This window comes from Streptomyces sp. NPDC002754 (assembly GCF_053592315.1).
Map to the genome: position 1 here is coordinate 57,672 of NZ_JBSFVM010000023.1, position 57,188 is coordinate 114,859.

Here is a 57,188-nt window from a genome sequence, read left to right on the forward strand (position 1 = left end):
CAACCCACGCTGCGGCGCATCTGTCGGAGAAGTTCTCCCCGGAGTCCAGGCGCCCTTCGACGGGTATCTCGAAGACGTTGAGAGCCGGTTTCCACCGATGGTGGCGAGGACGTTGATGCCGCTCGAAACCGGAACGGGCCCCCGCACGGCTGCGCGGGGGCCCGCCGTCCTGCCCTGCGGCAGGACGGCACTTCCAGGTTCGGCCGGTACGCGGCCGGGTCTCGTCAGGCCTTACCCTTCGACACCACCCACTTCCCGCCGACCCAGTTGCCGACGGTCTCGTAGCCGGATCGGAACGAGCCGAACCAGTTCAGGGTGAGGTTCGCTTCCGCCCGCGACCGTACGGGGGTGTAGTCGTCGCCCGTGGTCTTCTTCGCCACATAGGGGAAGGGGTAGGCAGGGCGCTCAGCGGTCGTATTGCCGTCCTTGTCGAGGGACTTGGTGGTGAGGCTTGCGGGTGCCTGGCCCTTGGTGACCCACTTGGTGACGGCCGTCAGTGCGTCCAGGGAGTCCGGGCCCTGGCCGCCGCCGCAGTGTGCGACACCGGGGAGCAGGAAGAGCCGGGCGAAGGAGTTGGTGGCCGACTCGCCACCCATCGTCTTCTGCACGGCCTTGTAGTACGCCATCGTGCCGACGGCCGGGATGTGCTGGTCCCCGAGGCCGTGCCAGAGGATGAGCTTGCCGCCGGCCGCCTTGAACGCCTTGAGGTCGGGGTCGGTGGCGTCGTACATGCCCTCGTTCGGCTTCATGATCTTGTCGTAGTAGGCGGCCGTGAACTTCACGTCCTTGTACGTCAGCGTCGGCTGCGGACTGTCGAAGACCTGGTAACGGAGCGTCTCCCGGACGAAGTTGATGTCACCACTGGTGCCGGTGGCCGTGGCCGGGACGATGACGTTCGCCCAGTTCAGTTCCGAGCCGCGCAGCTGGTGACCGGGGTAGAGGAGCTTGCCGTGGGCGTCGGCTGGGCCGGCGTAGATGCGGCGCACCGTGGTGACCTGGTCGGCAGTGAGGCAGTAGTCGTCGGCCGTGGAGGTCTGTCCGGGGGCGCACCGGAGTTCGGCCGGGTCCCAGTCGCAGTCCAGCGGGTCGGCGATGAGGCCGTCGGTGGCGTCGCAGCCCTTGAGGACCGCCTTGTGCAGTGGGTCGAGGTCGGCCGTGGTGATGGTCGCGGGGCCGCCGTTCAGGTAGACGGACTGGGCGGTCCAGGCGTGCGAGAAGGTGTTGAGCGCGGTGAAGTTGTTGGCCGGTGCCCCGGCGATGATGCCGTCGAAGTCGGTCGGGTAGCGCTGGGCCTCGGTGAGGGCCTGGTGGCCGCCCTGCGAGCAGCCGTCGAAGTACGAGTGGGTGGCGGGCTGCCCGTAGTACTTCTTGACCAACACCTTTGCTGTCCAGGCGAGTTCGTGGTCCGACTTGTAGCCGAAGTCCGCGCGCAGGGTCGGGTCGGTGGAGAACAGGCCGCCGCCCTGGTAGTGCCCCTCGTCGCTGGAGGCGACGGCGAACGCGCCCTGGGTGAGCGGGGCACAGCCGGCCGAGGCGGGTGCGTTGCCCGCGTCGACGTTCCCGCAGAGTCCGCCGCATCCCAGCTGAAGGTAGTTCGCCTGCCAGCCGGTCTGGGGCAGCCGCAGCTCGAAGTGGATCTGCGGGGCGATCACACCCTTGACCACGCAGGCGTCCCAGTCGCCGAGCTTGTTGTCTGCGGCAGCCAGCTTGGTGGCTGAGGTGACCTCAAAAGGTGTGCCCGGTACGGCACTTGCCAGGTCGAGGCCGGTGACGTCGGCGCAGTCCATCGCCGGGGCGATGCCGGTCTCTGCCGCCGTCGTGACGGCCGAAGCGGAGGTTCGCGGGGCGTCGTCCGCAGCGTGCGCGAGGGCCGTGCTCGCGGCGGTGACGAGGGCGATCGCCGCGGCGAGCACGGCGAGGAGTGTGGCTGGCTTCCAGGGACACCAACGGGTCAGCTGATGCATACACGAGCTCCGTTCGAGTGCTGCTGCGGGTGGGGGGCCGGTGGAACGTAGCCCGGTGGAAACCAGGGGCGCAAGATGTGTCGACGTAATTGTTAACACTTTTGCCGATGGCCCCGTGCGCCTCTACGACCAGGCACAGCGCCGCAACGGCGAAGTCTTAAGCCGACGTAAGATCCGGCGCCGACCCCTGGATGCCCCCTGCGGGATCGGCGAGGCTGCCTGCGGCCTGCGGTGATGCGGGATCGCCGCGACCACACCACTCCCCCAAAGACAGGAGACAGCTGTGTCCATGACAGGCGCACGGGCCGCAACACGGGGCCCCTGGAAAGCGATAGTCGGCGGCTCGATCGGCAACATGATCGAGTGGTACGACTGGTTCGTCTACTCCACCTTCTCCGTGTACTTCGCGTCCGCCTTCTTCCCCGACGGGGACGCGACCGCTCAACTCCTCAACACGGCGGGCATCTTCGCGGTCGGCTTCTTCATGCGACCCGTCGGCGGCTGGCTGCTGGGCCGACTCGGCGACCGCAAGGGCCGCAAGGCCGCCCTCACGACGACGGTCACGCTGATGTCCCTCAGCGCCCTGCTCATCGCCACCGCGCCGACCTACACCCAGGTCGGCTACTGGGGCGCCGCCGTCCTACTGGTGGGGCGGCTGCTTCAGGGACTGTCGGTGGGCGGCGAGTACGCGGCCAGCGCGACCTATCTGGCCGAGGCGGCGCCCGATGACCGGCGGGGCTTCTTCTGCAGCTTCCAGATGGTGTCCATGAAGCTCGGCCAGCTGGTCGGTCTCAGCATGCAGATCCTGCTCCAGCAGAACATGTCCGAGGAAACCCTGTCCGCCTGGGGCTGGCGCATCCCGTTCGTGGTCGGCGCGCTCGGCTCGGCGGTCATCTTCTACCTGCGCCGCAGCCTGGTGGAGACCGACGCGTACGAAGAGACGAAGGAGGCGCAGTCGAAGGAGGAGCGCGGCGCTCTGCGGACCCTGTGGCAGCTACGGCGCACCGTTCTCCTGGTGGTCGGCTTCAGCATGGGCGGCACACTGTGCGACTACACGTACTCGACGTACATGACCAAGTACCTGCACAACACCGCCGGCTTGAGCAACATCGACGCCTCGCTGATCAGCTTTGTCGCGATCGTCGTCTTCATCGTCGTGCAACCGCTGGCGGGCGGCCTTTCGGACCGGATCGGCCGCCGACCGCTGCTGATCACCTTCGGGATCGGCGCCATGCTCTTCACCGTGCCGCTGATGACGGCGCTCGGGCACGTCTCGACCTTCGGCAGTGCGCTGCTGTTGATGGTGGCCGGACTCCTGATCATCACCGGATACACGTCGATGAGCGCCCTGGTGAAGGCCGAGCTGTTCCCGGCCCGTGTACGCGCCCTCGGCGTCGCGCTGCCGTACGCGGTGAGCAACGCCCTGTTCGGAGGAACCGCCGAGTACGTGGCGCTGTGGTTCAAGGACAACGGGATGGAGTCCGGCTTCTACTGGTACGTGACGGGATGTGCGGCGGTTTCCCTCATCGTCTTCCTCACCATGCGCGAGACGAAGGACGTCTCCCTCTCCCCCGGCAGCCGGTCCGGGCAACCCGCGGCGCAGGTCGCTGCCTAGTGTGAACCCCATGCGCGTACTGCTGATCGAGGACGACGAACGGCTCGCGTCCGCCCTCGCCACGGCCCTCTTCGAACGCGGTCACCTCGTCGACCGCGCCTCGCGCGCCGACGAGGGCCTGCGTCTGAAGGACCGTGCCGACTTCGTCCTCCTCGACCTCGGCCTGCCCGACATGGACGGTCTGGACATGCTCCGCCGGCTGCGTCGGGTCTCGGCCGTGCCGGTGATCGTGCTGACCGCGCGCGGCGACGAACGGACCGTGCTGCAAGGGCTGAGCTGCGGCGCCGACGACTACCTCACGAAACCCTTCCGCATCAAGGAACTGCTCGCCCGGATGACCGCCGTACGGCGCCGCGTCGGCGCCACCCCGCCGCCGTCCGACGGCGCCGCCGCCGCGCCCCAGGCACTGGACGTCGGCGACGTGCACATCGATCTCTCGGCCCGCCAGGTCACCGTGGCCGGAGACCCGATCGCCCTGACAGCCCGTGAATTCGGCGTGCTCGCCCTGCTCGCCGACACCCCCGGAGTGGTCCGCAGCCGCGAGGAGATCATGGACACGGTGTGGGGCGACGCCTTCCTCGCCGCCTCCCGCTCCCTCGACGTGCACATCTGGGGCATCCGCACCAAGACCGGCCGCCCCGACCTGGTCCGCACCCTGCGCGGCGTCGGCTATCGGCTGGGCGGCTGATGCGCCGTCGGCTCCTCGTCACCTACCTGGCGCTGATCGGCAGTGTCCTGCTCGCCCTGTCCCTCCCCCTGGGACTCGCCTACGCGCAGGAACGCACCGCCGAACTTCTTCTCGCCCGGCGCGCGGACGCGACCCGCCTCGCGGACCTCGCCGAACAGGCCATCCAGGAGAGCGACTCCCAGGTCCTTGAGGCAGAGGTCGCACGGTACGCCGATCTGTACGGCGCCTCCGCGGAGATACGGCGCGGCAGCACCACCGTGCTCGTCCGCGCCGGCGGCGGTATGCCCGGCAGCGGCGCGGAGTTGCGCCGGGCCCTGGCCGGCCGGACCACGCGCCACCTGCCGCTCGTCACACCTCCGGGCCCGGACCGGGTGGTGATCGCCGAACCGGTGGGCAGCGACGCACAGGTGCTCGGCGTGGTCCTGCTCGCCGTCCCGACGGACACCGCGCGCTCCGATGTGCTCCTGGTGTGGGTCGCGCTGGCCGGATGCGCCCTGGTGGCATTCGTGGTCGCGGTGGACGCCGCACGGCGCCTGGCCCGCTGGACTCTGCGCCCGGTGGCCGAACTCGACGCGGTCACCGAGGCCATCGCCCAGGGCACGATGACCGCGCGGATCACGTCCACGGGCACCGGCCCTTCGGAACTACGGCGCCTGGAACAGCGGTTCAACTCCATGGCCGACGCCGTATCGGCCTCACTTGAGCGGCAGCGGTCGTTCGTCTCCGACGCGTCGCACGAGATGCGCACCCCGCTCACGGTGCTCTCGCTCCGCCTTGAGAATCTGCGCCCGCACGTGACGGACAGCGGCGTTGGCCGCTACGGGGAGACGATGGAGGAACTCGACCGCATCGGAACACTGCTGGAAGATCTTCTCACCCTCGGCCGCATCGAGGCCGGTTCCTCTGCCCATGCCCGGCCGATGGACGTGGCCGCCGAACTCACCGCGCGGCTACGGGTGTGGCAGGAGGTGACCGACGCCGTCGGCCTGCACCTGCGCACCGTCGTGCCCGAGTCCCTCGTAGTGCGCTGTCCGCCCGATACCCTCGGCCGCATCACGGACATCGCGGTGGACAACGCGGTCAAGTTCCTCCGCCCCGACGGGCACATCACGGTCACGCTCACCCGTGGCTCCGCTCGGGACGCCACCACGGTGCTGCGGATCGCGGACGACGGCCCCGGCCTGGCCCAGCAGGAACTCGCCTTCGCCCGTGACCGCTTCTGGCGTTCTCCCCGGCACACCACGATCGACGGCAGCGGCCTCGGCCTCGCCATCGCCGACGAACTGGCGCGCGCGGTGGGTGGCACGCTGGACCTTCGGGCGGCACAACCACACGGGCTGCTGGTGGAGTTCCGGCTACCCGCCCCCCGCTGACCACTACGCACACCGCGCTCAGCCGTAGACACTGCGGTAGTACCGCACCGCACCGGGATGCAGCGGCACCGGCCCCGTCCCGATGGCATACCGCTCGTCCAGGTAGGTGCCCGGCACCTCCGGGCCCCGCAGTGTCTGCCGGGCCGCGAACATCGCACGGGTCACCTCGTACGCCGCCTCGGCCGACAACGCGGAGCGGGCCATCAGGTACGTGGGCACTCCGACCGTCGGCACCTCGGATGTCTGCGCGTACGTGCCCGCGGGGATCGACACCTGGACGTACACCGGTCCGTGCCGGGCGCGCACCGCCTTGGCGTACCCGTCCAGTGGGATGAGCGTGATGTGTTCCTTCGCGGCCAGCACGTCGACCCCCTGTGCCGGAACGGCGCTGGAGGCGAAGAACGCGTCGATCTCGCGCCGCTCCAAGGCACGGGCCGAGGCATCGATCCCGAGGTGGCGCAGCCGCACCCGGCCGTCGAGGCCGGCGGCGGCCAGCACCCGCGTGCCGACGGTGACCGTGCCCGATTCCTCGGCCCCGACCGACACACGTAGACCGGCGAGATCCTCCACTCGGTCGATTCCGGAGGCCGAACGAGTCACCAGATGCGTGTAGTTGAGGTAGATCCGCGCCAGCGCACTGACCGGTTCGGGACGGGGGAAGGTCCCGGCCCCCTCGTACGCGTCGGCCGCGCTGTCCCCCAGTACGAGACCGAGGTCCACGTCACCGGAGCCGAGAAGCCGGGCGTTGTAGATGCTCGCGGAGGTATTGACCGCGCGGAGCGCCACGGACGGCGCCCGCCGGTTGATCTCGCGGGCCAGCCGCCGGCCGAAGATCCCGTACGGCGCTCCCGCAAGCCCCGTGGCCAGGACCAGCCGATGCACCGGTCTCCCGACAGGCCCCGTGTCCGGGAGCGCGGCGGTCGCCGCGGCCCCGAGCGCGAGCAGGGCGCGGCGGGGCAACTGGCGACGGGCAGGCACACGGTGATCCTACGATCCTGTCCGCTGCCGGTCGGCCACCGGACACCTTCTCCTCGGGCTCCGACGTCCCGGTCCTCGTGAGGTGGCCACGAACGGGAGCAAGCCAACTGGGGTCAGCGCCCGAAGGCGATCACTGAGCCGAGCTTGCTGAAGGATGCCTGGGTGTGGGTGCCCGGGCGGACCGGGACGGCGTCGGTGATGCCACCGGTGAGAACCAGCCAGCCCGGCTCGATGGCGAGGCCGCGCTCGGCCAGTGCGTTGGCGGCGAGGGCCAGCGCCTCAGCGGGATGTCCCTGGACGGCCGCGCCGGTGGCGGTGTCCACCACCTCGCCGTCCACTCGCAGGACGCAGCCTTCCAGGGCCAGGTCGAGTTCGCTCGGCGGCAGACCCTCGGGGTTGACCAGCAGGCGTGCGGAGGAGGCGTTGTCCGCGACCACATCCGGGAGTTGGAAGCGGAAGTCCCGGTAGCGGGAGTCGATGACCTCGAATCCAGCGTGCACCGAGCGGACCGCGGCGAGCGCGGTGGCTCCTGTGACGCCGGGTCCGGAGAGCCGCTCCCCCATCACGAACACGATCTCCGGTTCGATCCGCGGGTGGATCAGTTCACCCACCGGCACCGGGGCGCCCTGAGGCAGCACCATCGCGTCGGTGATCCAGGCGGTGAGCGGGGAGGAGATGCCCATCCGCTGCTGCTTGGCGCGGGAGGTGAGTCCGAGCTTCACTCCGATGACGTGCTCGCCGGCCTCCTGCTTCAGCTCTATCAGTCGGTCCTGGGTCGCATAGGCCTCGGCGACCGAGAAGTCGGCCCACTCGTCGGTGAAGGGCTCCCGGTCCTGGCGTTCTCGCTCCGCACGGAACAGGTCTCGGGCAACGGTCTCGGTGGTCCACGTGGACATGGGGATTCTCCTGAGGGTGCGTCAACTACGGATTGGGGCCCTGCGTCGCTGCGGGGTCAGTGCGCCGGGCTGGTGACGGGCGGCTCGATGTCGCCTCCGCGGGCCTCGGCGGAGCGGCGGGCCCGGGGCAGGTAGAAGAAGACCACCACCGCGGCCAGCACATAGAAGATCGCGGTACCCGTCATGGCCAGCGCGGGCCCGGAGGATTCGGCGAGGAAGCCGACCACTGCGGGCGCCAGCGCGCTGATGGCACGCCCCGCGTTGTAGATGAAGCCCTGCGCGAAGGCTCGTACTTCGGTAGGGAAGAGCTGGGCGAAGGTGGGTCCGAAGCCGGAGTAGAAGCCGGTGCCGAAGAGCGCCATCACCGCCCCGAACACGAGCATCGCGATCTGGTTGGTGATGAGGAAGAAGATCGGCACGCAGATCGCGGCCAGTACGAAGTAGAGAATGAAGGCGTTGCGCCGGCCGATCCGGTCCGCGACATACCCGAAGGAGACGAAGCCGACACCGGCCCCGACCTGCATGATGACGATCCAGGTGGTGGAGGCGAGGATGTCCATGCCCCGGCCACCGTCGGCGGCTGGTGTGGACAGGTAGTTGGGGATCCAGGTGAACAGGCCCCAGTAGCCGAACATGGCCAGCGTGGTGAAGAGCATGCAGGCGACGACCGGCCGCCGGTGGTCGACGAAGAGGCGCCGCACCGACTGCCCGAAGCTGAGCCGCTCACCGGATTCCAGCCACTCCTTGGGCTCCTCGGTGCCCCGCCGGATCCAGAAGGCCAGCGCCGCGGGCAGGACCCCGACGAAGAAGGCCCAGCGCCAGCCCAGTGCCGGCACCACTGCCAGGGTGACCACCGCGGCCAGTGCGTAGCCGGTGGCGAAGGCGCTCTGCACCCAGGCGATCACCTTGTCCCGGTGCCGGGCCGGCCATGTCTCGGAGAGCAGGGCGGTGCCCGCTCCCCACTCGCCTCCGATGCCGAGGCCGACGATCAGCCGGGCGATCATCAGCGTCGCCACCCCGGTCGTCAGCCCGCACAGCAGGGTGCCGACCGAGTAGCAGAGGATGCTGCCCACCATCGCCTTGGTCCGGCCGAACCGGTCCGCGAGGTAGCCGAAGACCATCCCGCCGAAGGCCGAGGCGACCAGCGTGAACGAGGCGATCAGCCCGGTGACGCCCTGATTCGTGTGGAAGTCCTGAACGATGTACGTGATGACCATCGAGAAGATCATCAGGTCCATGATGTCGAGCATCCAGCCCATATAGGCGGCCCAGAACGAGCGCCACTGCGCCTTGCTCGCGTTTCTGTACCAGCGCCCGCTGTCCGCTATGGCGCCGACTCCATTGCCTGCGGCCACATCCACTCCTTCGAGTCACTGCCTTCGATGGCGAAGCGTCCCGCGTCCACACATCAAGGCTGTATTGGTGAGCGATACCAGTGTTTTTCTCTGCGACACGAAGGTAGCATGATGGCCTCGTCGATAACATCTATCGATACGATCGTCTTGCTGACCAAGACGCATAAGTAGTGGAGGCCCAGATGCCCAAGCGAACCCTCCTGCTGTTCGAGGACACGCTGCCCGCCCAGGCCCGGCCCGTGTACTTGCCCGCCGGAGACCGAGCGATATACGTCCGCACCGGTTCCGTGGACGTGGTGGACGACGCGGGCAGCCGCTTCCTCTGGCAGCGCGCCGCCGAGGTCGCCGGCCAGGAACTCACCCTCGCCGCCGGGGACCAGGACACCGTGCTGTGGCGTTGGGAACTGGCCGCCGAGCCGGACGCGGACGAACAGCGCCACCGCTTCCGCTCGGCGCCGGAGACAACCAGCGAACTCAAGCTGCGGGCCGACTTCGAGCTGGACGACCGGTATACGTGGCTGATGCGCTGCGACACCGTCACCTTCCCCCCGGGCGGGGTGGCACTGACTCATCTCCACCAGGGGCCGGGCATCCGGATCGTTCTGGACGGCGAAATCACCATCGAGACCGAGGGAACCAGCCGGGACTACCTGCCCGGCCAGGCCTGGGCGGAGAAGGGCGTGCTCCCGGTGCTCGCCCCCACCACCGAGCGGGAGTCCACCACTTTCGTCCGCTGCTTCCTGCTGCCCAAGCAGAACAAGGGCGTGAGCTCCATCCGGATCGTCCAGCCGGAGGACCGCGCCAAGCCCAACACCCAGAAGTACCGGGTGCTCGCCGAGCGCACCCTGTCAGGCACGGGCACAGGCACCGGTGCCATGGCCGGGTAGCTACGATCACAGTCAGCGCGGACTGAGAGACAGGCGCGAGCCGAGAGACCTGCGTGGTCGTGAGAGACAGGGAAATCATCGAGTTGAGCGGAGAACAGGCACCCGCCGAGGCGCCCTCGCCCACCACGCTGCCGCTGCTCCTTCTGGAGAAGGTGCTCCAGGGCAACGGCTCCTGGGGAGTCACCGAGCTGGCCACCGCCCTGGGACTGCCCAAGGCCCGGGTGCACCGGCATGTGACCAGCCTTCGGCAGTCCGGCTTCCTCTCCCAGGACCCCGAAACCCGCCGCTACGAGCCCGGCTGGCGGCTGGTACTCCTCGGCCGGCACATCGAGGACCGTGCCCAACTCGTCTCGCTGGCCCGGCCGGTGATGCGACGGCTGCGAGACCAGGTCTCGCAGACCGTCGTGCTCTCCCAACTCACCGACCAGGGCGTCACGGTGACCGAAGTACTGCCCGGTGGCTCCCCGATCGACGTGGTACTCAGCCGCGGCACCCAGTTCGGCTACAACAGCAGCGCGCAGGGCAAGACGGCACTGGCCTACGCCTCGGAGGAGCAGCTGCGGGAGTGGTCCGGGCTGCTGGACGAGCAGCGTACGCCGAGCACAGTCCTGGACCACGACGAGCTGTGGCGGCAGGTGGAGCAGGTGCGTCGGCACGGCTGGGCCGCGGCCCCGGAGGAGACCTATCGCGGCGTCAACTGCGTGGCCGCGCCCCTGTTCCTGCCGACCGGGGTGATCACCGGCACCCTCGCCATCGTCGCCTCCATCCACTACCTGCCCGACCCTCCGCCACCCGAGATGGTCGCCGCGCTCACCGCCGCCGCCAAGGAGGTCTCCCGCGAGTTCGGCTACCGGCAGCAGGCCTGAGCGCGTACCGCAACCGCACCGAAGACAACGAGGAGAGACGATGCCCATCGTCCAGATCACCCTGGTCCGGGGACGCGAGGACGAGAAGATCGAAGAGTGCGTCCGGGAGGTTGCCCGGACCGTGTCCCGCACCCTGGACGCGCCCCTGGAGAGCGTCCGAGTGGCGGTCCAGCAGACCGAACCCAACCACTTCGCCGTCGGCGACCGCCTCAAGAGCGACACCTGACCCGACGGGAACCTCCTGCCGCCCTGCCGGCGGCCCCCTCCCTCCTCTCACACCTGTCACGCTCGCACCACTTCTGATGCGGGCGCGACAGGTGTCAACACCCTTCACCGCGTCGCGGCACAGGAGCGCCCGCAGCCCGGCTATTGTTCTACAACAACAGCCGGGAACGTAACGCCGTCGAGGCGCACCTACAAGGAAGTTGCCGTACATCAGGCACTTTTCACAGGAACCTAAAGCCCTCTCCGTGCAGGGTTGTTGAACACTTTGAGGCCGTCACGGCCAAGAAGTTCTGTCGAACATATTGCTCACGATTTTGTCGCGCGTTACGTTCACGGCGTTCGCCATGACTGCCCCAGGGTCCCCAACCTCTGGCCACCCACCGACCACCCTCCGGGGGTCCCCTCGCCGTGTCCTTCTCCCCCACACGCCGCGCAGCGGCAGCGTTCCGCGCCCCCCTCGCGGTCCTGGCCGCGGTACTGGTCCTCACTACGAGCGCCGGCGCCGGCGCGGCTCAGCCGAGCGAGAGCGCCGGGGCCGTACGCGCTCTCGCCCCGCAGGTCGTCCACACCGGCAGCGGTCCCACGGGCTACACCGTCACGTTCCGGTTCAGAGCCGCCGACGCCAACCGCGTCCAGATCAAGGGCGAGTGGTACTTCGCCAACCCGTACAAGCTCTCCGCCCTGGCCGGTGACAAGGACACCACCATCGCCACACCAGGGCTGCCGCCCGCACAGTGGGAACCGGGTGACATCCCCATCGGCTCCCCCAACTGGCCAGCGGCCAACTGGCCAGTGGCCACCATGACCAAGGACTCCCGCACCGGTGTGTGGTCGTACACGGTCCCGCTGCCGTCCGGCACCTTCAACTACGGCTTCTACGTGGACTGTTCCAGCTCCACCCAGACCGGCTGCACCCAGGTGTCCGACCCGGCCAACCCGCCGTGGAACACGCACGGCGGCAAGGCCACCGGCTCGGTTCAGGCGCTCAGCCAGGTCTACGTTCCCTCGGATCCCCGGTTCGGGACGGTCGACGACGGCTGGCAGGCTCCCGCCGAGGGAGACCGCGGCAGGCTGGCCGACGTCGCGTATCCGACGGACAGCCCGATCATCCCCTCGGGCACCAACCGCCTGGCCGTCTACACACCACCCGGCTATGACGCGCACCGCTCGAAGCCGTACCCGACGGTCTATCTGTTCAGCGGAGGTGACAACGAGACCGACTGGAGTACCCAGGGCGCGGTGAGCAACATTCTCGACCGCCTCATCACCACCGGGCAGATCCGGCCGATGGTGGTCGTGATGCCCAACTCGCTCGGCGAGACGGACGACGCCACCGGATATCCGGCGTTCGACGCGAACGTCATCGACCATGTCATCCCCTACGTCGAGTCGCGGTACCACGTCTCCACCTCCCCCTCCGAACGGGCCGTCGGCGGACAGGGCTTCGGCGGCTCGGTCGCGATGTCGCTGCTGTTCCGGCACACCGGCCAATTCGGCTACTACGGCGTCCTCAGCCCCGGTGTCATCGCACCCTTCACCGTCCCGGACGCCTCCGACATCAGCGACGCCCGGACGGCGGCGATCAAGAAGGCAGGTGTCTTCGTCGGTGGTGGCTGGCAGGAACCGAGCATCACACCCAGCGGCGTGCACGGGGCCGGCCACTCCTACCACGCCCGCGTGGTGTCCACCCTCGCCGCCAAGGGCGTGGGCGTGACAGCGGACTTCGTCAACGGCGGCCACGAGTGGTTCGTCTGGCGCCGGCTGATCAAGGACTTCCTCACCCGTACCGCGTTCTTCCCGCCGGTGACGGGCTGAGGCGACGCCGACACACCCGTTCCTCCGCACGGCGACAGGGCCCGCCCCGAGCACCCCCTCCGCACATCGATCAGGAGATCCGCATGACATCGTCAGAAGGCCAACCTCCCCTGCCCACAGGCTCGTTGATCCACCGACGTGGCTTCCTCGGCAGGACCGTCGGTGTCGCCGCGGGAGCCGTCCTCCTCGACCTGGTCGCGGCTCCTTCCTCGTCGGCGGCAGAGCCGTCTGCGGACCGGCCCGTACGGACCGAATCCGGCCTCGTCTCCGGCGTGCCCGCCGCGGTGCCCGGCGTGACCGTGTTCAAGGGGATCCCCTACGCCGCCTCCACCGCGGGCAGGAACCGGTGGCGGCCGCCCCGGCCCGCCGCGTCCTGGAAGGGCGTACGCAAGGCCGACACCTTCGGCGACGCACCCCCGCAGGCGTCGACCACCCTCACCATGAGCGAGGACTGCCTCAACCTCAACGTCTGGACCGGAGCGGGGAGTTCGTCGCAGCGCCGTCCGGTCTACGTATGGCTCTACGGCGGCGGCTTCTCCGCGGGCACCGGCTCGGACCCGAGCTTCGACGGCTCCGTCCTCGCGGGCAAGGGGGTCGTCGTCGTGACGGTCAACTACCGTCTGGGCGCGCTCGGTTTCCTCGCCACCCCCGAGCTGAACGCCGAGTCCCGCCAGGGTGTGTCAGGCAACTACGGACTGCTCGACCAAATCGCCGCCCTGAAGTGGGTGCGGCACAACATCGCCGCGTTCGGCGGGGACCCGCGCCGCGTCACCGTGGGCGGCCAGTCGGCCGGGGCAGGCTCCACGGACATGCTGTCGATGTCCCCGCTCGCCACCGGGCTCTTCTCCCGCTCCGTCGCCGAGAGCCAGGTGCGCCACCCGCGCGACCCCGAACTGCGCTACCTCGGGGTGTCCCTGCGTGAGATGGACACCGCGCTGCAGCAGGGACCCGCGTACGGCGAGACGAAGGGCGCGAGCACCCTTGCGGAGCTACGGGCCCTGCCCTGGAAGGACTTCACGGACGGCGCCTCCCTCAAGGACGAATCGGTTGACACCAAGACCGTGGCGAAACCACCCCTGTTCCGCCCCGTCGTCGACGGCTGGGTGCTGCCTGCCGGATACCAGGCCACGTACGACGCCCGCGCGCAGAACGACGTCTGGTACCTGGCCGGCAACAACCTCGACGAGAGCGGCGCCGTGCCCGAGACCGCCTTCGCCTCCTGGCGCGAGAGCGGCTATCCGGACCGCCCCGGCGCACCGCCCGTCCACGTCACCCTGGACGACTATGTGAGCGCCGCGCGCCGGAAGTTCGACGCGATGGCCGACGAGTTCCTCACGCTCTACCCCGCGAGCACCGACGACGAGGCCGCCCTGGCCAGCAACGACGCGGTACGCGACAACTCCCGTGTCTCCACGTACCTTTGGGGCCAGGAGTGGGCCAAGGGTGCCCACAAGCCGGTGTACACCTACTTCTGGACACACCGCCCGCCCGGCGCCGACCACGACATCCGCGGCGCCTACCACGGCTCCGAGATCGTCTACTTCTTCGGCAGCCTCTACCCGGACACGGCCGGCAATCCGCACGCCTGGACCGACCAGGACCGCGAGATCGCCGACACCCTCTCCTCCTACCTGGCGAACTACATCGCCACCGGCGATCCGAACGGCCCCGGGCTGCCCAAGTGGGCCGCCCACAGCCCCTCCTCCCCCACCGTGATGGAGATCGGCGAGCACTACGGCCCGACGCGCGTGGCATCGGAGCGCAAAACCGACTTCTGGAAGCGGTACTTCGCGACCCAGGACGCCTGGTAGCCGCACCCGGAAACCGGCCGCCGTCACACCGTGTGCAGCAGCTCAAGGATGTCCCGCAATGATGTTGGAGATCCGTGCGATCAACAGGTAGCCGCTGGGTGCGCCCGCCGCCTATCCGGTGAGGGCGAGACTGTGCAGACGAGCGGTACCGAGCATGGCGTGGTGGACGCCGTCCGCGATGGTAATGGTCGTGCCGACGGCGTCCTTGGCGCCGGATTCCTCCCATCCTCGGGAGTCGTGACGGTTGCCGGGCAGCTCCCGGCCGACTACGACGACCAGGTGGGTGTCGGCGTCGAAGACGACCTGGTGGGCTCTGGAGTAGCGATAGTTCTTCGACTGCTCGGCAATCGAGCGGTCGCGGGTGGGCACCAGGGTGCCGTCCACGATGAGCACGGTGTCCTTCGCGAATCGCTGGCGCGGATGGAGTGCGAGGAGTGGGCCGAGGTGGTTGATGATCCGGTCTGCTACCCGGCGAACGGAGCTGTCCAGGACGGCTCTGATGCCGTGATCACACCAGCCACACCCAGATCATGTCAGGGGCGTGCGCTCGACTTCGCGCCCGCGCTACGTTCACTGGATGCAGCAGCCCTCGGAAAACGCTCCCGCGCTTCTCGACGGACCGGCCGTGGACGTCTCCGACGCCCATGAGCTCCTCCTTGGCTATCTGAACTGGTACCGCCAGGCCCTGATGCGAAAGCTCGCCGGCTTGTCCGACGGCCAGCTACGTGCGCCTGTCGAACGGCTGGGCTGGTCGCCGATCGGCTTGGTCCAGCATCTTGGCTGGGTCGAACGCCGATGGATGCGCTGGGGGTTCGGCGCCCAGGACGTTGTCGCTTACCCCTACGGCGGAGACGCTGAGGAGTGGAGGGTCGCGCCCGACACGTCCGTCGCCCAGGTCATCGCCGCATACGAAGCAGAGGTGACCATGGCGAACTCCCTCACAGCGGATGCCTTGTTCACCGACAAGGCTCTCCTCGGAGGTCGCTTCAAGACGCCCGAGCAAGCACCTTCCCTCGGACGGATCCTCTTCCACCTGCTCCAGGAGTACGCCCGCCACGTCGGGCACCTCGACATCGCGCGCGAACTCATCGACGGACAGACCGGCGAATGAGTAATCTGTGAACGCTGATGCATTGCGGGACAGCCTTTCGACGAGCCGCACCCCTGCCGAACCGGGAGTTCATGGCCGCAAAGTTGATCCGGTCGTAACCACCCTTCTCGGCAAGGTACTTGGTGGTGCCGTTCACCCTGGTGACGACGCACTTGCGGGGTGCGGCGAGGCGTTCTTGACGGCCGGCCCCGTACGAGCGGTCAGCTCCGGCTGTACGCCCGCGAGGACCGTGTCGCCGATCCGTACGACGACGAGCGGCGTCTCGATCGTGTCGTCCTGCGTGAAGTCGTAGTGGGTTCGGGGGCGCAGGGCCCTACCGCTTGGGCTACCCGGAGGCGGACCCTGCCGGAGAGGTCCAGAAGGTCACGGTCGGCCCGTAGGAACCGTCCTCCTCGTCACTGACGTCGACGGTGACCTCGCGGTCCGAGTAGCGCGTGGACAGAATTCCCTGCCAGCATTCCCCTAGGGCCGACGCCAGTTGAGGCAATTCCTCCCCGAACTGATCGTCATCCGTCAGCGGGGTGTTGTTGAACGTGTCCCACAACTCAACGTGGTTGACGACAGATTCGATACGCTTCCGATCGTCGCCGAGCTTCGAGAACCAGTCGTCGACGGTGTTCTGATGGAAACGGTCCTTGAGGAATACACAGCCGCGGTACTCGACCGTTTCAGGGCAGAACATCCAGGCGGCGGCCAGAACGAACCGCAGGCCGCCCTCGAAGTCGATGTAGTTGTCCGGACCGAGTTCCTCGTTTTTCCAATCGGTGCGCCATTGCTTGAAGAAGGCAGGCAACTCGCGCTCGGACCATGTGGGGTTGATGCTGTTCACGGGATCTCCCAGGGAACGCGGCGCGCACTCTTTTCGACTCGCCCATGAAGACTTGACCGGTCTTCGGATTGGCATTGTGTACGTATTCTACGACGTGCGTGGTATCGAGCAACAACGCTCAGCCGAGAGGCCCTTGATCCGGGGGTGAACTCGGCGAGCGCCGTGAAGACATGGAAGGCGAGACGTCTGCCGGGGGTAGCGGTGTGCAGGTTTGCGCGTAGCTCGGCGACCATGTGCATGAAGTCCCGGAGCCTGCGGCCGTAGCGGTCGAGCGAGGGAACCACGAGCATGTCGCCCGCACCTAGGAATGCGTGGCACCCCTTCCGGAGGGATCTTCGCTTAGACGTGGTACACCGACGGACTTCGAGTGCCCGGCACCAGGGTGCCGGGTCGGATCCGGAGACGTCGGCGCTCCATTGCGTCCGGTCGCGGCAACCTGGACGGTGGGCCACAAGCAAGCGCTGCCGACGCGGAAGGGGTCAGGGTGTGACGTGCACCACGTCATGTCACACCGCCGAGATCCCCGGTGTCTTGAGGGCATGATCGAACACAACACACCCCACAAGGTCGTGGTCATCGGCGGCGGGTACGCGGGAACGGCCGCGGCCAACCACCTCCGGCTGCGCGACGACGTCGACATCACCCTGGTCAATTCCCGCCCGAAGTTCGTCGAACGGATCCGGCTGCACCAGTTCGTGGCCGGCAATGACGACGCCTCGGTCGACTACGGCACGCTGCTCGGCGAGGGCATCGAGTTGGTGGTCGACAACGCCACCCGTATCGACACCGCCTCCCGCACGGTGGAGCTGGCGTCGGGCCCCGCGCTGGATTACGACTACGTCATCTACGCGGTCGGCAGCACCGGCGCGGTCCCCTCCGCTGTGCCGGGCGCGGCCGAATTCGCCCACTCGCTCGCCGGCCTCGAGTCCGCCGAGCGGCTGCGTGTCAGGCTGGCGGAGCTGCCTGCGGATGCCGTGGTCACCGTGGTCGGCGGCGGGTTGACCGGCATCGAGACCGCCGCGGAGCTCGCCGACCAGGGGCGCACGGTCACCCTGGTCTGCGGTCGGACCCTGGCCCCAGCGCTGAGCGCTCCTGGCCGCCGGTCCGTCGCGACGTGGTTGTCCGAGCACGGCGTCACAGTGCTGGAGGGGACCGCGGTCACTGAGGTACGGCGGGACGCGGTCGTCTTCAGTGAGGGAGCGGTACGGCAGAGCGCGCTCACCGTCTGGACGGCCGGTTTCGGTGTGCCGGGCTTGGCGGCGGCCAGCGGGTTGCGCGTCGACGCGCTCGGGCGGCTGCTCACCGACGAAACGCTCCTCAGCGTCGATGACGACCGTATCGTCGCGGCGGGCGACGCCGGTTCACCGTCGGGGCAGCCGCTGCGGATGAGCTGCCAGGCCGCGATACCGCTCGGAGTGCAGGCCGCCGACGCCGTGCTGAGCCGCATCGCGGGAACCGCTCCTGCGGTGATCGACCAAGGTTTCAGGGGGGTGCTCATCAGCCTGGGTCGGCACGCCGGGATAAAGCAGGTCGTTGGCGCGGACGACACTCCCCTGGGCACCCACTTCGACGGGCGGGAGGGCGCCCAGATGAAGGAGGAGCAGTGCCGTCTGACGGTGATGGGCCTCGGCATGGAAGCCCGCAACCCGGGCACCATCGCGTGGTACAAGCCGGGACCGCGGCTCGCGCAGGTGGCGACGGCCCGGTGACCACCGGCGAGCATGTCGAGCGGTTCACCGTACTGCGGCCGCTGCTGTTCACGATCGCCTACGAGATCCTCGGTTCGGCGACCGAATCCGACGACGTGCTGCAGGACAGCTATCTCCGGTGGGCGGACGTGGACCTGGCGACGGTCCGTGACACCAAGTCGTACCTTGCACGGCTGGTGACCCGTCAGGCACTCAATGCTTTGCGGGCCGGTGCACGCCGCCGCGAGGACTACGTCGGTGTGTGGCTGCCGGAGCCGCTGCTGCTCAGCGAGGACGACGCATCGGCGGACGTGTTGCTCACCGAGTCGGTGTCGATGGCGATGCTGGTGGTGCTCGAAACGCTCACTCCCGACGAGCGCGCGGTGTTCGTTCTGCGCGAGGTGTTCGGCTTCGGCTACGACGAGATCGCGGATGCGGTGGGCAAGTCGGTCGTGACGGTGCGCCAGGTGGCGCACCGTGCCCGTGAACACGTGCGAGCGCGGCGCAGGCGCTTGGAGCCCGCGGGTTCGGCCAGGACCGCGCGGATCACCGAGCGGTTCATGGCCGCGGCGACCACGGGCGACATGGAGGGGCTGCTCTCGCTGCTCGCGCCGGACGTCACGTGGACCGCCGACGGCGGCGGCAAGGTGATCGCGGCGCGCCGGCCGGTGGTGGGCGCGGAGAAGGTGGCCGCGCTCGTCCTGGAACTGTTCCGCGCGGGGCGGTTGCCGGACACGCGTATCGAGATGGCCAACTGCAGCAACACGACCGCGCTTGTCGCCCACAGCGGCGACCACTTGGCGGGTGTCTTCCTGGCCGACGTCGTCGACGAGAAGATCACCAACTTCTACGCCATCCGCAACCCGGACAAACTCCTCGCACTGGCGACACCACGTCAGATCAGCCGGTAAAAGCCGAGCCGGTTCCAGGGGCGCGGGAGGTTCAGGTTTGTGGGCTCGCGCCCCACGGCCAGGTGGTGAGCGTGTGGTGCAGCAGCCGGGTGGCCGTCGACTGCCGGCTGTCGGCGACCCGGTGCAGCGTGAGGGTGCGGCGACAGCCGGGGTCATCGACGGCGACGCAGGCGATCGGCGCGCTGACGTTCGCGGTGCGGGCCACCGCCGGGATCAGGGTGAGGCCGATACCGGCGCTGACCAGCATGGCGGTGGCGGCCGGTTCGTCGCCCTCGCAGACGATCCGCGGGCTGAGGCTGTGGCGGTTGAAGAGCAGGTCGAGCAGGCGGCGCTGCCAGTGGCCGGGCCGGGAGATCACAAACGGTTCGTCGCGCAGCTCCGGCACGGCAACGGAGTCGCGGGCGGCGAGCCGGTGCCCGGGCGGCACGGACAACCAGACCTGTTCGTCCATCAGTTGAGCCCGACAGCTGTCCCGACATCACCCAGGTCAAGAACTGGCAGGCTGCGAACTGGGCATCTCCGGTGCGCGGCTGGGGTGTTGAGGGCTGAACGTGTGTGGGTGGAGACGTTGAACGGCACTATGCGGGGTCGGCCGTGGTCGTTGCCGCTCGCCGATCGAGTGCTGGTGGTGGCCGTGTACTACCCGACGTCGGCACGTGGGAGCCGGGGTCAGGCACCCGGCGACACGGTCGCGGTGACCGGTGTGCCCGCCTCCACGGTGCGGCTCACCGTGCACAGGCGGTCGTGTGAGCTCTTGACGGCCCGCGGCAGGATCGCGCGGGATCGGTCCCCCTCCGGTCCGTCGGGGAACGTGACGTGGAAAGTGACCGCGAGGTCAGTCATCCGGTTGCCGCCCTCGACCTTGTCGCCGGATGCCGTGACGGTGAACGCGGTCGCCTCGGCATGCCGGGTCGTGGCGACCTCCACGTCGACCGCGGTGCAACCCCCTAGCGCGGCGAGCAAGAGCTCGACCGGAGTGAAGTCCGCGTCCGAGCCGGTGCCGAAGGTCAGCGTGCCCCCGCGGACGTTGGTCGCCGTGAACCGGCCCGGGCCGGCACGTTCGATGGACACGGAGCGCAGCGCATTGTCAGTCATGGCTCCGACAGTAGTGTCCGGCCGTGAGGACCAGCAGGCGCCACCCCGCACCCCGTCACTCGCACTGGCCGGAACTTGCACAGCGCGTGCGCAATCGCTGGACCCGTCGTACCGCTGGTAGGGAATTGTCGCCCCTAATGCGCCGGTGGCAAGGCATGGGGGCGCACCGTGCGGCGAGCAAGGTGGAGGAACTGCCCCGGTTTCGTGCGCGCGTCCACATGAAGGTCACCTCGGTTCAGGCAACTACCCACGTGCGGTGGGCTGTTGGTTGGCCGATCGGCGCGCTGTGTGGTGTGATCGCCCGCGCCACTCCCCCGTTGAACTCCCCGTGCGAAGGACTTCCCCATGAACTCCGCTCACCAGATTCAGGCCCTCGAGATCTCCGACGCCGACCTGGACGGCATCTCCGGCGGCCTGAGCCCCGAGGGCAGTGTCACCGTCGACGACAAGACAGTCGGCACCGCCGACCTGTTGGCCCTGGCGCAGGGCACCGCGCTCGGTGCCGCCTCCCAGGCACAGGGCGCCCTCGCGCAGCCGCACCAGATCAGCATCAACGGCTCCCTCTGATCGCCGCATCGTGCCCCCTACCCCCTACCCCCTACCGGCCGGGTAGGGGGTAGGGGGTAGGGGGTAGGGGGCACGATCCTTTCCGACCGGCGCACGCCGGTCGGGCGGGCTCCGAACCGAGCCACTCCTGCGCGCGGACCCGAAAGGCCATCAGGCCCTGACCTGGCCGGACGGACGGATCATCGGCACTCACACGGTCAGACTCCCGCCGGGCGGCCCCTGCCTCCTCCTCGTGTCAGCGCGTAACCTCCGATGCCCGCCAGCGCCGCGAGCACCGCGCCCGCCGCCGTCCACAGCCAGCGGCTCGTCCACCAGGCCGAGGCCCAGCCGTCCACCGGAGCGGCCTGCTCGGCGGAGTTGGTCGTGCCCGGGACCAGCGGGGTGGACAGGCTGCCGTCGACCGCCGCCGCGCCGCCGATGTCCTTCGAGTGGGCCTCCACCGACGCCGTCACCGGCTGACCCAGGTCGGCGTCGTCGAGCGAGGTCGTGGTGAGGCGGACGTAGTAGGTGCCGGGCAGTGGGTCATTGCTCCAGGCGTCCGCCGAGGCCCGCACCGTACGCACCGTGCAGGCGAGCTCCACGCGGTTCGCCGCGGCCTCGACTGCACGTGTCTGCATTCCGTACTGGCAGGGCTGGCGGCGTCGCAGTCCGTCGTACACGTCGATGCGCCAGGTCTGCGCGCCGTGCCGGGCCTGCGACTCGGGCAGCTCGACGGTCGCCTTCACCGTCGGGCGCTCGCCGGTGTCGGCCGGGAACGACCAGTACAGATAGTCGCCCGTCGACGCGTTCGCCGTCGCCTTCTGGTCCTGCTGCATCTGCGCCGCCGTACGGAACGACGTGCCCGCCTCCTTCGGCGCCTTCTGCGCGGCACCGTCACCCTCGTCCGCGGCGACAGGTCCGGCCAGCGCCAGCAGTGCGGTAGCGGCACCCAGGAGACCGCCGGCCAGTTGTCTCGTACGCCCCAACAGCGTTACGTATTGCATCAGTTCGTCCTCCAGACAGCGACACGCCAGCGCGAGAGCCAGCCCCAGATCACACCTGCGAGGAAGCCGACCACGACCAGGGCGGCCAGCAGCCACCAGCCGTCGCCCAGCCCGAACGCGGCCACGTCGGATGCCTGGTTCGGGCCGTCCACCAGGTCGACCGTCAGCTCGACCGGCAGGCCGGGTGCCGTCTTCACCGAGGCAGGCGCGGAGAAGGAATTCGAGACCTGGAGGCAGACCGTCTCCGCCTGCGTCTCATCCGTGTCGTCGTCCTGCTCGGCCTTCGGGTAACGCAGGCCTGTCGAGAGGGCGTCGGTGCGGCCGTCACCCGCCTCCTGCCCGCGCACGATCTCCCGGCCGTGTGTGGTCAGTGCGCGCAGCAGCACGCCGTAGTCCTGATTGACCGCCCGGTCGGCCGCGACGCTCACCGAGGCGCGCAGCTCCTGTCCCGGTTCGACGTCGACGCGGTAGAAGCGGTGCTCACCGAACCTCTCGCGGTCGGTGTAGAGGCCGGGCTTGAGCTGCGGCGCGTCGGCGCACTGCGCGGCGCCGTCGACAGCCACCGGCGTGACCACCGGATCGGCAGCCCGGTCGACCAACTGGCCGACCTTGTCCGAGAGTTGATCCTTGTGGTGCACGGCGGTGTAGGTACCGCCGGTCGCGTCCGCGATGCAGGACAGCTGCTCACGCGTCTTCGCGTCGGCGACAAGCCCGAGCGTGTCGATGGTCAGGCCGATGCCCTTGGCGGCTATCTCACGGGCCACCTCGCACGGGTCGAGCGGCTGACAGGTGTCCTCGCCGTCACTGATCAGGACGATGCGCTTGGCGCCGGCGCCGGAGGTGAAGTCGTCGGCACCCTTGAGCAGGGCGGGACCGATCGGCGTCCACCCGGTGGGCTGCAGCGTGGCCACGGCCGTCTTGGCCTCGGTACGGTCCAACGGACCGACCGGGTAGAGCCGCTCGGTGTCCTTGCAGCCCGCCTTCCGGTCGTCTCCAGGGTAGTTGGCCCCGAGCGTCCTGATCCCGAGCTCCACCTCGTCGGGTGTCGCGTCGAGCACATCGTTGAACGCCTGCTTCGCCGCGGCCATCCTGGAGCCGCCGTCGATGTCGCGGGCGCGCATGGATCCGCTTGCGTCCAGGACGAGTTCGACCTGAGGCGCCGGTTTCTCGTCGGCTCCATCGGCGTACGCCTGGGCCTGCGGCAGGCCGCCGACGGCGAGGGCGGCGATCAGGGCGCACAGGCCCGCCGCCAGCCGTTGTCTGATGATCATCGGCGGATCTTATGGATCATGACGGGAGAAGACCAAAACGGGGGACCTCAAGGCCGACGCCCTCGGATACGACACCCGAGCCGGCCGACCCACCAGCAGCGCACCGAACACCCGTGACGACTGGCCCGCCCTCTGGCTCAACGTGCGCAGCGTCACGGCCGCTCCCCTGCTTTCTCGTGCAACCCTCGAACGCCTTCGCGAGTCTCCTGTTTGCCGAACAGCGGGTCACGCCCGGAACAGCTTCGGGCAAACACCAACGGACCGGCACCTCATCGACGCGGGATGCCGGCCGGACACCTCTGTCTTCTGCAGGAGCTCAACGCATGGCCAAGCGCATACGCCCTCCCACCCCGCCTCCGCCGCACATCCGCGTCGCCACAGCGAACGCCGCCAACTGGACGGGTGATACGGCCAGTTGACCCGGCCGGATGACGGGTGATCCCGCCACACCGAAACACCGAGCACACCACCACCCCGACTCGTCATCGCCAACACCCCAGCGAAGGGCCCACCCATGAAGCGAACACTCACGTTGATCACCGCGCTGGCCGTCACCGCGCTGGCGCCGACAACGGCGCACGCGGCGGTCAAGAAGGCCAAGGCTCCGCTCACTTGCGAGTCTCGGACGTTCACCTCAAGACCGGGCCCGAGCTTCAACGACCCGGAGGACGCCGACGCTCGGATGAACGTCATGGGCCCGATCATCGAATCGATCAACAGCGCCAGTTGCGGGCAGACCATACGCGTCGCCATGTACTCGATAGGCAGCACGCAGCCGGGACCGGACTTCGCAGGCGCCCTGATAGCCGCGCACCAGCGCGGCGTCATCGTCAAGGCGCTGATGGACTCTCACAGCGACAACGCGACCTGGCAGTCGATGGTCACCGAGTTGGGCAACGACCCGCGCGCCTCCAGCTTCGCCGCGCTGTGCCCGGGTGGCTGCCTGACCCACTACTCCGGCTCCGCCCTGCACGCCAAGTACTACATGCTCAGCGGCGGGAGCGACGCGAACAGGACGGTGACCGTCACCAGTGCCAACCCCACTTCCGCCCAGGCCAAAACTGCTTGGAACAGTGGCGCCACTGTCAAGGGCAACGTCGACCTGTACAACTCCTACCTCCGCTACTTCACAGCCATGGCCAAGGGGGCACAGGGCGGCCCGGGCCCGCTGGTGCCCGACTACTACAACTCCAGCGGCGGCACGGCCGCCAGAACGACGCTGTCGCCGCCCTCCTACCAGTGGCCCAAGGCACGCTCCAGAAGCGACACCTGGGTCGACTTCCTGAACAACATCAAGGCGCCGGCCACGATCAACATCGCCATGTTCCAGTGGACCTCTCACGGGAAGCCGGGCGACCGGAACTATCTGGAACTGCCGAAGAAGCTGGTGAGCCTGGCAAAGACCGGCGTCAAGATACACATACTCTTCACCGCCGGCCAGGTTGATGGCAGCGTGCAGAACTACCTGAAGGACCGGCCGAACATCGACGTGCACGACACCTCCCGCGGCACCGACGCGAACGGCAACGCCCTGCACTACACGCACGACAAGTACATGATGGTCAGCGGCGGTTACGCGGGTGCGACCAACGCCAGACTCATATTCGTCGGCTCCTCGAACTGGACGAGCAACGGCATCTGGCACAACGACGAGTCGAACCTGAAGCTGGTCGGCCAGTCCAGCTACGACACGTTCATGACGGACTGGCAGAACCAGTACGACCGCTGCTGCGGCACCGTGGCGCGACAGTTGATCGCCGAGGAGCGCGCCGAGAACACGGCACGCGAGATTCCGATCGACCCGGAGCAGGTCGAGGAATAGGCATTCCCTGCCACCCCAGCCGGTCACCGGCCGAACCCGGCCGTGAGTCCACCGAGCAACTGCCGGCGACCGAACGCGTACAGCCTGGACGCTGGCACACCCGACGTCGGGTACGGCTCTTTCTGAGTGATGCCGGCATACGGCGCCTCTCCCCAGCGGCGTACAGACGAATATCCTCGGCCCTGTGCCTGCCTCTGGCGAGGATCTGCGTGGGCTCACCGTCGACGACACCGAGGCGCGGGTACGCGCTCACGCTTGAGCCGTCCTCCGCGACCGCGACCCGGCGGCCGCTGGTGTCGACGCTTCGCATAACGGGGCCAGTCTGCCCCCGCCACGGTTGGTCGAGGGTGAAGCCGAGCAGGGGCAGGGCGCCCGCGGCATCACCGGTGTCCGTGAGAAGAACATCGACGAGGCCGGACTCGTAGTCGACGCCGGGGATCGCGGCGGCGGGGGCCGTGACGATCTCCCGCAGTCCATCGGCGCCGAGCGGCCCGAGCGCGTAGAGCCCGCGCCGCAACGAGGGCCCTGGGGCCGGGTGGGCGCCCGGTGAGGACCAGCTCGGCCAGTTCGGCGGCGGAGGATCTGGGCGACGAGGTCCGGAAGCCCGCCCCCGGTCAGCATGCTGCCGAACTGCGAAAGCAGCGTGAGCCGTTCCGATTCGCTCGTCTCCGGTTCGAGCAGCGGGATCAGGGCGGCGACGAGCGCGGCGGCAGGGCCGCTGCGCGACGCGGGCCGCAGCACCGCGACGGCGAAACCCTCGGCGCGCAGCAAGGAGGCCGCCCCGGCCAGGGCGAGCGACGACTTGCCGCATCCCGACGGGCCGACCAGGCAGGTGCGCTGCTCCCGCACGACGTGTGCGGCCAGTTCCTCGCTCTCCGTCGACCTGCCGTGGGCCGGCGGCTCCCCCCGCTTCGGCCACAGTGATCATGCCGACCACCCCGCCGAGTTGCTCGTCCCACACGGGGCCGCCGCTGAATCCGCCGGTCACCCGATAGCGGCCGTCCGCGGCGAGGTCCGCCTGCACCCAACCGCCTGCCTGCCGGTCGCGCGGCACCGCGGAGTGCCAGGCGCCCCCGCGCCGCCCGGCGGGGAAACCGAAGGCACGCGCCGGATGCCCCCACATGTCGGATGCCTCGACGAGCCGCACCGGCCGCGCGTCCCGCAGTACCGTCACGAGTTCCCGTAGAGCGATGTCGCCCGCCCCCGACTCCTGCGCGGGCTCCCAGTGCACGACCCGGGCACGCACGCGGGACGCGGAGGACGCTCCGGCCAGCGGCAGATCGACGGTGACCTCGGCGGCGTCGGGCAGCGGCGCCCCGGCAGGCAGACCGAGCGCGGCGGAGACGACGTGCACGCAGGTGAAGGCCAGGTCGGCGGGCCGCCGTCTGCCGATGGGCGTCGACGATGCCTGCGCACCGCACGTTGAACAAGGGCCTCCAGCTACGCACGGTTCCGGTCAGCTTGTCGAAGAGTCCCATGAAGTCAGCCCATGAGACGTGGGATCAGCGGTGTCCCGGACGCCCACCGCGCGCATGGGCCGCAGCCGCGGCCTGGTCTGCTTCTGGTCGTCGGCCCGCGTCGCCAGCCAGGCGGCGAGGGCGCCGGGGGTGGGCTTGTCGAACAGCTCGTGGATCGGGAGTTCCTCACCGAGCACCACGCGCACCCGACTGACCAGTTGGGTCGCGAGCAGCGAGTGCCCACCGAGGACGAAGAAGTCGTCCTGCACGCCGACCCCGGGGATGCCGAGGATCTCAGCGAACGCCGCGCACAAGGCCTCCTCCCGCGCGTTGGCCGGTTGCGGTCCGCCGCCCGCGGCCGCCGCCGGGTCCGGCTCCGGCAGCGCACCGCGATCGAGCTTTCCGTTGCCCGTCAGCGGGAGGGCGGCCAGCGCCACCACCGCGTCGGGCACCATGTGCCGGGGCAGCTTCTCCTGGGCGAACTTCCGTACCGCCTCGGTGAGAGCACTGTCGGCGCTGCGGTCCTCCAGCACGACGTACGCGGCCAGGCGCTTGTCCCCCCGCGCATCGTCGCGGGCGATCACCGCTGCCTGCGTCACGGCGGGGTGCCGCGCCAGTACGGCCTGGATCTCGCCGGGTTCCACCCGGAACCCGCGAATATTGACCTGTTCGTCCGCCCGCCCGAGGTACTCCAGGTATCCGCCGTCGGACCAGCGGGCGCGGTCCCCGGTGCGGTACATCCGCGTGCCGTCGTCGAACGGGCTGGCCACGAAACGTTCGGCGGTCAGGCCGGGCCGGCCCGCGTAACCGCGTGCCACCTGCGCCCCGGCCACGTACAGCTCCCCCGCCACCCCGGTGGGCACCGGCCGCAGGGCGTCGTCGAGCACGTGCACCGCCGTGTTGGCGACCGGCGTCCCGATCGGAACCGTGCCGGCGATCACGGGGGCTCGGTCGAGCCGTGCCGTCACGACGCCGATCGTGGCCTCCGTGGGGCCGTAGTGATTGAACACCGGCAGGTCCCCGGCCGCCTTGAGCAGTTGCTCGACCCAACTGGGAGCGGCCGCCTCGCCGCCCAGCACCAGCGCGCACCGCGGCAGGAGCCAGCTCAGGTCGCCGGTGGCGCCCAGCGCCGCCAGATGCGAGGGCACCACCTTCACGAAGTCGATCCCGTGCCTGGCCAGATACCCGGCGACCGCGACCGGGTCGGTCGCCGCCTCGGCGTCCAGCACATGCAGCTCACCGCCGGTGGTCAGGCTGGCGAACATCACGGTGTTCCCCAGGTCCGTCACGGCGGGCTGCAGCAGCGCGTACCGGGCGCCGACGGATCCGAATCCGACGCGCCGCGGCGCGTGGAGCACGTAGTTGGCCAGGTTCCCGTGGGTGACCACGACGCCCTTCGGCCGCCCGGTGGATCCGGAGGTGTAGATCACGTACGCCGGGCAGCCTGGCTGCGTGCCGATGTCGAGAGCCGTCGTGGGCTGCGCCTCCAGCGCCGCCACGACCGCCGGGTCGTCCAGGGCGACCATGCGGGCCCTGCCGGTGGCCGGCATGTCGTCGAGGACCTCGGTGGTACCGAGCACCACCGATGCCCGGCTGTCGGTGAGCATGTAGGCGGTTCTGGCCACTGGTTGGGCCGGGTCCAGGGGCAGGTAGGCGCCCCCGGCCTCCCACACGGCGAGGATCGCGGTCACCATCTCGATGCCGCGCGGCAGGCACAGGCCCACCACCGACTCGGGTCCGACGCCGAGTTCGCGCAGCTGGCGGGCCAGCCGAGTGGAGCGTGCCTGCAGCTCGCGGTAACTGATCTCGCCGTCCGAGCAGACCAGGGCGACGTGCTCCGGAGTGCGTGCCGCCTGCGCGGCGAACAGCCCCGGCACCGACAGGACCGATGCCGGCCCGTCCGCGACCGGCGCGGCGGTCCGGTTCAACTCGTCGAGGAGTTGGCGGCGTTCGGCGGGGGCGAGGACGTCCACGGCGACGAACGGGGTGGCGGGGGCGTCGGCCAGGGCCGTGACCAGGTTGTCCAGACAGGTGGTCAGCAGTGCGCAGATCCGGGTGGCGTCGGCGGGGGCCAGCGCGTCGACGGTGACGTCGAAGGCGGATCCGGTGTCCCGAATGATCAGTGTCACCGGGTAGTTGGTGCGCTCCTTGGCGGAGCGCAGCCTGACTCCTTCGAGGCCGAGGTCGGACTCGTCGGCGGACGGGTCGCGCCGGTAGTTGACGATGGAGGTGAACAGCGGCTTGCGGGGTGGCACGGCACTGGCCTTCTGCGCCAGGGCCAGCGGAGCCTGCTCGTGCTCCAGGAGCTCGGCCAGCTGACGCCGCAGCCCGGCCAGCGCGTCGGCCACGCCACGCCCGTCGACGCCCAGGCGCAACGGCAGGGTGTTGAGGAACAGGCCGGGCACCCGGTCGGCGCCGGCGCCCGCGTTCATCCGGCCGGCCAGCACCGTGCCGAAGACGACGTCGTCGCTGCCCGACTCGGCCGCGAGCACGCGGGCCCAGGCCAGGTGGAAGATCGTCGCCGGGGTCACCGCGCACTTCGACGCCAGGTCGCGGATCCGCCCGTTGAGCCGGTCGTCGACCGGGCCGCCCGCGCGCAGCACCGCGGCGCCGTCGCCGTGCACGTCAAGCAGTCCGAAGGGAGCCGTGGTCTCCGCGACGTCACCGAGCAGGCCGGCGAAGTAGCGCTCGTGCTCCGCGGCGGGGGTGCCGAGGCGCGCCTGAGCCACGAAGTTCCGGTAGGGCAGCGGCGCCGGCAGCCGGTCGCCCCGACCCGCCGTGAACGCGCGGATCTCCTCGATGAGGACCCGCAGCGTCGTGAGGTCCTGCACCAGGTGGTGGATGCGCAGCACGGCCGGCCAGCATCCGTCGGCCGGTTCGGTGAGGACGTGCGCCCTCAGCAAGGGGGCCCGGTCCAGTTCCATCCAGGACCCGGCCGCGGCCAGCAACTGCTCCACCGGGTCCTGGCGGGGGTCTCGTACGACCTGCTCGACGGGAAGCACGACCCGGCGCGCGACGACCTGGACCGGCTCGCGCAGACCGTCCGAGACGAACGCGGTGCGGTAGATGTCGTGGCGGTCCATCACTTGTTGCAGCGCGGCGAAGAACCCGTCGCGTCGCTCTCGGGAGTCGAACTCCAGCACCGCCGACCGCAGGTAGACGTCGGGGTCGCCCTCGGCCCGTGCCAGATGGTGGAAGAAGATGCCTTCCTGCAGGGGCGCCAGGGGGTACACGTCCGCGACGTTGGCCGCCCCGCCCTCGACCCGGGCCAGTACCCGCGCGAGCTCCGCCTCGTCCAGCTCGACGAGCGGCAGCATGTCGGGGGTGATTTGGGTCGCGCCCTCGAGTATCCGCCTCGCCGGCACCGCCACCGGTTCCGGCCCGGAGACCACGGCCAGCCGCGCCGGGGTCGGGGTGAGGAACAGGGCGCGTACCGACAGGGAGACCCCGCGCGTCCGCAGCTCCTCCACCAGGGCCACGGCCAGGAGCGAGTTGCCTCCGAGAGCGAAGAAGTCCTCGTCCGGTCCGACCACTTCCCGGCCGAGCACGCGGGCGAACGCCTCGCAGAGGAGTTCCTCCTGCGCGCTCACCGGTGCACGGCCGACGCCCGGCGCCCGGCCCGGCGCGGGCAGGGCCTTGCGGTCCAGCTTCCCGTTCCCGGTCAGCGGCAGTTCGCCGAGCACGACGAACGCGGCGGGGACCATGTGGCCGGGCAGCCGGCCCACCAGGTGCTCCCGCAGCCGGTCCACGAGACCGTCCTCGGCCGTCGGGTCGTGGGGGACGACGTAGGCGACCAGCTCCGCCCGGCCGGGCTCGGCCCGCCCGCTGTCCGGCCCCTGTTGCCGTACGACGACGACCGCCCGGGCCACTTCGGGATGGGTGGCGAGCGCGCCCTCGATCTCGCCGGGTTCGATCCGGAAGCCCCGGATCTTGACCTGGTCGTCCACGCGCCCCGCGAACACCAGGCGACCGTCGCCGATCCAGCGGGCCCGGTCCCCGGTCCGGTACATCCGTGTCCCGGCCTCGAACGGGCAGGCCACGAAGCGCTCGGCGGTCGGTCCGGGCCGGTTCACGTAGCCGCGTGCCAGTGGGTCGCCCGCGACGTACAGCTCGCCGGTCACACCCACCGGTACCGGGCGCAGCGAATCGTCGAGGACGTAGCACCGTGCGCCGTCGATGGGCGCGCCGAGCGGGACGTCGCCTTCCGCGAGGTCGGCGAGGGACAGCCGCGTGGTGGCGACTCCGATGGTGGTCTCGGTGGGGCCGTAGTGGTTGAAGACGCCTCGCTGCCCGGCCGCTTCCAGCACGGTGCGGAGCCAGTCCGGCGACGCCGCCTCGCCGCCGAGCACCAGGGAGCGCGCCGGCAGCACACCCTCGGGGCCCGCCGTCGCCGAGAGCGCCGCCAGGTGCGAGGGAACGGCCTTGAGGTAGTCGATCCGGTGGTCGGTGAGATAGCCGGAGACCGCGGCCGGATCGAGCACGGTGTCGGGGTCGAGGACGTGCAGCTCCCCGCCGAACGCCAGCGAGCACAGCACCATCGTGTATCCGAGGTCGGTCACCTGCGGTTGCAGCACCGCATATCGGGCGCCGTCGCCGTCGAGGTCGAGCCGGTCGCGCACCGCTGCCACGTAGTTCGCCAGGGAGCGGTGCGTCACGGCGACGCCCTTGGGGGTACCGGTCGAGCCCGAGGTGTAGATGACGTACGCGAGAGCGCCCGGTTCGTGCACGGTGGCGGGAGCGGGGGCGCCGGGGTCGGGCAGGTCGTGCACCGAGACGGTACGCAGCCGTCCGGCCGGCAGGTCCCCGAGGAGCTCGTCGGTGGACACGAGCAGGGCGGCTCGGGCGTCGGCGAGCTCGAACGCGGTCCGCTCGACCGGCTGTTGGAGGTCGATGGGCAGGTAGGCGGCGCCCGCCCGCCAGACGCCCACGATCGCCGCGATCATCTCCGGGCCGGGCGGCAGGCAGAGCCCAATCACGGACTCAGGGCCCAGCCCGGACCGGGCCAGGTGGCGAGCGAGCCGTTCGGCGCGGGCGTTCAGCTGCGCGTACGTCAGGGCGCCGTCGGCCGAGACGATCGCGAGGGCGTCCGGTGTACGCGCCGCCTGCACGTCGATCAGCTGCGGCACGGTCACCCGCGGCGCCGCGGCCGCGGTGTCGTTCCAGCCGCGCACGACCTGGTGCCACTCGTCCTCGTCGAGGATCTCCGCGGCGCCGACCGGGTCCTGCGGTGCGGCCGTCACCATCCAGTCCATGATCCGGCGGAAGCGGCGCAGCAGATCACCGGCGGCTCTCGGGCCGTTCCGGCCGCGGTCGACGTCCACGTCGATCTGCATCGGCACTCGGGGCGAGCGGTCGTAGACCGCCAACCGCCGGTCCGTGGTCGGTCCTTGGGTGAGGTTGCGGACGGTCGCCTCCGCAGCGCCGAATCGCGTCGGGTAGCCGAAGCTCATGACATCGACGATCAGCCCGCACAGCGCGGCTCCGTCGCCGATGTGGAGGTCCCGGATCATGTCCGCGTAGCGGTACCGGTGGTGTCGCAGCCCTCGGGCGACCGCCCGTCCGGCGCGCCGGACGATCTCGGCGACCGTCGTGTCGGGCGTGACCTCAAGACGCACCGGCATGACGTTCGCGGTCATGCCCGGGGCGAGCTGTTCACGCCGTCCGACGCGGCCGGGCACGGACACCCCGAGGACGATGTCGCGGGCCCCGGTGGTCCGGTGCTCGTGGACGGCGGCCGCCGCGATGACGAGGACGGCGAAGCTCGTCCTCAAGCGGCGGGCCGCGTCCCGGAGTTCGGCGCCGCGCCCCGGGTCGAGTTCGGCACTCAAGCGCGCCGGCCTCCCCGATCCCGCCCGTCCGTCCACTCCCTCCGGGGTGGACCGGTCCTGCAGGCCGTCCAGGGTGTCGAGCCAGAACGCCCGGTCCGCGTCGAGGGCCGGGGACGTCCGGTAGTCCCGGTCCGCCTCCACCAGCGCCGAGAACGGCTCGAACGCCTCGGCTTCGAGAGGGTCGGCGCCCGTCGACAGCGCGGAGTACGCGGCGGCCACCCGGCCGGCGATCAACGCGCCGCTGTGCGCGTCCATGATCAGGTGGTGGGCGCGGTGGTACCAGAGCAGGTGGCCCTCTCCCAGGGACAGGACGGCGCAGGCGAACAAGGGGCCCCGGCCCGTGAGATCGACCGGCCGGCGCAGCTCCGCCCGCATCCACCGTTCCGCTGCGACCCTCGGGTCGGGCTCGGCGCTGAGGTCGACCACGGTGACGGGGACATCGGCGCTCACGTCGACGTAGCACCGCGGCTGCCCGCCCACCGTCCGGAAACGCAGCCGGTAGGCGTCGACTCCGGCCAGCACCTGCCGCACGGCGCGGACGAAGACGTCCGGATCCACGTCTCCGTCGACCTCGAGACACTCGGCGATGTTGTACGGGGTGTCATCGGGCGCAATCTGCTGTGCGTACCAGATGCCGAGCTGAGCCGATGTCAACTCTTCGAGCACGACGTCTCCATCGGAATCTCCGCCGGAACCGACTAGCGCAATTGACACGGTCCGTTCCCTTTCGGAGGGTGAATGAGCCTCGGCCACAGCGGTGTTCCGGATCATTTCAGTTCGCCATCCTGACCAGTCGCCGATTGGACGTCAAATGGCCGCCCGCACTGTTCAGTTGCGGGCCCCTCTGTTCAACTGCGGAATTTCAGCGGTTGAACGCCGGTGGAGGATATTCCCGAGTTTCCCGCACACCGGTACTGTCGGCGATCGTCGACTTCGATGAGAATGGATTCGTGATGGTCGGAACCACCGGTGGAAATGGGGATTCGGCACAGTCGGGCCGACCTCCGCTGCCGGAGGAGATCGCCGACCTGACCGATCCGGGCAACCGGGAGGACCCGTACCCCTCCCTGGAGAAGCTGCGCCGGCGCTCGCCCTATACGCCCTTCGACGGACTCCTCGTCGTGGGGCGGCACGACCAGTGCTCGGCTCTGCTCCGTGACCAGACGATGAGCGCGGCCCGGGACCGAGCTCCGCTCTCCCCCACGCCGCGCGGGCCGCGGACACGGAACTTCCTCCACCTCGACCCGCCGGAGCACACCCGCTACCGCAGGCTGGTGACCGGCGCGTTCACCCGGCGGAAGGTCGACGGCATGGCGCCGTGGATCCGTGAGATCGCGACGGACCTGTTCCGGGCCGCCGCCGAGGCAGGCACGCTCGAAGTCGTCGACGACCTCGCCTACGCGCTGCCGCTGCGGGTCATCTGCGAGCTGCTGGGCGTCCCGTTCGAGGATCGCCAGCTCCTGCAGGACTGGTCGTCCGAGCTGGCGACGGCGCTGGATCCGCCGCTGGGCACCACCGGACGGATGACGCCGGGAGCCGCGCGGGCCCGCGCCGGGTTCGTCCACTACTTCCGGCGCCTGATCGAGGAGCGCCGGAGCGCGCCCAGGCAGGACCTCGTCTCGCACCTGCTGCAGGTCGAGGAGGACGGGCACCGTCTCGATGACGACGACGTCCTGGCGACCTGCGTACTCCTGCTCAACGCGGGCCACGAGACGACCGTGAACCTGATCGGCAACGCGATCCTCGCCCTGCTGCGCCATCCCGGGCAGCTCGACCGGCTGCGGGCCGACACCACGCTGGCGCCGGCGGTCGTCGAAGAGGTACTGCGCTACGACGCGCCCGTGCAGATGACCACCCGGGTGGCCCGCCGGCACGGCACGCTCGGCGACGCCGAGTTCCGGCCCGGCGACACGGTGCTGTTCCTGCTGGGGGCCGCCAACCGGGACCCCGACGTGTACCGCGACCCGGACCGGTTCGACATCGAACGCCCCGCCTCCCCCGCCCATTTGGCCTTCTCGGCGGGCGCGCACTTCTGCCTCGGCGCGGGCCTCGCGCGCCTGGAGGTCGCCATCGCCCTCGAACTCTTCAGCACCTTCCTGATCCGGCCGCGACTTCGCGACGGCGGCGTCAGCTACAAACGCAATCTGAACCTGCGCGGTCCTTCGCGCCTCCAGGTCGACTTCGACGGCGTCCACGCCGGTTGACGACCCGATCACGCACGTCGAGAACCCCCACAACCAACCTGAGCCCTTTGAGGACCTGTCCGTCACGGTCCCGATCCCAGTCAGTCGCGGAGGACGAACCCATGTGGCAATCCCTGGCCGACGCACCCGATGTGGTGACGCTGTTCCGTGAGCGGGTCGCGGACCGGCCGACCGCCGAGGCGGTCGCGTTCCTCGCCGACCCCGACGACCTCACCGGCGGCCTGGTGCGCTGGTCGTACGCCCGGCTCGACGCGGAGGCGCGCAGCCGCGCCGCGTGGCTGCAGGAGAACGTCCCGGCGGGCTCCCGCGTGCTCCTGCTCCACCCCAACGGACTTGAGTTCGCCGCGGCCTTCTTCGGCTGCCTCTACGCGGGGATGATCGCCGTCCCGGCGCCGCTTCCGGGCCGCCATCCGCACCACCGCAAGCGGCTTGCCGCGGTCGCCGCCGACTCCGGCGCCGCCGCGGCGCTGACCACCTCCCGGGACCTGGCCGAAGTCCGCACGTGGATGCGGGACATGGGGGTCACCACGATCCGCACCGCCGCCGGCGACGAGCCCGGATTCGGCGATCCACAGGCCTGGGCGCCCCCACGGCTCGACCGCTCGACGACCGCCCTGCTGCAGTACACGTCCGGATCGACCGGCACCCCCAAGGGCACGGTCATCCACCACGACCATCTCCTGTACAACGGCGGCGAGGGCATGCGGGCGCTCCAGTGGCGCGGCCCTTCGGGCGGCTGGCTGCCGCTGTACCACGACATGGGGCTCAACGTCTTCCTCTGGCCACTGCTGAGCGGCGACCGAAGCGTGCTGATGGACCCGCTGGCGTTCATCCGCCGTCCCCTGCGCTGGCTGAAGCTGATCGAGCAGGAGGACATGACGGTTTCTTTCGCTCCCAACTTCGCCTTCGAGCTGTGCACTCGAAAGGTCAGCGAGGAGCAGGCAGCCGAACTCGACCTGTCGCACTGGGACTTGGCCGGATGCGCATCGGAGCCCATCGCTCCCGACATCCTCTCCGGCTTCACCGCGAAGTTCGCGGCCTCGGGTTTCCGCCCGGAGGCGCTGGTTCCCGTCTACGGCCTCGCCGAGGCGACCGTGTTCGTCTCCGGCCACCCGGGCCGCACACCCGTGACCCGCAAGGTGGACCTCGACGCGCTCGCGCAGGGCACGTTCACCCCTGCCACCGAAGCGGCCCAGACGCGCGAGATCGTCAGCTGCGGCATCCCCACCCCCGCGGCGGAGATTCGCATCGTCGAACCGACGTCCCGGGAGGTGCTCCCGGAGAGTTCCCTGGGAGAGATCTGGCTGCGCGGCCGCAGCATCTCCCCCGGCTACTGGCAGCGCGACGACAACGCGGAGACCTTCGACGCCGCCACCGCGGACGGCGACAGCGGCTACCTGCGCACCGGCGACATCGGCGTGCTGCACGACGGTGAGCTCTACGTGCACGGACGCCTCAAGGACGTGATCATCACGCATGGGCGCAACATCTACCCGCAGGACGTGGAGCAGGAACTGCGCGCCCAGCACCCCGAGTTGGGCAACGTCGGCGTCGTGTTCGGCGGTCCTGGATACGCCCAGGGTGACGACTCCATGGTCGTCGTCACGCACGAGGTGCGCCGCGTGCAGCACGAGGGGCTGGCCGCCCTGGCGGCCGGCATCCGGCACACCGTGGGGCGCGAGTTCGGCATCAGCGTCGACCGCGTGGCGCTGCTCAAGCCCGGCAGCGTCCTGCGCACCACGAGCGGCAAGGTGCGCCGCGCGGCGATGCGGGACCTCTTCCACCAAGGCCTGCTGACCCCTCTGTACCAAGACCCTCATTAGGAGGACTCACATGCCGAACGCCAGAGCCGACGAGCTCGGCACCGAACTCCAGGGGTGGCTCTGCGCCCAGCTGGCCGAGGAGCTGGGGCTGCCGCCGGCCGCCGTCGACCCGACCGAACCCATGTCGTCCTACGGCCTGGATTCCATCAAGGCCATCACCCTGCTCGCCACGGTCGAGGACCACGTGGGATTCGAAATCGACCCCAACGCCCTCTGGGAGTTTCCCACCGCGGCCTCCCTCGCCGAATCGCTCGTCGACCAGCTGGCCGCCCGCGCACAATAAAGTGCGGCTCCCTCCGCAATGCCGAAAGGCCCTGCCCCGGATTCAATACCGGGGCAGGGCCTTTTCGCAGAGCAGCCGGCCTGGGGGCCGCCAGCACGGCCCCCAGGCCGAAATCACCCCGGCGCCTTGCCCATTGACGTGACGGAGGCGGCGGACGCGTCCCTGGCGGAGAAGCGGCCGACCTTGTCGACGACATCCGCGCTGTGCGTGCGCATCGACTGCTCAAGCGCGAACTCCGCCATATAGCGCCGGAATACGTCGATGTCCTCGTCGGCGGCGTTCAGCATCTTCCGGTTCGCGGCGACAGCCGGCCCGCGCAGCCGGTCGAGGCTGTCCTCGACGGCACGGTCCAGCTCGTTCGGTGCGTGCACCTCGTCCACGAGGAGCCGGGCCTCCGGGTCGGTCGCGTGAATCCTGCGGCCCTCCAGGATGATCTGACGGGCCAGCCGCGGCCCCGTGTACCGGGTCAGCCGCAGGTTGGCGACTCCGGGGACGATGCCCTCCTGCGCCGCGGGCAGGCTGAGGTAGGCGTCGGATGCGGCCAGGACGTGGTCCACGACCAGCAGCACCTGCATGCCACCGCCGATGGCGAAGGAGTCGACGGCCGCGACCCATGGCTTGGCCCGGGCGGGCGAGTGCCAGGACGCGCCGTCGTCGACGCGGACGCCGCGCCAGATCTTGTGCAGATATCCGAGTTCGCGGCGCAGCAGGAAGTTGTCGAGCGAGATGTCCCCGGCGTGCAGGCTCTTGAGGTTGATCCCGGAGCTGAACACCCGCTTGCCCGCATAGCGGGGATGGGTCATCTCTCCCCCGCGCAGCAGGCAGAGTTCGACCCCGGGATCGAGCAGGGCCAGGTCGACCGCGGTCTCCATGTCGTCGGCCTGCCGGTCGTCCTCGGCGTTCAGGCAGTCGTCGCGGCACATCGTCAGCCGGGCTACCCCTTCGCGGCGTTCCAGCCGTACGGAGCCGAGGTCCGCCTGCCCGGTGGCGGTGAACTCGGGCAGCAGTTCCCGGGCGCGTGCGGTGGGGTGCAGCAGGGCGTCCACCAGGTGGCCGCCGGAGTGCGGCGAGCGCAGGATCCGGCAGAAGAAGATGCCCAGGTCGATCTCGTGACCCGCCTTCTGCGCCTGCGCCCGCGCGCGGTCCGCGGCCAGCTCGGCCGCGGTGGGGACGAGCCCGGAGAACGCGTCTGCCGCCGCGTCGGCGAGCTCGCTCAGCCGCAGGCGGCGGGTGCCGCCCGCGGTGAGCTCGCCGTAGACGGCGTCGGCATGCGTGTCGAGGAAGGCGCTGCGCAGCGCCCTCATCCGGTCCGGGGGCGTCGCGGCCGACTGCTGTGCCGCGCGCGCGAGCGCCGCGCGCGCATCGGGGAGGTCCGCCCGCATCTCACCCGTACGCGCCGGCCGTACAGGCGCCGGCACGGTGCCCGTCACGTCGCCGCCTCGGCCGAGGCCCGGCGCAACTCCCGGTCGCAGGCCGCCAGATGGGCCCCCAGCGCCTCCTCGAGCGGCACGGTGTGGGCATCGAGCAGCAGCTGTCGCCTGATGGCCAGCTCCGTTCCGGCGAAGCCCGCGACGCGTTCGGCGGCCGCCGACACCGCGGCCGCGATGTCGGGCGTCACCTCGTCGACGAGGTGCAGCTCCAGCGCCCGCGCGGCGTCGAGCGGGGTGCCGAACAGCACCGTCCGGCGGATGGCCGCGGTGCCTGTCGCCTGCTGGGCGAGCCGGTGCAGCGCCATACCGGGCCAGGTGGCTCCGTCGGCCATGGCAGGCACCAACCGCAGCGAGGGGCTGGCGATACGAATGTCGGTGGCCAGCAGGGCATCGAGGGCGAGGCCGCCGCAGTCGCCGTCGGCCACCGCGATCGTCGCCGTGGGCAGCCGCTCCAGCCGGCGCAGGACCCGCTCCCACTTGCTGACAAGGCCCACGGTCAGCTCCCCGGCCCACCCGCGGCCCGGGGTGCCGGACAGCTCGGCGATGACCGGGCTGCTCCCGCCGGTGTCCTCGGCGCGGTCGCACACGGCGCCGACCGCCGCGACGGCCTCGGGCGACAGCGGCCGTCCGCCGTCGAGCCGCAGTCTCGTCGCCTCCGGTACCTGCTCCGCCGTCACCATTGGACCAGCGCCGTCTCGATCGTGGACCCGGGTCCCATGGTCATCAGCACGCCGAAATCACCCGCTCTGACGCGGCCTTCGCGAAGCAGCCGCTCGTAGGAGAACAGAAACGAACCGCTCGACAGGTTGCCGTAGTCGCGCAGCACCCCGCTGGTGTGCCGCAGATCCTCGCGGGTGAGGCCGAGGTTCATACGGATCGCGTCGATGACCTTCTTGCCGCCGGAGTGCACGAGCCAGTGCGCGATGCTGCTGCGGCGCAGGCCCGTGTCCTTCAGGAGCCGGTCCACCACGCGCTCCACATGAGCCCCGACCACGTACGGGATGTCCGGGTCCAGGTAGAAACTGAACTTGTGCGCGGCGTCGTCCCAGTCGTAGCGCATGGCATCGACCGCCTCGTGAATGAGGTGGCTGGCGAAGCCCAGCAGGCGCGGTCCCACCGAGGAGCCCGCGCGGTCCGCCGGCAGTTCCCCGGGCATGGGCCCGGCGGCGTCCGGTGGGTCGGCGAACAGGGCGATGGCGGCGGCTCCGTCACCGAAGAGGCTGTTGACGACCGCGGTGCGCATGGTCGAATCCATGACGTAGGCGGCGGAGCATGCTTCGACGCAGAGCTGGACGGCGACCTGTCCGGGGTGCGCCATGGACCAGGCCGTGGTGGCGTTGAGGGCGTTCAGGCCCGCGTTGCAGCCCATCCCGACCACGTCGACGCGGGTGCATCCGGCGCCGATGCCCATCTCCTTGATGAGCAGCGCGCTGAGGCCGGGGGTGAGGAATCCCGTGGTGGTGACGCAGCACAAGTAGTCGACATCGGCGAGGTCGATGCCCGCGTCCGCAAGACACGCGCGCACGGCCCGCGCCCCCATGTCGAGGCAGAGCTGCTTGTGCTTGCCGAGCAACTCGCCCTGGGATTCCTGGAGGAAGGGCTCGTCCGTGCCGGAGGGCGGCAGGGTGAGGTGTCGCCGCTCGATGGCGCTGTTGAGAAACACGGAGCGGACCCGGGGATCCGTGATCCGGAAGCGGTCGAGCAGTTCGCGCTGCGAGTAGGAGGCCTCGGTGACGGCGGTGCCGACACCGATGATGCGGCTGAAGTTGCCGAGGGGCTTCGGTTGGGGCTCCACGGGAGCCGGCAGGACGCCACCGGTTGGGTGGGCGATCGTGGCGGTCATCGGAAGGTCCACCCCCACATGCGGGGTTTGCTGAGCAGACGTTGTACGGGAGTGAGCACTTGTCGTCCTTTCAGTGCGAGGCCGCCGCCCTGATGAACCGCGCGAGGCGCGCGGTTCCCTCGTGGATGTCGGCGTGGGAGAGGTAGCTCACGGACAGCCGGAGCGTGCGCTCCCCGCCGCCCTGCGGATAGAAGTACGACATGGGCGTCCAGATGACGCCGAACTCCTCGGCCGAGCGCGCGAGTGCGGCGTTGTCGGCGTGGAACGGGACGGTGACGGTGAGGAAGAAGCCGCCGCTGGGACGGTTCCAGCTCACGCCCAGCTTCTCCCGTTCGGCTTCGGTGATCGAGGCGTCGAGCGCTCGGAGGGTGGCCTGCATGGCTTCTCCGTAGTGGCGTGCCGTGTCGGTGTTGTGCTTGGTGACGCCGCCCTCGCCGGCGAGGAGCATGCCTCCGATCACAGCCTGGCTGAGCGCCGAGGTGTTGACCGTCACCATGCTCTTGATCCGGCTGAGCTCGTCGGCGAGCAGGCACGTGCCGCCCGAGGGATCCGTGACGAGCTGGTCGGCGACCGCGTAGCCCACCCGGGCGCCGGGCAGGAGCGTCTTGGCGAAGGAACCCAGCTGGACCACGCGCCGGTCGCGATCGAGCGACTTGAGTGTCGGCAGTTGCCGCCCCGGGCTCACCAGCCGGTAGGGGCTGTCCTCGAGGATGAGCAGGTCCTCGCGGGCGGCGAGCTTCAGCAGTTCGTGCCGCTCGTCCACCGTCATGACGCTGCCCGACGGGTTGGAGTGGTCGGGGATGACGTAGAAGGCGCGGGGGCGGCGGCCGCGGGCGCGTTCGGTCCTGATGGCCGCTTCGAGAGCCGTGCAGCGGAACCCGTCGATGTCTTCTTCGACCGCGGTCGCCTCGATGTCGAGCAGGCGTGCGGCGCCGGTGATGCCCACGTAGCACGGGCTGGAGACGAGCAGGGCGTCGTCCGGGCCGGCGATCAGGGCACGCAGGGCGAGCAGCATCGCCTCCTGACATCCCACCGTGACGACGATGGATTCGGCCGGCACGTCGATGCCCTCGTCCAGGCGCAGTGAATCGGCGATGAGCCCGCGGATCATCCCGCTGGTGGGTCCGTACTGGAAGAGTGCGTCGCGGACCTGCGCAGGAGAACTACCGGCAGCAGTCAGGTGGTCCATGTAGCGACGGATGTGCGTGAAGAGCTGCTCGGTGTCGAAGAAGCCGTCGTACGGGCGGCCGGGGGCGAACGAGATCGCGTCGGGGTAGCGGTGGGTGATCTCGTTGAGGAAGTTCATCGTGTCCAGTACCGGGTCGGAGACGCTGCCGTGCAGCTCCTCCTTCAGCAGCCCGGAGACAGGTGTACGCGACCGTTCGGCCGCGTCCGAACGCCCGCCGGCCTCCGCGACGGGCACGGCGCGCCCCGAGACCAGTTCGGGGCCGGCATCGGCGACCGAGGGGCATCCGGTGAGCGTCATCGCTTCCGCCAGTTCCTCCGTCACGATGCCGAGCACGTCCGCGACGCCGTCCCGCCCCGCCGCTGCCAAGCCGTGCAGCACGGGGCGGCCCAGCAGCACCGCGTCCGCCCCGAGCGCGAGCGCCGCCAGGACATCGCCGCCACGCCGCACGCCGCCGTCCAGCAGCACGGGGCCGCGGCCGGCGACCTCCGCGGCGATCTCGGGCAGGACGTCCAAGGTGGCCGCGGCTCCGTCCAGTTGGCGGCCGCCGTGGTTGGAGACGATGACCCCGTCCACGCCCGACTCCGTTGCCAGGCGGGCGTCATCGGCGGTCAGGATCCCCTTGAGCAGGACGGGCAGCGGGCTGACGGCGCGCAGCCACTCGACGACGGTCCAGTCGAGAGCCGGGTCGAACGTCTCCCGTGCGTGCTCGCCGGGTGCGGAAAAGCCGGTGCCGGAGAGATTGACCGGCTCGATGCCGGGCGGCAGCCGGAAGCCGTTGCGCTCATCCCGCAGCCGACGGCCGAGGCGGGGGGCGTCGACGGTGAGGACCAGCGCCTCGAAGCCCGCCTCCGCTGCGCGCTCGATGAGCCCGCGGGTCACGCCACGGTCCCGGAAGCAGTAGAGCTGCAGCCAGAGGGGGGCCGTGGTGGCGGCGGCGATGTCGTGGAAGGCACGTCCGGCGAAGGTGCTGACGACGAGCGGGACTCCGGCCACTCCGGCCGCCGCGGCGGTGGCCGCCTCCCCGTCGGCGTGGGCCAGCGTGTGGTAGGCGACGGGCGCGACTCCCAGCGGCGCGGCCCAAGTACGGCCGAGAATATGGGTGTTGAGGGCGGGTCGCGTCACCGCGGAGAGTACGCGCGGACGGAGCCGGACTCGGTCGAAGGCCGCCGTGTTACCGGTGAGCGTGCGCTCGTCGCCCGCACCGCCGGTGACGAAGTCCCAGACTGCCGGGTCCAGGCGCCGCTGGGCCAGCTCGGCGTAGTCGGACAGGGTCAACGGGCCGCCCGCGCCGCTGCCGTCGTCGTTCATTCCGCGGCCAGCCGGTCGCGCTCAACCGCTTCGTACAGGGCGCGGATATTGCCGCCGCCGAAGCCGCGGGAGCCGCGGCGCTGAATCAGCTCATAGAACAGCGTGTTGCGCTCGTGCGGTGAGCGGCTGAACAGCTGCAGAAGATCGCCCCATTCGTCGCGGTCCGCCAGCACCTGGGCCGAGCGCAGCACGTCGATCTCTGCGCGCAGCGCCGGGAGGCGTTCGGCCAGGCCGTCGTAGTAGCTGTCCGGCACGTCCAGGAACTCCACTCCCCGGCCCCGGAACTCGTGGACCGCGGGCACGATGCTCTCCACCAGGAACGCCAGGTGTTGTACCCCTGGGCCGCTGTTCCTCTCAAGGAAGGCGTCGAGTTGGCCCGTGCCCTTCTGCTCGTCGGGGGCGACGAGGGTGAAGGTGACCCGGCCCGTCGCACTGCGCACCACGACGGAGTCCATGGCGTGCTCGCCGACGTCCACGTACTCGGAGGAGTAGCGGGACAGCCCGAAGGCGTCGCCGTAGAAGTCGGCGTAACCGGCGAGCGAGCGGCCCTCCACACAGACCGCGATGTGGTCGAGCAACTGGATCCGGCCGGTGACCGGACCGCTCGACACCTCCGGCAGCACGGTCCAGTCGGGCCCACCGAACGGGTCCGAGCCGTGCGAGCGGGACACGAGGGTGTGCACGACACCGCCGAATCCGGCGACCGTCCGGGTGTCCTTCGTGGAACCGGTCACCGCGGCTCCCGCAGCCATCGCCGCCTGCGCGCTCTGGTCGACGTCGTCACAGGCCAGGGCGATGTCGGCGATACCGTCCCCGTGCGTGCCGAGGAATGCCCAAGTGGCCGGCCCGGTGGTGACCACGAGTTTCACACTGCCCTGCTGCAGCAGTGCGGAACTCCGGTCGACGCCCACCGACTCCGCGGTCTGTCTGAACCCCATCGATGAGACGAAATAGTCGACGACCGATTTTTTCTTGCTCGTATACAGCTCAACGTATGCGACGTCATGCACAGCCATGTATTGCCTCCCGGGCGGGCTCAATACTGATTTGCGTCACCAGCGATATTCCTGGCTGACCGAAGGCCCGACGCACTATGACGTGTGACGTTTCCGAAGAACAAGGCCGTACAACTGCACGACCGTGTTCAACTGACGCGGTACGCAGTTGAACACCCGCCGGCGATCTTTCGGAGGTTGCCGGCCGGTGATCAACTCACTGCGCGCGCCGCCGTGTTCAGCCTTCGATCCACCCGTGGCTCTCGCTGAATTTCGCCAATTCGCGGCGGAGCTGCAGAATCTGATCCGCCGTCAGAGACGGTCCTGCCTGCAGGAGAAGTTCGGTGATCTCACTGGTGTACTCCGCACCGGTGAGCACGTCACACAGCGAATCGTCGCCGGCTCCTTCGGCGGCCTGAGCAAGCCTGACGCCCGAGGCCTTCAGCCCGCGCCCACCGTCCTCGACCTCGAATTCGACCGCCAGCCCCGAGCGCAGGCACGTCTCGGGAATCATGAGGTCATTCACGTGCAGGAAGATGTCCTCTCCAGCACCGTCCGGGGCGATGAAGCCGTAACCCCGCGAACTGTCGAACCGCACCACACGTCCAGAAGCCACACGTACCCCCAACACATCCGGGCCCCATGCCCAGCCACCATGTGCCGGGATCGTAGCTGGCACGCCTCAGCGGCGTCGCCACGCACCGTTGCGGAGTTCCGTAGTGAGCACGTCCATCAGGTCCCGGGCCACGCTCAGGTGGACCAGCCCGGACGGCTGGCCGGCCGAGTGCTCGAGGCGTACGTCCTCGACGTTGACGCCGGCGCGCGAGGCATCGGTGAAGAGCCGGGCCAACTCGCCCGGCTGGTCGCCGATCTCGACCGTCACCGTCTCGTACTGCTCCGGCAGAACGCCACGCTTGGCGGGGATCCGGGCGCGCCCGGACCGACCGCGGCGCAGCAGGTCCTCGACCGTGCGCGCGCCGCCTTCACGCTTCTCCTCGTCCGTGGCCGCCATGGCACGCAGACCCGCGACCGCGTCGTCCATGCCGCCCGACAGCTCTTCGAGGAGGTCGGCCACCACCAGTGCGTTGGCGCCGAGGATGTCCACCCACAACCCCGGATCCGCGGCCGCGATACGGGTGAGGTCATGGACGCCCGAGCCCGCGAGGCGCACGGCCCGCTCCTCGGCCCGCTCCAGGAGAGCGGCGACCAGGCTCGCCACGACGTGCGGAGCGTGCGAGACGAGGCCGACCGCCCGGTCGTGCACGTCCGCCTCCATGACCACTGGCACGGCCCCGCACAGCGCCACGAGTTCGAGCGTGGTGTTCAACGTCTCGGTGCCGACGTCGGGCGTCGGGGTGAGTACCCAGTTGCACCCGACGAAGAGGTCCGTACGGGCGGCGAGGGGACCGCTGCGCTCGCTGCCCGCCATCGGGTGGCCACCGACGTAGTGCGCGGTGTCGCAGTCCCGGGCGAGAGCTTCCTGCTGCGGGCCGGACTTGACGCTGGCCACATCGGTGTAGTGCCGCGCGACGCCGTCGGCCTGCAGGCCGACGAGTACGTCGGGCACCAGCGCCGGGGGCACGGCCACGACGGCCAGATCCACGGGACCCCGCGGGGCCTGCACCGTGCCGGCGCCGAGCGAGGACGCGATCCTGACCGCGGCGGGATCCGCGTCGCGCAGATGCACGGCCACGCCGCGGGCTTGCAGGGCGAGCGCGGCCGAGGTCCCTATCAGACCCGTACCGACCACGAGAGCACTTTCCATGAAGACCGCATCCATTCCCTTGGCAGAAAAACGGTCCGGGCGGCTGTCCTGGTGACGCGTTTTCGCACCGGTTCGGACGCTGGAGCGGATGATGATATTCCGTCTCCGCCGGAATCACAGGGTCCACACATTGCGGTCTGTTTCCCCGCTCGCCGCATATCTCACTTGGTTGACATCGCAACACCACAAGCTAGCCTATGAGGGACGAAACAGGGGCGGGAGCGAACGGGGGTAACCGCGCCGTGGTGAGAGGTCTTCACTGGGTTACGAGAAGCGGTCGGCCGCATCTTTGCAGTGCGCGCCACGGGTTCCGCTAGCGTCAGCCCTTTCTTTTTGTGCACTGCCTCTCTGTTCCGACATTCCAGCAGATCGGCCGTCTGCGCATAACGCGTACGGGCGGCCAGTAGCTGTGTCGGCTCGCGGGTGCCTACCCCTGCCAGCTCAAACTTCACGACCGGGGGATGGTTTGAGTAGCTTTGAGCACCGAACGAACGGGACAAACCTAGAGTCGACAAACGGAACGGCGTACAGATCGGCGGACTCCGAGGGGGATCTGGAGCCTCTGCCGGAAGAAGTCTCGGAACTACCCATAGCACTGCTGCAGTTCAGCGAATCACCACGCCTTGTGGGGCAGAGCAAGAAATACACCGAGCAACTCGCACAGAGCGAGACCCCATTTCCGCCCATTCTCGTGAACGGGCGGAACATGCAGGTGATAGACGGCGTGCACCGCGTCCTGGCGACCCTTCTCAAGGGCGAGAAAACCATCGAGGCACGCGTCGTGAATTTATCACGGCACGATGCCTTTCTGCTCGCCATCAAATCAAATACACAACACGGCCTGCCGCTGTCGCTGGCCGATCGACGCGCGGCGGCGGCACGACTCAGCGCCTCTCACCCTCACTTGTCCGATCGCATGATCGGAGAGGCGTCCGGGCTGAGCGCCAAGAGCGTGGCCGCCATCCGGCGTTCAACTGCGTCGGGTGCGGAGTTGAACGTCCGCGTCGGCAGGGACGGCAGAGCCCGGGCAGTGGACCGGGCGGCGGGCCGGCACCGGGCGGCAGCGGTGATCGCCCAGAACCCGCAGGCCTCCGTGCGGGAAGTGGCCAGGCGTGCCGGGATCTCCCCGGCGACGGCGAGTGACGTGCGCAAGCGGATCCTCGCCGGCGAGGACGTCGTCGGCGACTCACCGGAGTCGGCCACCACCGCCCTGGAGCCGTCGACGGAGTCGGCCTCCGAACCCGCGCGGATCCAGGTGCGGGAGAAGCAGGAGAAGCCGATATCCCTGCTGAAGCCGTTGCTGCACGATCCCGCCGTCCTCGACGCGGACCTCGGCAGACGACTGGTGAGCACGCTGCGCAAGAACCTCGTCGGGGACTACCAGTGGCTCGAACTGGCCGACGCCGTGCCATCGCACTGCGACGCCCTGGTCATCGCGCTGGCGCAGCAGAACGCGGACAAGTGGCAGGCATTCGCGCAGGCACTGGACGAGCGGGCGCTCCCCTCCCCTCAACTCACCACAGACCAGGAAGACTGTGCGGCGCCGGCGAGTTGAACCGCCGGCATCACCACCGGACCACCGGCCAACCGCTTGCCGGTCGCGTCACCCTTTCCGCACCCCCACGCGAAATGGCAGCAGCCCACACGCGAGGTGATCGCATTGCAGCAGTTCGACGCCAGTATCGTTACCCCTGTTCTCCGCCGGTCGTCCGACGACCTCAAGGAACAGAAACAAGAACATGAGCATTCCGCGGAACAAGAACAGGAAATCGTCACGGTCGCGATTTCCGCGTTACGTCCGGGTGATTCACCGCGCATCGAGGGCGAGGACCGGGAGCATATCATTCGTCTGGCGGAAACCGAAGGACCGCTGCCACCGATAATCGTCAACAGGAACACCATGCAGGTGGTTGACGGGGTGCATCGCGTATTCGCCGCGGTCCTGCGGGGCAAGACCAAGATCGCAGCAGTATTCTTCGACGGCAGCAGCGAAGACGCCTTCCTGTTCGCCGTCCGGGCGAATTCAACTCACGGCCTTCCGCTTTCACTCGCGGACCGCCGCACCGCGGCGGAGCGGATCCTCCTGTCTCATGGACACATGTCGGACCGGGCGATCGCGCGCGCCACCGGTCTGGGGGCCAAGACCATTGCCGCCCTCCGCGGCCGCATCGCGCCCTCTGCGCCGCAGGTGCGCATCGGAATCGACGGCAAGGTCCGCCCGGTGAACAGCGTCGAGGGCCGCCGGCGAGCCGCTCAGGTGCTGGCCGAACGTCCCGATGCTTCCCTGCGCGAGGTGGCCAGATTCGCGGGCATCTCACCCGCCACCGTGACCGACGTCAAGCGGCGGCTCGCGGCCGGCGAACCTCCGGCGGGAACACTGCGCCCCGTCCCCGAGACCGCCCCCCAGGCCCCGCCGCCCCCGCAGCAGGCGGCGCCGTCACGCAGCCAACACCGGGAAGCCCCGGTGAAGATCGACCCAGGCCGCGCACTGCAGATGCTGATGCGCGATCCGTCGCTGCGCCACAAACAGGTCGGCCGCGAGCTGCTGCGCCTCCTGCACCACAACGTGAACGTGATGAGCGAGTGGCCGGAGCTGCTCGACGCGGTCCCGCAGCACTGCACCCGGACGACGGCCGACCTGGCCCGGCAGTACGCCGAGAACTGGGTGAAGTTCGCCGAACATCTCGGAAAGCGCGGCTGCTCGGCAGTTCCCGCGACCTGACAAGAAGGGGAAGCAATGGCACTGCAGGCGAATGCGGAGACGTACGCATTCCAGGCCGAGGCCGCTCAGATCCTGGACCTCATGGCTCATTCGCTCTACAGCAACAAGGAGATCTTTCTACGCGAGTTGATCTCGAACGCGTCGGACGCGATCGACCGGCTCCGGTTCGAACGCAACTCCCAGCCGGAACCGGCCGGTGACGAGAGAGACGACGCGCCGCGGATCCGGGTCACGTTCGACAAGGACGCGGGCACGATCACCATCGCCGACAACGGCATCGGAATGAGCCGCCGGGAAGTGATGGCCAACATCGGCACCATCGCCCGTTCGGGCACCTCCGAGTTCCTCCGGACGCTCACCGGGGATCAGCGCCGCGACTCCGAGCTGATCGGCAAATTCGGCGTCGGCTTCTATTCCGCTTTCATCGTCGCGGAAAGAGTGGTGCTCACCTCGCGGCGGGCCGGGCTGCCCGCGTCCGACGGCGTGCGCTGGTCGTCGGACGGCAAGGGCGAGTACACGCTGGAGGCCGTCGAGCGCGCCGAGCGCGGCACCACGATCGTGCTCGAGCTGCGCGAGGGCGAGGACGAGCTGCTGAACGAGCACCGGCTGCGCTCGATCATCCAGCGCTACTCGGACCACATCGGCCAGCCGATCGTGATGGACCAGGACGAGGCCCCGGTGAACCAGGCGTCGGCCCTGTGGGCGCGTCCGAAGAGCGAGTTGAGCGAGCAGGACTACCACTCCTACTACCGGCACCTCACCAACGACTTCGCCGACCCGCTCGCCCATCTGCACACGAAGGTCGAGGGGCGGTACGAGTACACGCTGCTCCTGTTCATCCCGTCCCGAGCGCCGCACGACCTGTGGGTCCCGCAGGCCCGCGACGGCGTACGCCTGCACATCCGGCGCGTGTTCATCCTCGAGGACTCCGGGCAGCTGCTGCCGAACTACCTGCGCTTCCTGCGCGGGGTCATCGACTCGGCCGACCTGCCGCTGAATGTCTCCCGGGAGATCCTCCAGGGGAGCCAGGCCGTCGCCCATATCCGTTCCAGTGCAGTCAAGAGGGTTCTGAAGCTGCTGAAGGAACTGGCGGACGACCGGCCGGAGAAGTACGCGGACTTCTGGGCGCAGTTCGGCGGCGTACTCAAGCAGGGCATCGCCGACGACCCTCCGCACCGGGAGGACATCACCGAGCTCCTTCGCTTCACCTCCACCCGCTCGGACACGCAAGCCGCCGACGTCTCGCTCCGCGACTACGTGGCCCGGATGAAGGAGGGCCAGGACAAGATCTACTACTTGCTCGCCCCCAGCCCGGCCGCTGCCGCGACCAGCCCGCACCTGGAGGCATTCCGCGCCAAGGGCATCGAGGTGCTCCTGCTGGGTGAGGCGGTGGACGGCTTCGTCGTCTCCGGTCCGCTGCGCGAGTACCAGGGCAACCAGCTGCAGTCCGTGGCCCAAGGGCCGCCCGACTTCGGCGACTTGGCGGACGAGGCAGAGAAGGAGGCCGCCGACCGGGCGGACTCCGACTACGCCGCGCTCCTCGGCAGGCTCAAGGCGCACCTTGCGGGCAAGGCGTGGGACGTACGCCTGACCAGCCGCCTGACGACCTCCCCGGCCTGCATCGTCACCGACGGAGCGGAGACCGACTTCACCGTCGTGCAGCGGCTGCGCGGCTCAGGGCTGCCGAACCAGCCGATCCTCGAGATCAACCCCCGGCACGTCCTGGTCGAGCGGCTCAACCGCGGGCAGGACGACCCGCGTCTGCCCGCCTGGGCACACGTCCTGTTCGACCAGGCGGTCCTCGCCACGGGCGCCCGGATCGAGGCACCGGCCACGTTCGTCGCCCAGCTCAACGACCTGCTGATGTCGCTGGCGGCGGACGCTCCCGGGCCTGCGGCCGCACATCCGTCGGAGGCCCCCTGACGGGTCTTGCACACTGCCGCGGCAACGCGGATCTGTGCCAATCTTGAGCATGCGAATTCTGGTGGCCGAGGACGAGCGCTTCCTGGCGGACCTGGTGGTCGAGGGACTGCACGATGAGGCGATGGCGGTCGACGTCGCCTATGACGGGGCGACGGCGTTGGAACGCCTCGCCGTCAACGACTACGACGTACTGGTACTGGACCGCGACCTGCCACGGGTGCACGGCGACGAGATCTGCCGCACGGTGGCCCAGCACGGGTCGCGGGTACGCATCCTGATGCTGACCGCCTCCGGCGCGGTGCACGACCGGGTCACGGGGCTGAACCTGGGGGCCGACGACTACCTGGCCAAGCCCTTCGCCTTCGACGAACTGGTGGCGCGGGTCCGCGCGCTCGGACGCCGCGCCGGTCCGCCGTTGCCCCCCGTACTGGAGTGCGGCGACATCGTCATGGACACGGCGCGCCGGCAGGCCTCCCGCGACGGCCGCTATCTGGCGCTGTCCCGCAAGGAGTACGCGGTCCTTGAGGTGTTGATGCGGGCGAGGGGCGCGGTCGTCAGCACCGAGGAACTGCTGGAGCGGGCCTGGGACGAGTACACGGACCCGTTCACCACGGTCGTCAAGGTGACGATGAGCAAGCTCCGCTCCAAGCTCGGCGATCCGCCCGTCATCGTCACCGTGCCGGGCAGCGGCTACAGGCTTTGAGCGCACACTGACCGCTCCCAGAACGCTCGTTGGCGGGCCGGCGACACCGCGTCGCCGGCCCGCCCACCGCATGGGTCACGGGTCAGTACTTGTCGAAGAACTCCACGATCGCCTCGTTGACCGGCTCCGGGCGCTCCAGATGTCCGAGGTGCCCGCACCCCGCGATCTCCACCAGGTCGCAGTTCGGGATGGCGGCCGCCACTTCCGCGCCGAGGTGCGGCGGTGTGACGGCGTCGTCGCCGAAGGTGATGACGCGGCAGGGCGCGGTGACCCTGGCGAGCTCGGCTCGGCGGTCCTGGTCGGTGTCGATCCACTGCTGGCCCGCGGCGACCGTTTCCGGGTCACCGCCGGCCAGTTCGAATATCTCCAGCCAGGAAGCCACCGCCGCCTCGTCGTTGAGGGTGTCCGGCGAGAGCATGTGCAGCACCGAACTGACCGCTCGGTACTTCGGCGGCAGCGTGACACCGCTCTCCAACAGGGCCCGGTCCGCCGCGGACTGCGCCCGGCGCAGCGCGTCCGACCGGGCGCGGGTGGCTATGAGCACCGCGGAGCGGACCAGGTGAGGTTCGGCGATCGCTAGTTCCTGGGCGATCATCGAACCCAGTGAGGTGCCGAGGATCCGGCACGGTGCCAGGTCCAGCGCCTCGATCAGCCCCTTGGTGTCGGCGATCAGGTCCGCCAGCGCGTACTTTCCCGGCGGGGCGTCCGAAGGCGCGATCCCGCGATTGTCGAAGGTGACGGTCGCATAGCCGGCCCGGTGCAGTGCCGGCGTCTGGTACATGTCCCAAGCGTGGCCGGCCGCGGCCGACCCCATGATGAGCAGGACCGTCTCGTCGCCCCGTCCCGCCCGCTGGTAGGCGAGCCGGATCCCGTTGGACTTCAGAAATGGCATCGTCGCGCCCCTTTACCAGCGCCACTCGCGCTTGTTGAACAGGTGTTCCGCGTGGACCTCGTGCGCCTTGCACCAGGTGAGGAACTCCTCGATCTGCCGGATCTGGAAGGTGTCGGGCGTGTACGTCGTCGCCATGACGTGGCCCTGCCAGCTCTCCTCGCCCATGGCGTACACGTACGCCTCTCCGGCTCCGAGCTCCGTCATGATCGCGGCCGCCTGCTCGGCGTTCGAACCCGACAGTTTGCGCGAGTCGCTCATCTTCTTGGTCACGGGCCGGGTCAGCAGTCCCTGGTAGAGCCAGGTCAGCGGGGCGCCGTCGCACTCCATGCCCAGGAACGCCTTGTCGACGCCGCCCAGGTGCGAGCGGATGTACTGGTACAGCACCGGGTCGATGCCCGAGGAGTCCGCGCCGATGAACGCCGACAGGCCGGCCAGCTGCACGAAGTACGTCGACTTGGAGCGTATGTCGAGGTCGGAGTGCTCGCCGAGGAACGGCGTGGCCACCACCCGGGCGCCGCCCGGCAGCGGCACCTCGTCGAAGTCGTCGACCTCGATCACCGTGAAGCCCATGGACTTGAGGTAGAGACCGATCGACGGGTCGCACAGGTTGCCCCGCGACGAGCGGGGGACCACGACCGCGTCGGTGCGCGAGCGCAGCTGCAGCAGGGTCTCCAGCACGATGTGGTCCTGGTGCCCATGCGTGATCAGCGCCAGATCGATGTGGTCCGGCAGGTCATCGAGGGTGTACCGGTCGCCGTGCCGGTTGTCCGTGCTGATGAAGGGATCCACCACGACGGCGGCCTCCGGGCTCTGCAACACCAGGCACGCGTGCCCGAAGTAGCGGATCCGGCCGCCGTTTTCGATGTGCCGGTCCGGAGCGAGGCTCGGCTCCGGAGCGAGCAGCCGGTCCAGCTGGGCTGCCTGGTCGCCGTCGAGCTCGAGCGCCTCGTGCAGGCGGGCCGGGGTCGTGCCCTCGATCCGCGCCCTCATCAGCTCGTCCAGGCCGGGGTGGTCGAAGGGGATCCGCAGATCCAGCACGTCGGGCGAGGGCAGCCGGGGGGTGCTGAGGATGAACGGCCGCTCCACGCCGTCGTCCAGGGAGAGCTGGACGGACTGGCGGCGCCGGTCGAAGGCCTTGCTGTGGTAGAGCAGCGGCTCGATGAGGCGCACGGACGCCTGATTGCTGGTGTCGTAGGCCAGCTCCACCAGCCCGTTGAGCGCCGTCGGCAGCTTCGGATACAGCGGCGTGAGATCGAAGCCGGTGGCGTTCTGCCGCAACAGCTCGTCCGCCTCCGCCACGGCGGCAGCGAACGCGAGCATGTCCGCGCGCTCGCGCTTGATCGTGTCCAGCAGCTCGGCGACCTCCGTCGCACGCGACTCCTCGACGTTGACGAAGTACCCGCCGCGCAGCGCGGGGTTGCTGCTGGCCGCGATGTGCACCTGCGGGGACTGGAGATACGACTCGAGCAGCGGCACCTGCACATTCGCCAGATTCATGGAGGCCTGAGCGGGCGCAACGATGTGCATCCACGCATAGAACCTGTCCACCAATGGTTCGATGATCGCATTCGAACGGAGAAAAACTCGGTCTCGGCTGTCAGGCATCTGAGCCCCCCTGTACGGAATTGACGCTGCCGTTTTGCAGGCACCCGGCTCGCTGCGAACTGATTCCGCGCATACGCCTGCGCCGCACCTGGCTACTAACGCACCACAGCGCCCCAGCCGCGTCAACGCCGACCAGCCTCCGTTCAACGTGCGAAACGCCGCAGTTGAACGGTCACAAGGCCGGCGCCACGGGTGACTGAACGCCGCCTGTACGGTCGGCTCTTGATGGGTCGCGAATACCTGTGCCACAGTGGATCCGCTCGTCGCTGTGGTCCCTTTTCGTCGAGGAATAAGGACAGCCTGGTGCCCAATCCATTCGAGGATCCCGACGCAAGCTATCTGGTCCTGGTCAACGATGAAGGCCAGCATTCACTCTGGCCCGTCTTCGTGGATGTACCCGACGGTTGGGAAACCGTATTCGGCGAGGCGCCCCGGGAAGACTGCCTCGAGTACATCGAGAAGTCGTGGACCGACATGCGGCCCAAGAGCCTGATCGAAGCCATGAAATCCACTGAATAGAGCGCCGCCCACGACGCCCTCGCGTCGCACAGAAGATCGTTTGTGATCGGCCGTCAGGTTCGCCTGGCGGCCGATTCGCGTTCCGGTGCGCCGGCCGGGATCCGCGGAGCCCTCACGTCACGCCACCGCTGAGGATTCACCGCCTCCTTACCGGCGATCTGCGCCAATGGAACCTCGGACACCGGTGACCGGGTCACCGTCCCAGGAAGCAGGTACAGGGTATGAGGCCGGTACGGATCATGCGGCGCTTCGCCTCTGTGATCAGTGGTTCGGTGCAGGCCAAGATCACACTGCTCTACGGCGGTGTGTTCACGATCATCACCCTCGCGGTGCTCAGCAGCGTGCAGTGGCTCCAACAGCAGTTCGTCGACGCCAAGTTGAACGACTTCGTGTTCACCGGCCCGGTCTCCGCCATCCCCTGCCCGCCTCGGCGCCCGGACGTTGCCTGTTCGACCGGCCCCTACCAGCCGTCCCAGGCCAGTCCCGTCGCCGCGGCGCCCGGCCCGAGCCGCAGCGTCTTCGACGGGAACGAGGAACTCCACAAGGACGTGGCAAGCACCCAGCAGATCTTCGCCCTGATCGCCATCGCGGCGATGGTGGTGCTGGCCTTCGCGGTGTGCTGGTGGCTCACCAGACGGATCCTGCGCCCGCTGCACCGCGTCACCGCCACCGCCCAGCGCCTGTCACTGTCCACCCTGCACGAACGCATCGGGCTGACCGGACCGCAGGACGAGCTCAAGGACCTCGCCGACACCTTCGACGCGATGCTCGATCGACTGGATCGTGCCGTGGCGAGCCAGCGCCGATTCGTCGCCAATGCCTCCCACGAGCTGCGCACTCCCCTGGCCATCCAGCGAACCGCGATCGAGGTCGGGCTGTCCAAACCCTCCGCCGAGCGAGTGGCGCGGATCCGCGACGAACTGCTGCGCACCACCGAGCGGTCCGAGCGGCTCATCGAGGGCCTGCTCGTTCTCGCACAGGGGGAACAGGAACTCCTCGACCGGGACCCGGTGGATCTCGCCGCGGTGGTCACTCAGGTCATCGGAGAGCATCTCCCCTTCGCCGAGCGGCGCGGCGTCACCCTCACCGCCTCCACTGAACCGGTCGTCGTCACGGGCGACGACACGCTGCTCACCCGACTGGTCGCCAACCTGGTGCAGAACGCGATCCGGCACAACAACGCGGGCGGTTACGTCATCGTCGACCTGTCCGCCGACGGCGGCCTGGTGGTCTGCAACTCCGGCCCGCACGTCCCCGAGGACCAGGTGGACGAGCTGTTCGAGCCGTTCCGGCGGCTGCCCGCGGACCGGACCACCTCGTCCGAGGGCGCGGGCCTGGGGCTGTCCATCGTCTCCGCCATCACGCAGGCCCACGACGGCACCGTACGCGCGATGGCCAACTCCGAGGGCGGGCTCTGGGTCACCGTGTCCCTCCCGACCCACGCTCCGGCGCCGTCCGCCTGAGCCTCGACTCCGCCTGTGGCCGCGGCCGCAGGCGGAGTCGAGGCCGGGCCTCAGGCCTCCGGCCGCGTGCTCCGCGTCTCCATCCATGCGGCTATCGCCTGCCACGCCCGGTCCAGCATCTCGGGCAGCATCAGGTTGGTGTGCCGGCACGGCAGGCCGACCGCCGCGACGGAACCGCTGACGTAGGGCTCCCAGAGCCGCAGCCGTTCCTCCGGGGTGGCGTTCTCGCCGCTCTCCTCGGCGACGACGAGCAGCAGATCGCCGTCGAAGACACCGAGCTCGTGCCGTCGCCGCAGCTCCGTGTTGTTGCGGAAGATCTTCGCGATGAGGAGCAGTTCCTCCTCCGAGATACCGTCGATGACCTCGCCGATCTCCTCCCTGAACCGGGCCGCCATCTCCCGCAGCATCGCCTCCTGGTCGCGCTCCTCGGGGGCCGGCGGCATGGCGCTCCCGTCCTCCGTGACGCCGGCGGGCTCCCCGGCCCCGACGGCCTCGACGGGTCGGACCGGTTCATCGCCCCGGGCCTGGGCCGGGTAGGCGTCCATGACGACCAGGGCGGCGACGGTCTCACCCGCCTCCTGCAACCGTACGGCGATCTCGTGCACGGGGATGCCACCGAAGGAGAAGCCCACGAGGTGGTAGGGGCCGTCCGGTTGAACGGCACGGATCTGCTCGATGTACTCCGCCGCCAACTCCTCGATGCTGCCCGGCAGCGTGCCGGTGCCGTCCATCCCGGCGGCCTGCAGCCCGTACAGCGGGATGCCGTCCGGAACGAACCGGGCCAGCGGCCGGTAGCACCAGCTAAGGCCTGACGCGGGGTGGACGAAGAAGAACGGCGGCTGGTCGCCTTCGGTCCGTATCGGCAGGACCCTGCCGAGCGAGTCACCCATGGACGCCAGGTCCAGCTGGCGGACGATTCCGGCGACGGTCGGCGCCGCGAACACGTTGCGCACCGTGGTGGAGATCCCCTTCTCCCGCAGCCGCGCGGCGAGCGTGACCGCCAGCAGGGAGTGCCCTCCGAGCTGGAAGAAGTCGTCGTCGAAGCCGACCTCGTCGACCCCGAGGACGTCGGCGAACACCTCGCTCACGACGTACTCCAGGCTCGTGGCGAGATTCCTCGTCGTGGCCGTCCCGGTGGCCCCGGCGGCGTAGTCGGGGGCGGGCAGGGACTTGCGGTCCAGCTTGCCGTTGGCGGTCAGCGGCAGGGCGTCCAGCGTGACGAACGCGGCCGGGACCATGTGCTCGGGCAGCCGGCCCGCCACGAAGCCGCGCAGGTCACCGGTGTTTACGCCGCCTTCGGTGCCGGTGTCGGCGGGCACCACGTAGGCGACCAGACGCTTGTCACCCGGAGTGTCCTCACGCGCGATCACCGCGACCCGGGACACCTCCGGATGCGCCGACAGGGCGGCTTCGATCTCGCCGGGCTCGATGCGGAACCCGCGGATCTTCACCTGCTCGTCGGCGCGGCCGAGGAACACCAACTGCCCGTCCGGCGTCCACTTGGCCAGGTCGCCGGTGCGGTACATGCGCTCACCGGAACCGGCCGGGAAGGGGCAGGCCACGAACCGCTCACCGGTCAGCCCCGCACGGCCTACGTACCCGCGCGCCAGCCCGGCACCGGCCACGTACAGCTCGCCCGCGACTCCGACCGGCACCAGTTGCAGCGCCCCATCGAGTACGTACAGGCGGGTGTTGGCGATCGGCGTACCGATCGGCACCACTCCGGCCGCGGTCAGTTCACCGGTTGCCACTCCGACCGTGGTCTCGGTCGGTCCGTAGTGGTTGAACACCTTCCGGTCACCGGCAGCCGCCAGCAGTTCCGCCGTCCAGTCGACCTGTGCGGCCTCACCACCAAGGACCACGGACCCGGCCGGCAGCAACGCCTCGACACCCGCCGCGGCCGTCAACGCCGCCAGATGCGACGGCACCACCTTGATGTGGTCGATCCGCTCCTCGGCCACATACCGCGCCACCGCCTCCGGATCCGTCACCAACTCGGCGTCCAGTACGTGCAGTTGACCGCCTGAGACCAGGCTCGCGAACACCACCGTGTTCCCGAGGTCGGTCACCTGCGCCTGCAACAGCGCGTACCGCGCCCCCGGCACATCCCAGCCCAGCCGCCCCGACACCGACGAGACGTAGTTGGCCAGCGACCCATGCGTCACCGCCACACCCTTCGGCACCCCCGAGGACCCCGACGTATAGATCACGTACGCCAGCCCGGCCGCGTCCACCACGACACCAGGTGACGCCTCCCCCAATCCGTCGAGGAGCGCGGTGGTTGTCGGGTCGTCGACGGCAACCGTTCGCAGCCGCCCGGACGACAGGCCACTCAGTGTCTCCAGGGTGCCCAGCACCAGCCGCGCACCACTGTCGGCCAACATGAACTCCACTCGTTCTGCCGGGAGTTGGGCGTCGATCGGCAGGTACGCCGCGCCCGCCTTCCACACCGCCAGGATCGCCGTCACCATCTCCACGCCACGCGG

Annotated in this window: 43 protein-coding genes and 4 pseudogenes; 22 read left to right on the plus strand and 25 right to left on the minus strand. The window is 69.6% G+C overall.

Annotation, left to right across the window (positions count from 1 at the left end; genetic code table 11):
* Nucleotides 1-224 precede the first annotated feature (224 nt).
* Entirely contained in the window at nucleotides 225-1,964 is a 1,740-nt protein-coding gene (locus tag ACWD2L_RS31195; protein WP_351335761.1) for a tannase/feruloyl esterase family alpha/beta hydrolase, read from the minus strand.
* Between the two features lie 289 nt (nucleotides 1,965-2,253).
* Between ACWD2L_RS31195 and ACWD2L_RS31200 the strand changes: the two genes are divergently transcribed.
* Genes ACWD2L_RS31200 through ACWD2L_RS31210 form a run of 3 tightly spaced genes read left to right on the plus strand, consistent with a single transcriptional unit; the run spans nucleotide 2,254 to nucleotide 5,640 of the window.
* Nucleotides 2,254-3,579 (plus strand): MFS transporter, encoded by a 1,326-nt coding sequence (locus tag ACWD2L_RS31200; RefSeq protein ID WP_351335763.1) that lies wholly within the window; start codon nucleotides 2,254-2,256, stop codon nucleotides 3,577-3,579.
* Between the two features lie 10 nt (nucleotides 3,580-3,589).
* Nucleotides 3,590-4,267: a response regulator transcription factor gene (locus ACWD2L_RS31205; protein ID WP_351335765.1), complete on the plus strand. Its 678-nt coding sequence runs from the start codon at nucleotides 3,590-3,592 to the stop codon at nucleotides 4,265-4,267.
* Nucleotides 4,267-5,640 carry a sensor histidine kinase gene (locus ACWD2L_RS31210; protein WP_351335768.1) on the plus strand — a complete coding sequence of 458 codons (1,374 nt, stop codon included), beginning with the start codon at nucleotides 4,267-4,269 and terminating at the stop codon, nucleotides 5,638-5,640. The genes ACWD2L_RS31205 and ACWD2L_RS31210 overlap by 1 nt, the downstream gene beginning before the upstream one ends.
* An 18-nt stretch (nucleotides 5,641-5,658) precedes the next feature.
* Here the strand turns inward: ACWD2L_RS31210 and ACWD2L_RS31215 are convergent, their stop codons facing one another.
* From ACWD2L_RS31215 to ACWD2L_RS31225, 3 genes are all read right to left on the minus strand, one after another.
* A complete protein-coding gene (locus ACWD2L_RS31215) occupies nucleotides 5,659-6,618 on the minus strand; it encodes a TAXI family TRAP transporter solute-binding subunit (RefSeq protein WP_351335771.1) in 960 nt (319 codons plus the stop codon).
* Nucleotides 6,619-6,731: 113 nt separating this feature from the next.
* Nucleotides 6,732-7,514, minus strand: coding sequence for a 2-keto-4-pentenoate hydratase (locus ACWD2L_RS31220; protein ID WP_351335773.1), 783 nt, complete (start codon nucleotides 7,512-7,514; stop codon nucleotides 6,732-6,734).
* 56 nt (nucleotides 7,515-7,570) lie between these two features.
* On the minus strand, nucleotides 7,571-8,869 hold the full coding sequence (locus ACWD2L_RS31225; protein WP_351335776.1) for an MFS transporter: 1,299 nt from the start codon (nucleotides 8,867-8,869) through the stop codon (nucleotides 7,571-7,573).
* Between the two features lie 182 nt (nucleotides 8,870-9,051).
* On the opposite strand from ACWD2L_RS31225, the gene ACWD2L_RS31230 reads away from it, so the two are divergent.
* The 5 genes from ACWD2L_RS31230 to ACWD2L_RS31250 all read left to right on the plus strand — a co-directional run bounded on the left by ACWD2L_RS31230 (nucleotide 9,052) and on the right by ACWD2L_RS31250 (nucleotide 14,473).
* The gene (locus ACWD2L_RS31230; RefSeq protein WP_351335779.1) at nucleotides 9,052-9,756 is read left to right on the plus strand and encodes a cupin domain-containing protein; all 705 of its coding nucleotides are present in this window, start codon (nucleotides 9,052-9,054) and stop codon (nucleotides 9,754-9,756) included.
* Between the two features lie 59 nt (nucleotides 9,757-9,815).
* On the plus strand, nucleotides 9,816-10,622 hold the full coding sequence (locus tag ACWD2L_RS31235; RefSeq protein ID WP_351335782.1) for an IclR family transcriptional regulator: 807 nt from the start codon (nucleotides 9,816-9,818) through the stop codon (nucleotides 10,620-10,622).
* Between the two features lie 40 nt (nucleotides 10,623-10,662).
* Complete coding sequence (locus tag ACWD2L_RS31240) at nucleotides 10,663-10,848, plus strand: tautomerase family protein (protein ID WP_351335785.1); 186 nt, start codon at nucleotides 10,663-10,665, stop codon at nucleotides 10,846-10,848.
* Nucleotides 10,849-11,255: 407 nt separating this feature from the next.
* Nucleotides 11,256-12,662 (plus strand): alpha/beta hydrolase-fold protein, encoded by a 1,407-nt coding sequence (locus tag ACWD2L_RS31245; RefSeq protein ID WP_351335788.1) that lies wholly within the window; start codon nucleotides 11,256-11,258, stop codon nucleotides 12,660-12,662.
* 83 nt (nucleotides 12,663-12,745) lie between these two features.
* On the plus strand, nucleotides 12,746-14,473 hold the full coding sequence (locus ACWD2L_RS31250) for a carboxylesterase/lipase family protein (protein ID WP_351335791.1): 1,728 nt from the start codon (nucleotides 12,746-12,748) through the stop codon (nucleotides 14,471-14,473).
* Nucleotides 14,474-14,584: 111 nt separating this feature from the next.
* On the opposite strand, the pseudogene ACWD2L_RS31255 reads toward ACWD2L_RS31250, so the two are convergent.
* Nucleotides 14,585-14,947: pseudogene (locus tag ACWD2L_RS31255) on the minus strand (transposase); the annotation flags it as partial.
* 103 nt (nucleotides 14,948-15,050) lie between these two features.
* Between ACWD2L_RS31255 and ACWD2L_RS31260 the strand changes: the two are divergent.
* Entirely contained in the window at nucleotides 15,051-15,584 is a 534-nt protein-coding gene (locus tag ACWD2L_RS31260; RefSeq protein ID WP_351335794.1) for a DinB family protein, read from the plus strand.
* A gap of 325 nt (nucleotides 15,585-15,909) precedes the next feature.
* Here ACWD2L_RS31260 and ACWD2L_RS31265 read toward each other — a convergent pair whose 3' ends face one another.
* The gene (locus tag ACWD2L_RS31265) at nucleotides 15,910-16,413 is read right to left on the minus strand and encodes a hypothetical protein (RefSeq protein WP_351335797.1); all 504 of its coding nucleotides are present in this window, start codon (nucleotides 16,411-16,413) and stop codon (nucleotides 15,910-15,912) included.
* Nucleotides 16,410-16,865 (minus strand): recombinase family protein, encoded by a 456-nt coding sequence (locus ACWD2L_RS31270; protein WP_351335800.1) that lies wholly within the window; start codon nucleotides 16,863-16,865, stop codon nucleotides 16,410-16,412. Before ACWD2L_RS31270 ends, ACWD2L_RS31265 begins: the two co-directional genes overlap by 4 nt.
* Before the next feature lie 87 nt (nucleotides 16,866-16,952).
* Here ACWD2L_RS31270 and ACWD2L_RS31275 point away from each other — a divergent pair, with 87 nt between their 5' ends.
* Together ACWD2L_RS31275 and sigJ are read left to right on the plus strand one after the other, a co-directional pair.
* Nucleotides 16,953-18,122: an NAD(P)/FAD-dependent oxidoreductase gene (locus ACWD2L_RS31275; protein ID WP_351335803.1), complete on the plus strand. Its 1,170-nt coding sequence runs from the start codon at nucleotides 16,953-16,955 to the stop codon at nucleotides 18,120-18,122.
* Nucleotides 18,119-19,012: an RNA polymerase sigma factor SigJ gene (gene sigJ / locus ACWD2L_RS31280; protein ID WP_351335806.1), complete on the plus strand. Its 894-nt coding sequence runs from the start codon at nucleotides 18,119-18,121 to the stop codon at nucleotides 19,010-19,012. Before ACWD2L_RS31275 ends, sigJ begins: the two co-directional genes overlap by 4 nt.
* Before the next feature lie 31 nt (nucleotides 19,013-19,043).
* Here sigJ and ACWD2L_RS31285 read toward each other — a convergent pair whose 3' ends face one another.
* Together ACWD2L_RS31285 and ACWD2L_RS31290 are read right to left on the minus strand one after the other, a co-directional pair.
* Entirely contained in the window at nucleotides 19,044-19,463 is a 420-nt protein-coding gene (locus ACWD2L_RS31285) for a LysR substrate-binding domain-containing protein (protein WP_351335809.1), read from the minus strand.
* 218 nt (nucleotides 19,464-19,681) lie between these two features.
* Complete coding sequence (locus ACWD2L_RS31290) at nucleotides 19,682-20,107, minus strand: OsmC family protein (protein WP_351335812.1); 426 nt, start codon at nucleotides 20,105-20,107, stop codon at nucleotides 19,682-19,684.
* 345 nt (nucleotides 20,108-20,452) lie between these two features.
* Here ACWD2L_RS31290 and ACWD2L_RS31295 point away from each other — a divergent pair, with 345 nt between their 5' ends.
* Nucleotides 20,453-20,674, plus strand: coding sequence for a hypothetical protein (locus ACWD2L_RS31295; RefSeq protein ID WP_351335815.1), 222 nt, complete (start codon nucleotides 20,453-20,455; stop codon nucleotides 20,672-20,674).
* A gap of 197 nt (nucleotides 20,675-20,871) precedes the next feature.
* Here the strand turns inward: ACWD2L_RS31295 and ACWD2L_RS31300 are convergent, their stop codons facing one another.
* Entirely contained in the window at nucleotides 20,872-21,657 is a 786-nt protein-coding gene (locus ACWD2L_RS31300; protein WP_351341064.1) for a hypothetical protein, read from the minus strand.
* Nucleotides 21,657-22,928, minus strand: coding sequence for a VWA domain-containing protein (locus tag ACWD2L_RS31305; protein ID WP_351341061.1), 1,272 nt, complete (start codon nucleotides 22,926-22,928; stop codon nucleotides 21,657-21,659). Before ACWD2L_RS31305 ends, ACWD2L_RS31300 begins: the two co-directional genes overlap by 1 nt.
* 514 nt (nucleotides 22,929-23,442) lie before the next feature.
* On the opposite strand from ACWD2L_RS31305, the gene ACWD2L_RS31310 reads away from it, so the two are divergent.
* Nucleotides 23,443-24,750 (plus strand): phospholipase D-like domain-containing protein, encoded by a 1,308-nt coding sequence (locus ACWD2L_RS31310; RefSeq protein ID WP_351341058.1) that lies wholly within the window; start codon nucleotides 23,443-23,445, stop codon nucleotides 24,748-24,750.
* A 373-nt stretch (nucleotides 24,751-25,123) separates the two neighbouring features.
* On the opposite strand, the pseudogene ACWD2L_RS31315 reads toward ACWD2L_RS31310, so the two are convergent.
* From ACWD2L_RS31315 to ACWD2L_RS31330, 4 genes and pseudogenes are all read right to left on the minus strand, one after another.
* Nucleotides 25,124-25,267, minus strand: a pseudogene (locus tag ACWD2L_RS31315) (hypothetical protein); the annotation flags it as partial.
* A 206-nt stretch (nucleotides 25,268-25,473) separates the two neighbouring features.
* Nucleotides 25,474-25,599 (minus strand): annotated as a pseudogene (locus ACWD2L_RS31320) (hypothetical protein); the annotation flags it as partial.
* 136 nt (nucleotides 25,600-25,735) lie between these two features.
* Nucleotides 25,736-26,104 (minus strand): annotated as a pseudogene (locus tag ACWD2L_RS31325) (hypothetical protein); the annotation flags it as partial.
* A 102-nt stretch (nucleotides 26,105-26,206) separates the two neighbouring features.
* On the minus strand, nucleotides 26,207-32,701 hold the full coding sequence (locus tag ACWD2L_RS31330; RefSeq protein ID WP_351341055.1) for an amino acid adenylation domain-containing protein: 6,495 nt from the start codon (nucleotides 32,699-32,701) through the stop codon (nucleotides 26,207-26,209).
* 287 nt (nucleotides 32,702-32,988) lie between these two features.
* Here ACWD2L_RS31330 and ACWD2L_RS31335 point away from each other — a divergent pair, with 287 nt between their 5' ends.
* The 3 genes from ACWD2L_RS31335 (at nucleotide 32,989) to ACWD2L_RS31345 (ending at nucleotide 36,345) form a co-directional block, all read left to right on the plus strand.
* Nucleotides 32,989-34,239 (plus strand): cytochrome P450, encoded by a 1,251-nt coding sequence (locus ACWD2L_RS31335; RefSeq protein ID WP_351341067.1) that lies wholly within the window; start codon nucleotides 32,989-32,991, stop codon nucleotides 34,237-34,239.
* A gap of 101 nt (nucleotides 34,240-34,340) precedes the next feature.
* Nucleotides 34,341-36,062, plus strand: a complete 1,722-nt coding sequence (locus ACWD2L_RS31340) for a fatty acyl-AMP ligase (protein WP_351341052.1) — start codon at nucleotides 34,341-34,343, stop codon at nucleotides 36,060-36,062.
* Between the two features lie 10 nt (nucleotides 36,063-36,072).
* On the plus strand, nucleotides 36,073-36,345 hold the full coding sequence (locus tag ACWD2L_RS31345) for an acyl carrier protein (protein ID WP_351341050.1): 273 nt from the start codon (nucleotides 36,073-36,075) through the stop codon (nucleotides 36,343-36,345).
* A gap of 113 nt (nucleotides 36,346-36,458) precedes the next feature.
* Here ACWD2L_RS31345 and dpgC read toward each other — a convergent pair whose 3' ends face one another.
* From dpgC to ACWD2L_RS31380, 7 genes are all read right to left on the minus strand, one after another.
* Nucleotides 36,459-37,775 carry a (3,5-dihydroxyphenyl)acetyl-CoA 1,2-dioxygenase DpgC gene (dpgC, locus tag ACWD2L_RS31350; protein ID WP_351341048.1) on the minus strand — a complete coding sequence of 439 codons (1,317 nt, stop codon included), beginning with the start codon at nucleotides 37,773-37,775 and terminating at the stop codon, nucleotides 36,459-36,461.
* A complete protein-coding gene (dpgB, locus tag ACWD2L_RS31355) occupies nucleotides 37,772-38,455 on the minus strand; it encodes an enoyl-CoA-hydratase DpgB (RefSeq protein WP_451192675.1) in 684 nt (227 codons plus the stop codon). Before dpgB ends, dpgC begins: the two co-directional genes overlap by 4 nt.
* Nucleotides 38,449-39,618, minus strand: a complete 1,170-nt coding sequence (dpgA, locus tag ACWD2L_RS31360; RefSeq protein WP_351341042.1) for a 3,5-dihydroxyphenylacetyl-CoA synthase DpgA — start codon at nucleotides 39,616-39,618, stop codon at nucleotides 38,449-38,451. Before dpgA ends, dpgB begins: the two co-directional genes overlap by 7 nt.
* Nucleotides 39,619-39,688: 70 nt before the next feature.
* On the minus strand, nucleotides 39,689-42,115 hold the full coding sequence (locus ACWD2L_RS31365) for an aminotransferase class I/II-fold pyridoxal phosphate-dependent enzyme (RefSeq protein ID WP_351341039.1): 2,427 nt from the start codon (nucleotides 42,113-42,115) through the stop codon (nucleotides 39,689-39,691).
* Nucleotides 42,112-43,131 carry a 4-hydroxyphenylpyruvate dioxygenase gene (hppD, locus tag ACWD2L_RS31370; protein ID WP_351341037.1) on the minus strand — a complete coding sequence of 340 codons (1,020 nt, stop codon included), beginning with the start codon at nucleotides 43,129-43,131 and terminating at the stop codon, nucleotides 42,112-42,114. The genes ACWD2L_RS31365 and hppD overlap by 4 nt, the downstream gene beginning before the upstream one ends.
* A gap of 217 nt (nucleotides 43,132-43,348) precedes the next feature.
* The gene (locus ACWD2L_RS31375; RefSeq protein WP_351341034.1) at nucleotides 43,349-43,726 is read right to left on the minus strand and encodes a cold-shock protein; all 378 of its coding nucleotides are present in this window, start codon (nucleotides 43,724-43,726) and stop codon (nucleotides 43,349-43,351) included.
* Nucleotides 43,727-43,792: 66 nt separating this feature from the next.
* Complete coding sequence (locus ACWD2L_RS31380; RefSeq protein WP_351341032.1) at nucleotides 43,793-44,875, minus strand: prephenate dehydrogenase; 1,083 nt, start codon at nucleotides 44,873-44,875, stop codon at nucleotides 43,793-43,795.
* Between the two features lie 904 nt (nucleotides 44,876-45,779).
* Between ACWD2L_RS31380 and ACWD2L_RS31385 the strand changes: the two genes are divergently transcribed.
* The 4 genes from ACWD2L_RS31385 (at nucleotide 45,780) to ACWD2L_RS31400 (ending at nucleotide 50,223) form a co-directional block, all read left to right on the plus strand.
* The gene (locus ACWD2L_RS31385; RefSeq protein WP_451192679.1) at nucleotides 45,780-46,430 is read left to right on the plus strand and encodes a hypothetical protein; all 651 of its coding nucleotides are present in this window, start codon (nucleotides 45,780-45,782) and stop codon (nucleotides 46,428-46,430) included.
* A 105-nt stretch (nucleotides 46,431-46,535) separates the two neighbouring features.
* A complete protein-coding gene (locus tag ACWD2L_RS31390; protein ID WP_351341026.1) occupies nucleotides 46,536-47,597 on the plus strand; it encodes a ParB/RepB/Spo0J family partition protein in 1,062 nt (353 codons plus the stop codon).
* Between the two features lie 15 nt (nucleotides 47,598-47,612).
* Complete coding sequence (htpG, locus tag ACWD2L_RS31395; RefSeq protein WP_351341023.1) at nucleotides 47,613-49,520, plus strand: molecular chaperone HtpG; 1,908 nt, start codon at nucleotides 47,613-47,615, stop codon at nucleotides 49,518-49,520.
* A 49-nt stretch (nucleotides 49,521-49,569) separates the two neighbouring features.
* A complete protein-coding gene (locus ACWD2L_RS31400) occupies nucleotides 49,570-50,223 on the plus strand; it encodes a response regulator transcription factor (RefSeq protein WP_189310611.1) in 654 nt (217 codons plus the stop codon).
* 82 nt (nucleotides 50,224-50,305) lie between these two features.
* Here ACWD2L_RS31400 and ACWD2L_RS31405 read toward each other — a convergent pair whose 3' ends face one another.
* Both ACWD2L_RS31405 and ACWD2L_RS31410 read right to left on the minus strand, forming a co-directional pair.
* Nucleotides 50,306-51,115 (minus strand): alpha/beta fold hydrolase, encoded by an 810-nt coding sequence (locus tag ACWD2L_RS31405; RefSeq protein WP_351341020.1) that lies wholly within the window; start codon nucleotides 51,113-51,115, stop codon nucleotides 50,306-50,308.
* Nucleotides 51,116-51,127: 12 nt separating this feature from the next.
* Nucleotides 51,128-52,720 (minus strand): MBL fold metallo-hydrolase, encoded by a 1,593-nt coding sequence (locus tag ACWD2L_RS31410; RefSeq protein WP_351341017.1) that lies wholly within the window; start codon nucleotides 52,718-52,720, stop codon nucleotides 51,128-51,130.
* A 303-nt stretch (nucleotides 52,721-53,023) separates the two neighbouring features.
* Between ACWD2L_RS31410 and ACWD2L_RS31415 the strand changes: the two genes are divergently transcribed.
* Together ACWD2L_RS31415 and ACWD2L_RS31420 are read left to right on the plus strand one after the other, a co-directional pair.
* The gene (locus tag ACWD2L_RS31415) at nucleotides 53,024-53,239 is read left to right on the plus strand and encodes an MbtH family protein (protein WP_351341015.1); all 216 of its coding nucleotides are present in this window, start codon (nucleotides 53,024-53,026) and stop codon (nucleotides 53,237-53,239) included.
* 221 nt (nucleotides 53,240-53,460) lie between these two features.
* Nucleotides 53,461-54,702, plus strand: coding sequence for a sensor histidine kinase (locus tag ACWD2L_RS31420; protein ID WP_351341012.1), 1,242 nt, complete (start codon nucleotides 53,461-53,463; stop codon nucleotides 54,700-54,702).
* A gap of 50 nt (nucleotides 54,703-54,752) precedes the next feature.
* On the opposite strand, the gene ACWD2L_RS31425 is transcribed toward ACWD2L_RS31420, so the two are convergent.
* Nucleotides 54,753-57,188: amino acid adenylation domain-containing protein (locus tag ACWD2L_RS31425; RefSeq protein WP_351341009.1), on the minus strand; the 2,436-nt coding region annotated here is incomplete at its 5' end.

Bases quoted from the DNA above. Each gene is read 5' to 3' on its own strand.
- ACWD2L_RS31300 (WP_351341064.1), bottom strand. From the start codon at position 21,657: ATGCAATACGTAACGCTGTTGGGGCGTACGAGACAACTGGCCGGCGGT.
- ACWD2L_RS31310 (WP_351341058.1), top strand. From the start codon at position 23,443: ATGAAGCGAACACTCACGTTGATCACCGCGCTGGCCGTCACCGCGCTG.
- ACWD2L_RS31410 (WP_351341017.1), bottom strand. From the start codon at position 52,720: ATGCCTGACAGCCGAGACCGAGTTTTTCTCCGTTCGAATGCGATCATC.
- htpG (WP_351341023.1), top strand. From the start codon at position 47,613: ATGGCACTGCAGGCGAATGCGGAGACGTACGCATTCCAGGCCGAGGCC.
- ACWD2L_RS31420 (WP_351341012.1), top strand. From the start codon at position 53,461: ATGAGGCCGGTACGGATCATGCGGCGCTTCGCCTCTGTGATCAGTGGT.
- ACWD2L_RS31345 (WP_351341050.1), top strand. From the start codon at position 36,073: ATGCCGAACGCCAGAGCCGACGAGCTCGGCACCGAACTCCAGGGGTGG.
- ACWD2L_RS31380 (WP_351341032.1), bottom strand. From the start codon at position 44,875: ATGGAAAGTGCTCTCGTGGTCGGTACGGGTCTGATAGGGACCTCGGCC.
- ACWD2L_RS31210 (WP_351335768.1), top strand. From the start codon at position 4,267: ATGCGCCGTCGGCTCCTCGTCACCTACCTGGCGCTGATCGGCAGTGTC.
- ACWD2L_RS31205 (WP_351335765.1), top strand. From the start codon at position 3,590: ATGCGCGTACTGCTGATCGAGGACGACGAACGGCTCGCGTCCGCCCTC.
- ACWD2L_RS31250 (WP_351335791.1), top strand. From the start codon at position 12,746: ATGACATCGTCAGAAGGCCAACCTCCCCTGCCCACAGGCTCGTTGATC.
- ACWD2L_RS31220 (WP_351335773.1), bottom strand. From the start codon at position 7,514: ATGTCCACGTGGACCACCGAGACCGTTGCCCGAGACCTGTTCCGTGCG.
- dpgB (WP_451192675.1), bottom strand. From the start codon at position 38,455: ATGGTGACGGCGGAGCAGGTACCGGAGGCGACGAGACTGCGGCTCGAC.
- dpgA (WP_351341042.1), bottom strand. From the start codon at position 39,618: ATGACCGCCACGATCGCCCACCCAACCGGTGGCGTCCTGCCGGCTCCC.
- ACWD2L_RS31340 (WP_351341052.1), top strand. From the start codon at position 34,341: ATGTGGCAATCCCTGGCCGACGCACCCGATGTGGTGACGCTGTTCCGT.
- ACWD2L_RS31295 (WP_351335815.1), top strand. From the start codon at position 20,453: ATGAACTCCGCTCACCAGATTCAGGCCCTCGAGATCTCCGACGCCGAC.
- ACWD2L_RS31290 (WP_351335812.1), bottom strand. From the start codon at position 20,107: ATGACTGACAATGCGCTGCGCTCCGTGTCCATCGAACGTGCCGGCCCG.
- ACWD2L_RS31230 (WP_351335779.1), top strand. From the start codon at position 9,052: ATGCCCAAGCGAACCCTCCTGCTGTTCGAGGACACGCTGCCCGCCCAG.
- ACWD2L_RS31305 (WP_351341061.1), bottom strand. From the start codon at position 22,928: ATGATCATCAGACAACGGCTGGCGGCGGGCCTGTGCGCCCTGATCGCC.
- ACWD2L_RS31240 (WP_351335785.1), top strand. From the start codon at position 10,663: ATGCCCATCGTCCAGATCACCCTGGTCCGGGGACGCGAGGACGAGAAG.
- ACWD2L_RS31400 (WP_189310611.1), top strand. From the start codon at position 49,570: ATGCGAATTCTGGTGGCCGAGGACGAGCGCTTCCTGGCGGACCTGGTG.
- ACWD2L_RS31260 (WP_351335794.1), top strand. From the start codon at position 15,051: ATGCAGCAGCCCTCGGAAAACGCTCCCGCGCTTCTCGACGGACCGGCC.
- ACWD2L_RS31285 (WP_351335809.1), bottom strand. From the start codon at position 19,463: ATGGACGAACAGGTCTGGTTGTCCGTGCCGCCCGGGCACCGGCTCGCC.
- ACWD2L_RS31275 (WP_351335803.1), top strand. From the start codon at position 16,953: ATGATCGAACACAACACACCCCACAAGGTCGTGGTCATCGGCGGCGGG.
- ACWD2L_RS31365 (WP_351341039.1), bottom strand. From the start codon at position 42,115: ATGAACGACGACGGCAGCGGCGCGGGCGGCCCGTTGACCCTGTCCGAC.
- ACWD2L_RS31335 (WP_351341067.1), top strand. From the start codon at position 32,989: ATGGTCGGAACCACCGGTGGAAATGGGGATTCGGCACAGTCGGGCCGA.
- ACWD2L_RS31405 (WP_351341020.1), bottom strand. From the start codon at position 51,115: ATGCCATTTCTGAAGTCCAACGGGATCCGGCTCGCCTACCAGCGGGCG.
- ACWD2L_RS31200 (WP_351335763.1), top strand. From the start codon at position 2,254: ATGACAGGCGCACGGGCCGCAACACGGGGCCCCTGGAAAGCGATAGTC.
- hppD (WP_351341037.1), bottom strand. From the start codon at position 43,131: ATGGCTGTGCATGACGTCGCATACGTTGAGCTGTATACGAGCAAGAAA.
- ACWD2L_RS31195 (WP_351335761.1), bottom strand. From the start codon at position 1,964: ATGCATCAGCTGACCCGTTGGTGTCCCTGGAAGCCAGCCACACTCCTC.